Here is a 57,671-nt window from a genome sequence, read left to right as displayed (position 1 = left end):
GTCGTGCTTAACGGGTATGGTGCCCAAACCAGACCTTAAAGAGCTTTTAAACAGGAGGCAGCGCATAAGCATAGGCGAAGAGACCGAATATGCGTATATGGCTACCATACAGGCTTTAAAGCAGGCAGGTATAGACGATGATTTTCTTGAAAATAACGAGGTGGGCATTATGTATGGCAACGATAGTGTATCTAAAGCTATTATAGATGCTACCGATGTTATAAGAGAAAAGAAAGATACGGCACTAATAGGGTCCGGGGCTATATTTAAGTCCATGAACTCTACCATTACCATGAACCTTTCTACTATATTTAAGCTAAGGGGCATTAACCTTACGGTAAGTGCTGCCTGCGCCAGCGGATCGCATTCGTTGGGTATGGGCTATTACCTTATAAAAAGCGGGCTTCAGGATACCATTATCTGCGGCGGCGCACAGGAAATCAACAAATATGCCATGGCCAGTTTTGATGGCTTAGGTGTGTTTTCTCCCGGCGATACAGATCCCGCTAAGGCTTCGCGCCCTTTTGATGCCTCCCGTAATGGGTTGGTGCCAAGCGGCGGCGGTGCCACATTAATATTAGAAAGCTACGAGTCGGCAGTAAAACGCGGAGCTCCAATATTGGCCGAAATTATAGGCTACGGCTTCTCGTCTAACGGTGGCCACATCTCTACGCCAAACGTTACCGGACCGGCTTACGCTATGCAAAAAGCTTTAGATCAGGCAGGTATAAAGCCCGAGGATGTAGACTACATTAATGCACATGCAACTTCTACACCTGTAGGCGATGCCAACGAGGCTAAAGCTATTTTCGAGATATTTGGCAGCAAGCCGTATGTAAGCTCTACCAAATCGATGACCGGGCACGAGTGCTGGATGGCAGGTGCAAGCGAGGTTATTTACTCTGTTTTAATGATGGAAAATTCGTTTGTGGCGCCTAACATAAACTTCGAAAACCCCGATGAAGACTCGGCAAAATTAAATCTTGCAGAAACAACGATTGATAAGGAAATTAATATATTTTTGTCGAATTCTTTTGGGTTCGGCGGAACGAACTCTGCTTTAATAGTAAAAAAAGTTTAAAATTAACACATGGACAAAGCAGTAATTATTGAGAAGATTAACGATTTTTTAATTGACGAGTTTGAAGTTGATGCCGATGCTATTGAGCCCGATGCCAATTTAAAAGATACATTGGGGCTGGACAGCCTTGATTACGTAGACCTTGTTGTAACTGTAGAGTCTAATTTTAAAGTGAAGCTTGGCGAGGCAGATTTTGTGGGTATTGTTACTTTTAACGACTTTTATAACCTTATAGAAAATAAGGTAAACGCCCTAAAATAAATGAGCGAATGGGATGGTAAATCTAAAGGTAACCTGCTGGGCTACAAAATATTTGTATTTTGTATAAAAAACCTGGGGGTTAGGGCATCCTATTTTGTGCTGTACTTTGTTGCCTCTTATTACTTTTTATTTTTAAAGAAAACCAACCGGGTTACGTTTTACTACCTGCACAACCGCATGGGCTATACGCGCGCTAAAGCCAGGAAAATGGTTTTTATGAGCTACTATAGCTTTGGGCAAACGCTAATAGATAAAACGGCAATATCGGCAGGTATGCGTAATCGCTTTACGTACGAGTTTGACGGTATTGAGCGCATTAAAAACCTGCTGGCCAACAAACAGGGCGGAGTGCTTATTAGTGCCCACATAGGCAATTTTGAAATTGCCGAATACTTTTTATCAGATCTGGACGACCAGTTCCAAATTAACCTTGTAACGTCAGATCTGGAGCACAGGGCTATAAAAAGCTATCTGGAAAGCATCTCGTCCAAATCGGCTATCAAGTTTATCATCATAAAAGAAGACCTTTCGCATATTTACGAAATTAACGCCGCACTTGCTGCTAACGAGCTTATCTGCCTTACCGGCGATCGTTACCTGGAAGGCATCAAGCACCTTACAGAACCTTTTTTAGGAGAAGAAGCCAAGTTTCCGGCAGGGCCTTTCCTTATCGCATCGCGCCTTAGGGTGCCGGTTCTTTTTGTTTATGTAATGAAAGAGAAAAACCTGCACTACCATTTGTATGCACGCGAGGCAGAGGTTAAGCACCGCGACGAAAAAGCATTGCTGCGCGCCTACATTGCCAGTGTAGAGTCTATGCTAAAAAGGTATCCGTTGCAGTGGTTTAACTACTTCGATTTCTGGCAGGCTTTCAAAAACAAATAAAAATTTACAAGGCAGTTTTTAAATTGCCCCAAACTTGTTATCTTTAGCCATGCCCCATACACAGCTTGAGTTAGATACTATTATAATTGGTTCCGGAGCCGGTGGCTTATCGGCAGCAATTTGCCTTGCACGTGCCGGCCAAAAGGTACTGGTGCTGGAGCAGCATTACGTGCCAGGGGGGTGGTGCCATAGCTTTACGCTAAACGGGCAGCGCTTTAGCCCCGGTGTGCATTATATAGGGCTGTTAAACGAAGGTCAGGCCACCAGCGACCTCTACAAAGGCCTTGGCATTGCCAACGACCTTGTTTTCTTCAGGATGAATACCAATGCCTTTGAGCATTGCATTATTGGCAGCGAAAAGTTTGATATACCCGCAGGGCTAAGCAATTTTGCCGATACATTGGGCAAACGCTTTCCAGATAGTGCCAAACAGATAAAAAGCTATCTTACACTTGTAGAAAAGGTAAATGCACAGATGCAGATGATGCCCAAAATTAAAGGCTTTAAGCAAATAATTACCGCACCGTTTAAAACAAAAGATTTTGTGCACAATGCCTTTTTCAGTCTTAAAAAAATAGTCAACCGGCATGTAAAAGACCCAATGGTGCAGGCAGTACTTAATGTGCAGTGTGGCGATCATGGGTTGCCTCCGGCAAAAGCCAGCTTTATAGTGCACAGTTCTGTAATGGGCCATTATTCAGATGGTGGCTTTTACCCTATGGGCGGTGGCAGCGGTATTGTAAAAGCCATGACCAACAGCCTTAAACGCTATGGCGGGCAGGTAAAGGTTAGCAGCAGGGTAAATAAAATTGTAGTCGAAAATAATACCGCCACCGGTGTAGAGCTGGAGGGCGGCCAGATAATAAAGGCAAAAAGGGTAATCTCTAATGCCGATCCATCCATTACCTACCTTGACCTTGTAGGCAGGGAGCACCTGAGCAAAAAACTGCTTAAAAGGCTCGATGCCACTAAATATTCGGTTACATCGCTCATATTGTTTTTAACGTTAGATATGGATGTTACTGCGGCCGGAATGGATTCTGGCAACAACTGGATATTTAGGGATGCCGATGTAGATGCCCAGTTTAACGAGCTGATTACTAAAGACCTTACCGAGGGCGATGAATTTCCTGCCCTGTTTATGAGTTGTACCACCCTTAAAGACCCGGTTAGCTACAACGGCAGGTATCATAATTTCGAACTGGTTACATATACCGAATACGATAGCCTTAGCGGTTTTAAAGATGAAGGCGACTACCATTCGCCGGAATATGCCGCTTTTAAAGAAAAGGTTATTGCCAAGTTTATGAATACGGCAGAGCGTATGATACCCGGTGCAAAGCAGCACGTTATACAGGCCGAACTGGGCACGCCTAAAACCAATCAGTTTTATGTAAACAGCACAAACGGCAACGTTTACGGTACCGAGAAAACGCTTAAATATGTAGGGCCATTTGCCTATAAAAATAAAGCTGAAATTAATAACTTATACCTTAGCGGGGCCAGTACACTATCACACGGGGTGGCCGGGGCAACCTATTCGGGTATAGAAACGGCTGCTAAAATACTGGGGTGCAAAAGAGATGACCTTTTGGTAACCGATGAGAACCAAAAGATAAGGATATTTGATGCCGAAGACCCCACATCGTGGCCCGAGTGGGTGCATAAAAAAAGAGAAGATAAAATAAGGACCTTTAAAGAGGTTGTACTATAATTACGATTGCCATACATGAAAAATGTTCTTGTAATATACTATTCACAATCGGGGCAGCTTGCAGAAATTGCCGATAATATAGCGGCGCCACTGGTGGCCGACCCTAATATAAACGTGGTATTCCATCAGATAGAGCTGGAAAAACCGTTTCCTTTTCCGTGGAATAAAGAATTGTTTTTTGAGGCATTCCCGGAATCGTTCCTGCAAATACCCACAAAGTTAAAGCCGGTTCCGCAACATATTTTAGATGTAAAGTACGACCTGGTGCTGTTTCATTACCAGGTGTGGTTTTTATCGCCATCTATCCCTATAAATTCCTTTTTAAAAAGCCCCGAAGCCAAGCAACTGCTTAACAATACGCCTGTTGTAACCATTAGCGGCAGCAGAAATATGTGGTACTTAGCGCAGGAAAAAGTTAAGGTATTGCTGGCGCAAAACGGTGCGCTGCTTAAAGGTAACATAGCACTGGTAGACCGCGCCGGCAATTTAATAAGCGTTATAACCATTGTAGAGTGGATGTTTAGCGGTAAAAAATACAAGCATTGGGGCATATTCCCGTTACCGGGGGTATCTCAAAAAGATATAAACGAGTCGGTTAAATTTGGGCAAACCATTCATACAGAGCTGTTGGCAGAGAATTTAGATGCCCTTCAGCCTAAGCTAATAGAGCAAGAGGCGGTAAAGGTTAGTCCGTACCTTGTAGCGGTAGATAAAAAAGGCAATTTTGTGTTTACCAAATGGTCTGGCATCATAACAAAAAGGCCTCAAAAGCGCCAAATGCTGCTAAAGATTTTTGTGGTGTATTTGGTACTTGCAATTTGGGTTATATCGCCAATTGTATATATCTTGCACGTTCTTACTTATCCTTTTAAAATTGGCAGCAATAAAAAGGTAGTAAATTATTATCAAGGCGTTAAGAGCGCATAAAAAGTATTAAAGCAATTATGTTTGATGTTTATATAACAAGAGCCGGAAAATATTTGCCTAACGAGGCGGTATCTAATGACGAAATGGAGGGCATCCTGGGCATGATTAACGATACGGCATCCAAAGCCCGCAGGATAGTGCTGCGCAATAACGGCATAAAGTCCAGGTACTATGCCATAGATAAAAAAGGTACTATTACCCACAACAATGCACAGCTTACCCATCTTGCCATAGAGCAGTTGTACGATGAAAATTTTACTAAGAACGATGTAGAGCTGCTTTCGTGCGGTACATCGGCGGCAGATAATCTTTTCCCGTCGCATGCAGCAATGGTGCATGGGTTAATGGAAAACCAGTCGGTAGAGCTAAACTCATCATCCGGTGTTTGTTGCGCGGGTATGAATGCCCTTAAGTATGGTTTTTTAAGCATACGTTCGGGCAATACAAAAAATGCGGTGTGCACGGGGTCAGAACGATCATCAACCTGGATGCTGGCCGAAAAATTCAACAACGAGGTTGTAAACCTAAAAAAGCTTGAAGAACAGCCTATTATCGCTTTTAGGAAAGAATTTCTTAGATGGATGCTATCCGATGGTGCAGGTGCTTTTTTACTGGAAAGTGAGCCAAGAGGCGAAGTTTCGTTAAAAATAGAGTGGATGGAGTCGTTTTCTTACGCCCATGAGCTGGATGCCTGTATGTATGCCGGTGGCGATAAGCTGGAAGACGGCACCTTAAAATCGTGGCAGGACTACACGCCCGAAGAATGGCTTAAAGAATCGGTTTTTTCTGTAAAGCAGGATGTAAAACTGCTTGATAAATATGTGTTGGATAAAGGATCTGACAGTACAAAAACAGCATTAGACAAGCATGGGGTAGATTACCGCGATGTTGATTATTTGCTGCCGCACGTATCGTCTAACTTTTTTGCAACACGTCTATATAATTCACTTTTGGAACGTGGAATCGACATACCCGAAGACAAATGGTTTATGAATCTTAGCAGGGTAGGCAATGTGGGATCGGCTTCCATATATTTAATGGTAGAAGAGCTTATGAACTCCGGCAGGCTTAAAAAAGGTGAAAAGCTATTACTTATAGTACCCGAAAGCAGCAGGTTTACCTACTCAGTATCTTATTTAACCGTTTGCTAATGGAGTCTATACTGGATAAAAGCCTTGTAGAGAGTCTTATACCGCAAAAAGCTCCTTTTGTAATGGTAGATAAGCTGTTCTCTTTTACAGAGAATGCTATTATTGCTGGGTTAACCATACCTGCTGACAATATTTTTGTGCAGGAGGGCATGTTTACAGAGCCCGGTATTATAGAGCACATGGCACAATCGGTAGCATTGTACACCGGTTACCAGTATTATTTAAAAAACGAACCGGCGCCCACGGGCTACATTGGTTCTATAAAAGATGTTGAGGTCTTAGAGCTTCCGCTTGCGGGAGACGACCTGATTACCGAAGTTACCGTTTTGCAGGAATTTATGGGCATAACCCTGGTAGATATTGTTACCAAACGTAACGGTACACTTATAGCAAACGGCCAAATGAAAACCGTTCTGGCAAAATAACCCTGTATGATAAAGGTTATAGATATACACAATTACCTGCCGCACCAAAAGCCGATGCTTATGGTAGATGTAATATTGGGTATTGACGAAGAAAATGTAGAAACCGCTTTTGCCTTACGGGAAGACAATATTTTTATAGAGAACGGCGCTTTATGCGAAGCCGGCCTTATAGAAAATGCGGCGCAAACCTGTTCGGCTATTGTGGCAAGGTCGTATCTTATAGATGATGAAGACCAGGACCGCCTTAACGTAGATGTAATTGGGTTTATAAGCTCGATTAAAACAATAAAAATACACGCACTGCCTAAAACAGGCTGCGACATTACAACCAGGGCCCACCTGGAATCCAGGTTTGATACAGGTACTTATACTACCTGCATGATGAGTTGCAGCAGCTACTGCAACGGAGAATTGCTTTTAGAAGGAGAGATAAATTTATTTATTCAGGAACGATGAAAAAGAGCGAAGTACCACAGGATAAAAGTAATATATCGTCGGTTAACATGCGCGAACTGTGTTATGCTACCGATGATAACGGCAATTATACCACAGAGCTTAGTTCTGGCTGGGAGCCTAAAACCATTGCCCTTAGCAATGCCATTGAAGATATTAAAGAACGTACCGAAGCTGCAAGGCAACAGGTTATAAACGGCGAGCTTAGCCCCATTGTTTATTTTATGGAGCTCAGCAAAATGGACCTTGGTATACTTGCAGGCTACACAGGTATTTGGCAATGGCGTATTAAAAGGCATTTTAAGCCAAAGGTTTTTGCCGGGCTTAGCAATAAGGTGTTGCAAAAATATGCCACCGCTTTTTTGATTACGGCAGAAGAATTAAAAAATTTTAAGGGCTGATATAAATGACGACTGATTTTACGCACCACCAGGCTGCACATTGCGAGAATGGTGTGGCATCCAACCTATTAAAGCACAACGGGCTTAACATAAGCGAACCCATGGTTTTTGGTATCGGTTCGGGCCTGTTTTTTGTATACCTGCCGTTTATAAAAGTAAACCATGCACCGGCGTTTAGTTACCGCCCCATGCCGGGAGCCATTTTTAGCCGCCTGGCTAAAAGGCTGGGACTTAAAATTAAAAGACAAAAATTTTCGGGTTCGCAGGCGGCTCAAAAAGCGTTGGACGATAACCTTAAAAACAACATACCGTCGGGCTTGCAGGTAGGGGTATATAACCTAACTTATTTTCCTGACGATTACCGTTTTCACTTCAATGCCCACAACCTTGTGGTGTACGGCAAAACGGGTAACGACTATCTTATTAGCGACCCGGTAATGGAAACCACCACCACCCTTACTACCGAAGAGCTGGACAGGGTGCGCTTTGCAAAGGGTGCTTTCGCACCAAAGGGGCAAATGTACTATCCCATAGATATTCCTAAAGATATCGACTTTAAAAAAGCCATTAACAAAGCTATTAAAGCTACCTGCCGCGATATGCTTGCTCCTGTGCCCATTGTTGGCGTGTGGGGTATAAAGTATGTGGCAAAGCAAATACGTAAATGGCCGGTAAAACTGGGGGTACGTAAAGCCAACCATTACCTGGCGCAAATTGTGCGCATGCAGGAAGAAATTGGTACCGGCGGCGGCGGCTTCCGTTTTATATACGGGGCGTTTTTGCAGGAGGCATCGGTTATACTGGATAATCCGCAATTAAAAGAACTGTCTTTTGAGATGACCGCTATTGGCGACCTGTGGCGCGATTTTGCTGTTGAGGCAGCCCGTGTGTATAAAAAACGCAGCTCTAAACCCGATGTGTACAACATGCTGGCCGATATGCTTACCGATATTGCCAACAGGGAAGAACAATTTTTTAAACAATTGAGAAAAGCCGTCTAAAAGGCAATTCAAAAGTGCGATGAGCAATCCCATAATACAAATACAATCCCTTTCCAAGCAATACAAAGGTGCCGAATTTTTTTCGGTCAACACTTTGTCGTTAGATGTTGTTAAGGGAGAGATATTTGGATTGCTGGGGCCAAACGGTGCGGGTAAAACCACGCTTATCTCTATGCTGTGCGGCCTTGTAAAACCAACGTTAGGCAGTTTTACCATACAAGGCCTTAACTACCATGATAATGCCCATGCCATTAAAAAAATAATAGGCGTTGTACCGCAGGAATATGCGCTGTACCCAACCCTTACGGCGCGAGAAAACCTTATGTACTTTGGCAGTATGTACGGGCTTAAAGGTGCCATTCTCAAACAAAAAATAAACGACTCTCTGGAGTATCTGGGGCTTACAAAGTTTGCCGATAAACGCATTGAAACTTACTCGGGCGGAATGAAACGCAGGGTTAACCTAATTGCAGGCTTGCTACACAACCCATTAGTATTGTTTTTAGACGAACCTACCGTTGGGGTAGATGTGCATTCTAAAAACGTAATTATAGAATATCTTAAACAGGTAAACGCCAAAGGCACTACCATTATATATACATCGCACCACCTTGCCGAAGCGCAGGACCTGTGCACCCGCCTGGCTATTATAGACAGTGGGGTGGTACTTATACAGGGCACGCCGCAACAGGTTATCGAGCAAACCCAAAACGCATATAGTTTAGAAGATGTATTTTTATCATTAACCGGTAAAGAGCTTCGTGATGTATAAGTTAGTAATGTCGGTATATAAAGAGGTTTTATTGCTGCGCCGCGACCCCGGGGCATTGATAATACTGTTTGTTATGCCATTGGTACTGGTAATTGCCATTACCCTTATACAGGACAGCACGTTTAAAACCGCGACGGAAAGTAAAATTCCCATTCTGCTGGTAGATAACGATAAAGGCGAAGTATTTAAAATGGTGCTTAAAAACCTCGGCGAAAGCAGTTCCTTTTCGGTAATAACAAAGGATAAGGGCAAACCAATAACCGAACAGTTTGCCAAAGACAAAGTGTTTAATGGCGAATACCAGATGGCTATCGTTATTCCCGCGCAGTTAAGCAGCGGCCTTAAAGCCAAGGTAAACGGTAATGTGCAAAAAATAATGGAGGGCTTTAACGCTGTGGCCGATACCGTTGCAACAGCTTCGGCACCAGCCCAAAAAACAGCGCCCAAAGAGGTGCGGTTGTATTTTGACCCGGCATCGCAAACGGCTTTTAAAAATGCGGTTAAAAGCACCATAGATAAAATGATATCGCAAATAGAAACCAAATCTATTTACGATGCTTTTAAAGAGCAGCTTGGCGAAGAAAGTACCGCCGCCTTTGAGCAGGAAAATTACATAAGCTTTAAAGAAATTGTGCCCATGTTCGAGAACAAGGCCATGGTGCCCAACTCCACACAGCACAACGTGCCGGCCTGGACTTTATTCGCTATGTTTTTTATAGTAGTGCCACTGTCTATAAACATTGTAAAAGAAAAAAACCAGGGCACGCAGGTGCGCTTACGTACCAACCCGGTGCATTATTACACGGTAATTGGGGGCAAAACCATAACGTACCTTATAATTTGCATGCTGCAATTTTACTTAATGCTTGCGGTAGGCATTTATTTGTTTCCGCACATTGGGCTACCGCCTTTGGGGCTTAACGGCACCTTTTTGTTAATGAGTGTGGTTGCGCTGTTTAGCGGGTTTGCCGCCGTGGGCTTTGGCATACTGCTGGGCACACTGGCCAAAACGCAGGAACAGGCCGCACCGTTTGGGTCAACATCGGTAGTAATACTGGCCGCAACAGGCGGGGTATGGGTACCGGTTTTTGCAATGCCCAAAGTAATGCAGTATATTGCAAAGGCAAGCCCCATGAACTGGGGACTGGATGCTTTTTACGACGTACTTTTAAGAAATAACACCCTAACAGGCATTTTGCCCCAACTGGCATCATTGTTCCTGTTTTTTATAGGCATGGTTGCACTATCACTATTTTACGATGAAAAGAAAAGAGCAGTATAAAGAAGTACCGGAACTTACAGTTACCCAGCAAATACGCGTCAGGTTTAACGAAACCGACCCGCTTGGCATTGTATGGCACGGCTATTATATTACTTATTTTGAAGATGGCCGCGAGGCTTTTGGCCGTGAGCATGGCATTAGCTATTTAGATGTGCATAAGTACAACTACACTACGCCCATAGTAAAATCAAGCTGCGAGCACAAGCTGCCGCTGCGCTATGGCGATGTGGCTACTATACAAACCACCATTGTAAACACGCCTGCCGCCAAGATAATTTTTAGGTATAAAATTTTTGATGGTAATAATAACCTCGCTTGCTCCGGCGAAACCGTACAGGTATTTGTGAATGATGAAGGTGTAATGGTGCTAAACTTTCCGCCGTTTTTTGAAGAATGGAGGGCTAAAGTAGGGTTACAATAATGAGTTTAAAAAACGTATACATAACCCATACCAACTGCATTACCCCATTGGGGTTTGATGTAGCAGGCAACGTACAGGCAGTTGCCGGCGGTGTTACGGGCATAAGCCATCAACAGGACAGCAATTTATTACCCGAAGCGTTTTACGCATCGGTAATAGATACGGCTGCGCTAAACACAGCTTTTGCTAAGCTAAGCCAAGCTGAACACACAAGGCTCGAAAAAATGATGCTACTCGCGCTGCAACCTGTTATTGCAGCATCGGGCGTAGCATTAAACAACAGAACGGTACTGATACTTTCTACCACAAAGGGCAACATAACCGCTTTAAAAAGCAACGAACCACTGCCTGATGGTGCCTACCTGCAAGGGCTGGCTAAAAATGTGGCTAACTTTTTTGGTTTTGCCACAGAGCCTATTGTTGTGTCCAACGCCTGCGTATCGAGCATAATGGCGGTATCGGTAGCTAAAAGATTGGTACAGTCGGGTTTGTATGATAACGTGTTTATTATCGGGGGCGATGAGGTATCTGAGTTTGTTGTGTCGGGTTTTAATTCATTCAAAGCCATGAGCCCTGTGCCGTGTAAACCGTATTCGGCCAACCGCGAGGGCGTAACCTTAGGCGAAGCCGCCGCGGCTGCGTTAGTTACCATCAACAATCAAAATGCAAAAGCAGTAATAGTGGGCGACAGCTCTATTAACGATGCTAACCATATATCGGGCCCGTCGCGCACCGGCGAAGGCCTTTACAGGAGTATCGGCAGTGCGTTGCAGGAGGCGGGCGTAACGGCATCACAAATAGATTATATCTCGGCACATGGCACCGCAACCCCGTTTAACGACGAGATGGAAGCCATAGCCTTTAACAGGCACAACCTGGAAAACGTGCCCGTAAACAGCTTTAAGGGCTACTACGGCCACACGCTTGGCGCATCCGGATTACTGGAAACTGTTATAGGCCTGGAGTCTATGGCGCAGGGTAAGGTGTTTGCCTCTCTGGGGTATGACGAGCCGGGCGTATCGCAGCCTATAAATGTGGTATCTAAAAATAAAGACCGGGAAATTAACTACATGCTTAAAACGGCTTCCGGTTTTGGGGGCTGCAATACGGCGGTGGTATTCCAAAAAATAAAATAATGGCAAATACGTATTACATATCAGCTTATTGCAGTATACAAAGTGGCCAAATAATGCTTAACGGAGAAGAGTATTTTTCTGCCGAAGGCGCTGATTTTGCTGATTTTGCCAAACAGGCCTACAAGCATGGTGAAACCGACTATCCTAAATTTTTTAAGATGGACGGGCTTAGCAAACTGTCGTTCCTGGCGTCTGACCTTTTGCTTAAGGGCCGGCAGCCTGACGGCGAAAATAATACGGCGCTTTTGTTTGCCAACGCATCATCCAGCCTGGATACCGATGTAAAGTACAACGACTCGATATCTGATAAAGAAAATTACTTTCCAAGCCCGGCGGTATTTGTGTACACGCTGCCCAATATTTGCATGGGCGAGATAAGCATTAAGCACAAACTGTATACTGAAAATAGTTTTTTTATCTTTGAGGCCTTCAATCCTGAATTTTTTGCTAACTATGCAGCTATATTGCTGGATACCAATAAGGCAGAAAACGTGCTGTGCGGATGGGTGGAATTTTTTAAGAACGATTACAAAGCCTTTATGTACCTTGTGTCTAAAGAGGGCGCAACAGAGCATACTACAAAAAACATACAAACATTATATCTAAGTTAAAATGGAAGCATTAAAGCAGGAACTTAAAGAAAAGATTATTAACATACTTAACCTTGAAGATATTACGCCTGAGGATGTTAACGACAACGACCCGCTTTTTGGCGATGGCCTTGGCCTTGACTCTATAGATGCTTTAGAGCTTATAGTAATGCTTGATAAAGATTATGGCATTAAACTGGCCGACCCTAAGGAGGGCAAAGCTATTTTTCAGTCGATTGAAACAATGGCGGCATACATTTCAGAAAAACGCACCAAGTAACAATGAGCAAAGGAGTTGCTATAACCGGTATGGGTATTATTTCTGCGATAGGTAACACTGTCCAGGAAAATTACAATGCGCTTATACAGGGTAAAACGGGCATTACGCCCATAGAAAATATTGCAACCGTTCATAAAGTTACCGTAGGCGAAATTAAGCAAACCAACCAGCAACTGGCCGAATCACTGGGCCTTCCGGCAGATAATAACTATTCGCGCACGGCCATGCTGGGCGTAATTGCGGTTAAGCAGGCGGTAGAAGATGCCGGCATAACCAATATAAACGAATATGCTACGGGCCTTATATCGGCTACCAGTGTGGGTGGTATGGACATGACCGAGCGTTTTTTTTACGATTATTTTGAGTCGGATGAAAACCACAGGTACATACACGCACACGATGCCGGCGATATGTCGCAAAAAATGGCCGAACATTTGGGGTTAAAGGGTATGGTTACCACCATAAGCACGGCGTGTTCATCGGCGGCCAACGCCATTATGCTGGGCGCACGGCTTATTAAGTCGGGCAGGTTAGACCGTGTAATTGTGGGCGGTACCGATGCGCTTTCTAAATTTACCATAAACGGTTTTAAAACCCTTATGATATTTTCGGACACCTATAATACCCCTTTTGATAACGACCGTAAAGGCCTTAACCTGGGCGAAGCCGCAGCCTATTTAGTGCTGGAAAGCGATGCCGTGGTTAAAGCACAAAATAAAAAAGTACTGGCGTATGTGTCGGGCTATGGCAACGCTAACGATGCATTTCATCAAACGGCTTCATCAGAAAATGGCGATGGTGCGTACCTGGCCATGCAAAAAGCGTTTAAAGTATCGGGCCTTGAGCCAGCTGACATTGATTATATTAATGCACACGGTACGGCAACACCCAATAATGATCTGTCTGAAGGGCGTGCGCTAATAAGGGCTTTTGGCAACACTGTGCCCGATTTTAGCTCTACCAAACCATTTACGGGGCATACCCTTGCTGCCGCTGCCGCTATAGAGGCGGTGTACAGCGTGCTGGCATTGCAAAACAATATTGTGTACCCCAACCTTAATTTTAAAACCCCAATGGAAGAATTTGCAATTGTTCCGCAAACGGTTTTAAAAGAAAAAGAAATTAACCACGTACTGTCTAACTCGTTTGGGTTTGGCGGCAACTGTTCAACCCTGCTGTTTTCTAAAAGCTAATGAAAAAGTGTTATATAAATGGTACCGGATGCGTTTCTGCCCAAAAAACTGTCGATACGGCTTTTTTGGAAGAGATTGTTATTAATGATACCCATAATGTTTTGGAGCTTGCCCTGCCCAATTATAAAGACTTTATAAGCCCGGTAGCTGCAAGGCGTATGGCAAAAGGTGTTAAGAATGGCATAGTGGCATCGGCGAAAGCCATACAGGAGGCCGGCGTACAGTATTTTGATGCAATTATTACCGGTACAGGGATGGGGTGCAGTGTAGATTCTGAGAAATTTTTAAAAGCACTGCTGGATAATAACGAGGAATTTTTAACCCCAACATCATTCATACAATCTACCCACAATACGGTAGGTGCCCAGATAGCGTTAGGGCTGCAATGCAAAGCTTATAATTTTACGTATGTAAATGGTGCAGTTTCGTTTGAATCGGCGCTTATAGACGCTAAAATGCAGCTTGAAGACGAAGATGCACATACGGTATTAGTTGGCGGAATAGAAGAATCGGCCGAGAACACTTTGGAGTTTCTTAAAATGTCGGGTGCTATTAAGGCAACGTCAGATGTTCCGTATAAAGTTTTAGGGTCAGATACTCCGGGTGTTGTGTTTTCTGAAGGCGCTACGTTTTTTGTCCTTGCCGATACCCAACAGGAAACTACTTACGCTCAGCTAACCGATGTTGCTATCTACAATCTTTTAGAACCAGATGAGGTTGCTGCAAAATTGAAAGCCTTCCTTAAAAATAACAACCTTACGGTTAACGATCTTGATGCTGTAGTGTTGGGCTTTAATGGCGATGTAAATTACGATAGCTATTATACTACACTGGCTAACACGCTGTTTAATACTACTCCGCAAGTATACTACAAACACCTTAGCGGCGAGTTTAATACCGCTTCGGCTTTTGGACTGTGGGTGGCATCGAATGTTATAAAATTGCAGCACATTCCGCAGGCAATAAAAGTCAATAATTTAGATAGGCCTCAATATAAAAACATCCTGCTGTACAACCAGTACAGGGGTCAGGACCATAGTTTTACCCTTATTTCAAAATGCTGACACACAGGCTAAATACAGGCTTTGCAACAGCTGTACTTATTCTGCTGGCGGTTCAGGCTTATTTTAATGTGGTATCGTGGTGGTGGCTTGCCATCCCAGTAGTGTTATGGCTTGTATTTGCTGTGGCAGGGTCGGGTTTGGTGCAATCGGGCTACCATATAAAAACATTAAACAGCCAAAAACCGGTAACAGGCAGGCAAATTGCCCTTACGTTTGACGATGGCCCCACACCGTATACAGAGAAAGTCCTGGAACTTTTAGACCGCTACAATGTAAAAGCCACTTTTTTTTGCATTGGCACGCAGATAGAAAAATATCCACACATTTTAAAAAAAATTGTAGACAGCGGCCATACCGTTGGCAATCACAGTTATAGCCATTCTAACAAAATGGCAATTTTTCCTGTAACTAAAATTGTAGAAGAGATAAAGCATACCAATGCCCTGATACAGCAGTATACCCATAAGCAGACCGTATTGTACCGGCCGCCGTTTGGGGTTACCAGCCCTAATATAGCAAAGGCTTTGCACCAAACCGGGCATTATGTTATTGGGTGGAACATCCGCTCCTTAGACGCCGTTATTGATAGCGAATCTAAAATACTCAAACGCATTAAAAAGCGGCTAAATGCTGGTGGAATTATACTTTTGCATGATACCTCTCAAAAAAGCGTTAACGTTTTGGAACAATTATTGTTACTTTTACAGCAAGAAAACTACAAAGTGGTCCAAACGGGCCAATTGCTAAACATTCCGGATTATGAAGAATAGTGTTTTATATGTATTTTTTTTAATGGCGGTTACGCTCTCCGGCTTTGCGCAGGAGCAAAAAATGAGTGCTGCCGAAGTTACATCGTTTAAAAACGGGGTAAACGCCACGGCAAAAAACACCAAAACCCTTACCACCGATTTTGTGCAGTTTAAGCACATGGATTTCTTGTCTAAAGACATAGAAACATCGGGTAAAATGAGCTTTAAAGCTCCGGCCATGCTGCTGTGGCAATATACCAAGCCCTACCAATACAGTGTTGTGTTTAAAAACAACAAGATTACTATAAACGATGCCGGCAAGAAAAGCGCTATGGATATGGGCAACAGCAAAATGTTTAACAAGCTTAACAAACTTATTGTGGGCAGTGTAAGCGGTAATGTGTTTGACGAAGCCGAGTTTACCATTACCTACTTTAAAACCGCGGAATACAACATTACCAAACTGGTGCCTAAAGATGCTGCGCTAAAAAAATACATTAACCAGATGGAACTGTATTTTGATAAAAAAAATATGGTGGCACAGGTTAAAATGATAGAGCCTTCTAACGATTATACTACAATTGTATTTAAAAACAAGGTTGTAAATGCGCCGGTACCAGATTCTGTTTTTTCTAATTAGCAGCTGCCTGCTGCTATCCGGCTGTGCTGTTAAAACCGTAAAAGGTTTTGAGCAGCAAGCGCCTGCGGTTACCAATTACCCTGTTACGTATTTTTCGGACGCTAAGACCGATTATGTTTACAAAGCCCACATTGCCATTTATGGACGTGATTTTGGGGGGATTTTTATTGCTAAAAAAATAAACGACACCCTTTACAGGGCTGCCTTTACCACCGAGTTTGGTAACAAACTGTTCGACTTTGAAATTACCGATACCAGCTTTAAAGTAAATTATATATTAGAAGAGTTGGATAAAGCACTAATTGTAAACACCCTTAAGCGCGATTTTATGCTGCTGCTTAAGCAAAACCATGCCGTGCAGGAACAGTATAAAGATAATCAGAATACGGTTTACAAATCAGATGCCGGTAAAAGGTCTAACTACCTGTTTATAGATAAAACATCGGGCCAGCTGGCAAAAATTGTAAACGCCACAAAATCAAAAGAAAAAACTATTATTAGCTATACGCCGCAAAGCAATATATTAGCAAAAAATATAGTTATAGAACATAAAAATATTAAGCTTAAAATAGAATTAAATTACCTCGAACAATAATCATTTTGCTATGAAAAAAACTTTACTATTTACATTCTTGTTGCTTTGTACACTTTCTGCCAGCGCACAGGTAACTTTTAAGCCGGGCATCAGGGCCGGGGCTAACTTTTCTAAAATTACCAATACCGACCTGGATGGTAAAACCGATTTTTACATTAGTGCTTTTGGAGCTTTAAAACTTACAAGGTTTTATACCATGCAGCCCGAAATTGGCTACTCGCGCCAGGGTGGAGAGGGCAACGTAGTAACCACAAATTATTATTACACTGAGTATAACAGCTACGAAACCCAGTCTGTAGAAAATGTAGATGTAGAACTGCAATACATAACATTCGCACTTATAAACAAATTTACGCTTACCAATAATTTTAATATACACGTAGGGCCTACGTTCGATATTATTACCAATAGCTCTCAGTACACGTATAATGATGTAGATCTTGGTGTTACAGCAGGTATCGGCTATACAACCCCTTTTGGCCTTGGTGTAGAAGCACGTGTTAAAAAAGGTTTTGTAAATGTTGTAGACAACTATTACTATAACAACCAGGGCAACGATTATTACGATTACAATGATAATGCCAACAACCTTGTGTTTTCTTTGGGCTTAACCTATAGCTTTAATGTAACAGGTTCAAGCAAGTAATCAATCATAATCAATCATCTCTCCCAAAATGAAAAAAATTACGTTACTTCTTGTGTGCTTCCTTGCGTTGCATACCGCTAATGCACAGGTTACAATAAAACCGGGTATAAGGGCAGGTTTAAACCTTGCAACACTTACCAACACTAATTTAGATACCAAAGCCGATTTTTACGTTGGCGGCTTTGTAGCTATTAAACTGGCAAAATTTTACACACTTCAGCCCGAGCTTACCTATTCAAGGCAGGGGGCAACAGGCTCAGGGTTTTATAATGCAGATTATTACTATGGATACGATCCAGTAATTCCGGCTTACGGCGGTTCTAATGATACCGATTATTCGTTGCAGTACCTGTCGTTAGGGGTTATGAACAAGTTTAATATTATCGACGGTTTCCACGCAATAGTAGGGCCAACATTAGATTTTAAAGTAGGCGACAATTTTACAGGCTATGCTGCCGATGAACTTATGGGTGTAGACCTTGGCCTTAACGCCGGGCTTGGTTATACCCTGCCAATGGGTCTAACCATAGAAGCGCGTTACAAGATTGGCTTTGCAGATATTTTTGGCGACAACTACAGCGGCTATAACGACGATTATTACTATGATGATAATGGTAATTATGATGATGTTATCTTAAATAGTGTAGTTCAGCTTGGCTTATCGTACGCATTCTAATAAATTCTAATCTCCCATCTCTCAAATGAAAAAAATTATAGTAGTACTTATATGCTTTCTGGCAATACAGGCAAGCGCCCAAATTACCATTAAGCCCGGTGTAAGGGCAGGGGCTAACTTTTCGAGGTTAATTAATACTGATCTTGATGCTAAGACCGATTTTTATGTAGGTGGCTTTGTAGCCATTAAGCTGGCGAAGTTTTACACCCTTCAGCCAGAACTTACCTATTCCAGGCAGGGTGGCAAAGGCAAGTTTTATTTTGATGATGTTGATTTTGGAAATGGCGACCCTGCTTTTGCGCAAAGTGCCGATGTAGATTACCAGATACAGTACCTGTCTTTAGGTGTTATGAACAAGTTTAAGATTATTGGTGGGTTTCATGGTGTTATTGGCCCTAATATAGACTTTAAGGTAGGCGATAATTTAAAAGGCTTTGAGGAAGATGTGGTAGGCCTCGATCTTGGCCTTACTCTTGGCTTTGGCTACACATTACCGATGGGCTTAACCTTTGAGGCGCGTGCTAAAATAGGCTTCCTGGATATTTTTGGCGATGATATGTATTATGATGATACTAATTATTATAACAACAGGTATGGAGGCGACCCTGTAACCAACAGTACCCTTCAGCTTGGTGTAGCTTATCAATTCTAAAAATTAAACGCATGCTCTTAAAAGATTTCTATACAATAAATTCGCTTACCAATATAGATGGGGTAAAATATGTTGCCACCATTACCATTAATAAAGACCACGAGGTTTTTAAGGGGCATTTTCCGGGCAACCCGGTTACTCCGGGTGTTTGCATGATGCAAATTATAAAAGAGCTTACGCAACAGGTGGTAGATGCCCCGCTGTTTATGAAAAGTGCCAGCAACATAAAGTTTATGGCACTTATAAACCCGGAAGTTAATGCCAACCTTAAACTGGAGCTGGAAATTGCCCAGACCGAAGACAATACGGTTAAGATAAAAAACACCACCTTTTTTGATGATACCGTAGCGTTAAAATTAACTTGTATTTACAGCAAAAATTAGATTTTTAAGTTCGGGTTAACTAACTTTAAATCAAACTATAAAGAGTATGAAGGTAGTGCTGCTTTTTCTTTCGGCCCTGTTGCTTACCGGCGCCGACCTTGCTACGGTAAGGCAAAAATATGTTAGTGCGGCAAATGTTCCGGCGGATGCCGAAGCACTTTACAAAATGTTGGAAAATGTGCCCGACGATAGTGCCGATAACACTATGGTTGCCTACAAAGCCGGTGCGCTAACCTTACGAGCCAAGCACGAGAAAGGGCTGCTTAACAAAAAGAAACTTTTTACCCAGGGCGCTAAATTACTTGAAGCTGTTATAAAAAGAGATGCCGATAACTACGAGGTTCGAGTTATAAGGCTTACAATACAGGAAAATGCACCTAAAATAACTGGCTACCACAAACAGATAGATGAAGATAAAAAGTTTCTTATAAAAAACTTTTCGGCTCAAAAAGCCGACTTAAAAGAATTTACTAAAGGCTTTGTAAAAGCATCGCCATCATTTACTAAAGAAGAAAAAGCGGCGTTTTAAGCACGCATTGTTGTTGCAATTTTAGGCAAAACTTGTTGCTTGCTTAAAAATTTAAAAAAAGTATCTTTGCACACTATTTTTAAAACTACAATTTTGTAATGAGCACAGCTCCCACAGCTCCACAACATTATATTACTGTAAGCGGGTTAAATTACTGTGTAATAATACCTACTTATAATAACAATAAAACTCTTAAGAGGGTTATTGACGGTGTGTTGCACTTTACAAGCAACATAATTGTAGTTAACGATGGCTCTACCGATGCTACTCCTCAAATAGTAGCATCATATATAAACATACAACAAATTACATTACCCAAAAATAAAGGCAAAGGCGTTGCGTTGCGTACCGGTTTTATTGCGGCACGCGAGGCTGGGTTTGAGTATGCCATTACTATAGATTCAGACGGGCAGCACTTTCCGGATGATATACCCATGTTTTTATCGGAAATTGAGCAAAACGGCGACGCGCTGCTTATTGGCAGCCGTAACATGATGCAGTTGGGCGTGCCTAAAAAAAGTAGCTTTGGCAACAAGTTCTCCAATTTTTGGTTCTGGTTCGAAACCGGCATTAAGCTGGAAGACACCCAGTCGGGCTACAGGCTATATCCGCTACATAAAATAGCCAAAAAATACGCCACCAACAAATTTGAGTTTGAAATAGAAGTTATTGTTAAAGCCGCGTGGAAAGGCGTGCCTGTAAAAAACGTACCGGTAAAAGTATTGTACGATCCGGATGAAAGGGTATCGCACTTTAGGCCCTTTACCGATTTTTCGAGGATAAGCGTGCTTAACACCATGCTGGTTGTAATCAGCCTGCTGTACATTAAGCCGAGGGATTTTATACGGAGCTTCAAAAAAAAAAGCCTTAAGCAGTTTATTCGCGAAAATGTATTAGAAAGCGCCGACTCTCCTTCTAAAAAATCATTTTCTATAGCCTTGGGTGTGTTTATAGGCATTGCGCCGGTGTGGGGCCTGCAAACGATAAGTGTGCTGTTTTTGGCCTACGTGCTGCGGCTTAACAAGCTTATAGCGTATGCATTTTCTAACGTTAGTATTCCGCCTTTTATTCCGTTTATAATTTACGCATCATTGCAAATTGGGCTGTTTATTTTGCCGGGTAAAGACGTTGATGAAAATTTATCGGGCATGGATGCTATAAAACAAAATATTGTGCAATATCTTACGGGTAGTATTATATTAGCTACTGCAATGGCAGCATTGTTTGGGTTTACGGCCTATTTTACGCTGCTGTTTTTAGGTAAAAACAAAATACACAAAAATGCATAAGTTTTTTATAGCCATACATTTTTTTGTAACCAGAAACCGCGTTTTGGCAGCTGCCATGGCTTTGGGGTTTTTGGTAATATTTGGATACTTTGCTTCTAAAATTTCTTTTGAGGAAGACATTACCCGCCTTATCCCTAAAAACGAAAAATCAGATGAAGCCGCCAAAGTATTGGGGCAGCTTAATTTTGCCGATAAGATAACAGTAATAATCAACGCTAAAAAAGGTGTAGCGCCAGAAGAGCTTGCTGTTATTGCCAATGCCTTTACCGATAGTGTACAGGCAACTTGTAAAGACTATATAAAAGGTATCCAGGGCCGGGTAGACGACGAACGGATACAAGAGGTATTTGGCTTTGTATACAATAACCTGCCGCTTTTTTTAGATGATAGCGATTACAAACAGATAGAGCAAAAACTTTCTGCCGATAGCATTGCATCGGTAGTAAACAGTAATTACAGGAACATCATATCGCCATCGGGGTTGGTAACTAAAGATTTTGTGTTGCAGGACCCGTTTGGTATTTCATTCATAGGCCTTAAAAAGTTACAGCAGTTTGGTATGGAAGATGAGTTCCATCTTCAGGATGGCTACGTTATAACCAAAGACAACCAAAAGCTGCTGCTGTTTATCAACCCGAAACTTCCGGGTAACGAAACCGAGAAAAACACCCTGTTTGTAGATAAACTGGACGCAATTAGAGACCACCTTAATGCTAGATACAAAGACAAAGCAACCATAGAATATTTTGGCGCCACCAACATTGCTGTTGCCAACGCCAGGCAAATTAAAAGCGATATACAAACTACCACCATTGTAGCCCTATCGCTGCTAATGCTGATTTTAATGCTGTATTACCGCAAGTTCTTTATTCCGCTGATTATACTAATACCTACCATTTTTGGGGTGGTGTTTGCTATAGCGTTGCTTTACTTTTTGCGGGGCACTATATCGGCCATATCATTAAGTATCGGGTCAATTTTGTTGGGAGTTACCATAGATTATGCCCTGCACATATTAACGCACTACAAGCACAACAGCGATATACGCGTGCTATACCGCGATATTGTAAAGCCGCTTATAATGAGCAGTACCACAACAGCTGTTGCCTTTTTATGCCTGCTGTTTGTAAACTCGGGCGCATTGCAGGACCTGGGTATATTTGCGGCGACAAGCGTTATGGTAAGTTCGCTGTTCTCGCTGCTTATTATTCCGCACCTGTATAAACCTAAAACCGGCGAAGCTACCCAGGTGCATCACACTACGGTGCTGGACAGGCTTGCAGGGTTCTCATTCCACAACAATAAAGTGCTTATAGCAGCCAGCGTACTTATAATTGTAGCCAGTTTTTTTACGTTTAATAAGGTGGTTTATGATAAAGATATCTCGCAGCTTAACTACGTGCCTGATGATATTAAACTGGCCGAAAAACACCTGGAAAGTGCAACCAACCTTACCTCGAAATCATTATATGTGGTGGCTTACGGTACTTCGCCCGATGAGGTGCTGCAAAAAAACAGCGACCTTTTTAATCAGTTAAGCAAAGATAAAACAGATAATAAACTGCTTGTCTATAACTCTATTGGGGGTATTGTGTTGTCTAAGCAACAGCAGCTTCAAAAAATAGAAAGGTGGAACAACTTCTGGACTCCCGCTAAAAAAGCCCAGGTAAAGGCCACCCTGATTGCCGAAGGTGTCAAACTTGGCTTTAAGCCAAATGCTTACGAACGCTTTTACAACGTGCTCGATAAAAAACAGCAGTCTGTAACCCTGCAGGATTATCTCAATATAAAAGCCCTTCCCATAAACGAGTTTGTAGCCCAAAAAGATGGTTTTTATACCGTGGCAACATTGGTAAAGGTATCTAAGGCACAGCGCGATGCCGAGGCTGCAACACTATCGGCTAAGCCAAAAATTATGGTTATCGACCGCCAGCAAATGAACGAAACATTCTTAGGCGGATTAAAAGACGATTTTAACGCGCTTATCAACTATTCTTTTGTGGCATTGCTGCTTATACTGTTTTTCTTTTTCAGGCGTATAGAGCTGGTACTTATAAGCAGCATCCCGATAATAATAACGGGTATTGTTACCACGGGTATTATGGCGGTGTTTGATATCAGGCTGAATATATTCAGCACCATTGTATGTACACTGGTATTTGGCCACGGAGTCGACTTTAGTATTTTTATGACGAGCGCCCTCCAAAAAGAATACAGCACCGGCAAGAACGAAATGGCCACGTACAGAACGTCTATACTACTTGCAGTGCTAACCACCATATTAGGCATAGGTGCCTTAGTGTTTGCAGGGCATCCGGCCTTAAAATCCATTTCATCGGTATCGTTAATAGGGGTGTTTGCAGCGCTTATCATCACATTTATATTTTACCCAATACTGTTCAGGTTTTTCTTAACCCACAGGGTAAACAATGGCAAAGCACCGTTTGAGCTGCGCACGTTGGTGCATTCAACCATTTCGTTTATTTACTACGGCCTTGGCGGATTTTTACTCTCTATAACAAGTTTTGTACTGGTTGCGATATTTCCGGCAAAGCGCGATTTTAAAATGAAGGTATTCAGGTATATACTATCTAAATTCATGAAGTCGGTACTGTACATCAATCCGTTTATAAAAAAAACCGTACTCAACCCGCATAACGAAACGTTTGATAAACCCGCGGTTATCATCGCCAACCATACCTCGTTCTTAGATATACTTGCCGTTGGCATGCTAAGCCCTAAAATTATTTACCTGGTGAGTGATTGGGTCTATAACTCACCCATATTTGGCATTGGCGTTAAGCTGGCCGGTTTTTATCCGGTATCGCAGGGGGTAGAGGGCGGTGTAGAGCATCTGCGCGATAAAGTAGCACAGGGTTATTCTTTGGTGGTATTCCCGGAGGGTACCCGCTCTAAGAACAACCATATTCAGCGTTTTCATAAGGGGGCGTTTTACCTGGCCGAGCAGTTTGGTCTGGATATTGTGCCCATACTTATTCACGGCAATGCCGAGGTGCTGCCTAAAGGCGATTTTATAATTAACGATGGCAGTATTACGCTAAAGATTTTAGAAAGGATCAGGCCTGATGATACTGATTTTGGCAGTAATTATTCTGAGCGCACAAAAAAAATAGGCACGTACTTTAAGGCACAGTTTGCACAAATGCGTATCGAGCAGGAGGGCGTTGAATACTTCAAAAACAAGATAGTGCGCAGTTTTGCCTACAAGGAGTACGAAATTATTAAAGAGATAAAAGCGCATCTAAAGGATAGCCTGAGGCTTTATCATGAGCTTAATAATTACATTGGGACTAAAAGCAGTATATTACAACTGGCTGACGATCATGGCGAGACGGCTACGCTATTGGCATTGCAACATTCGCAACGCAGGGTGTCCAGTTATATACCTACCGAAGAAAAGCGCGATGTTGCCTGTACCAATTATATTAATAAAGGTAATCATATTACATATTTAGACAGCCCTGAAGCCGCGTTGGCTATTGCGTATGATGTGGTAGTGATTGACATGCATATCGAAAATTTAAATGAAGAGGTGCTGCAAAAGGCACATGAGCTTATTTTGGTTAAGCAATATGGTATAAACACCTATAAAGGCTTTGAAACCAAATTTGAAGGCGATACTTTTGTAGTGCTTAGGAAGGGATAAGGAAAGTGAAAAAAAAGTATGATATTGTAATTGTTGGAAGCGGTCTTGGCGGGCTGGTGTCTTCTATTATTTTGGCTAAAGAGGGCTACAGCGTTTGTGTGCTCGAAAAAAACAACCAGTTTGGGGGTAACCTGCAAACTTTTGTTAGAGACAAAACCATTTTTGATACCGGCATACACTACATAGGCGGGCTTGATAAGGGGCAAAACCTGTACAATTACTTTAAGTACATAGGCATAATGGACGATCTTAATCTTAAAAAGATGGATGAAGATGCCTACGATGTTATATCTTTCGATGATGATGAGCAGCAGTACCCACATGCACAAGGATACGATAATTTTATTAAGCAGCTTGTAAAGTATTTTCCGGATGAAGAGGAGAACCTCAAAAAGTACTGCCAAAAACTGATTGAAACCTGCGATTCTTTTCCGCTGTACAACCTTAGAAATAGCATGGACGGATATGATACCAGCATATTTTCTGAAAATGCCAAGCAATATTTTGACAATCTTACCCAAAACGAAAAGCTTAGGGCGGTATTGGCCGGGTCTAACTTTTTATATGCCGGTGTAGAAGATAAATCGCCATTTTACCTGCATGCGCTATCGGTAAACTCGTATATGCAAAGCTCATGGCGTTGTATTAATGGCGGTAGCAACATAACCAAGCAGCTTATTAAACAGCTTAAAAAATACGGTGGCGAAACCTACAAATACAAAGAAGTTACCAAATTTGAAACCGAGGACAACCGACTTGTTTCGGCTAAAATAAAAACAGGAGAAGAGGTTTTTGCCGATATTTTTATATCGAACATAGAGCCTAAAACCACCCTTAAAATGGTGGGCGAAAATAAATTTAGGAAAGCATTTTATAAAAGGGTGCAGGGACTTGAAGTTACCGGGTCGGCATTTAGCCTGTACCTGGTGTTTAAACCCAAAACATTTAAATATCTAAACCACAATTACTATCATTTTAAAGATAGTACCCGCGTTTGGAAGGCTATGGAGTGCACTAAAGAGTCGTGGCCGGAAGGTTATATGGCGTCTATGAACGTTAAAAACGGCCAGGGCGAGTGGGCCGAAAGCATGACCCTGATTACCTTTATGGATTTTAACGAGGTTAAAGAGTGGGAAAACACCTTTAACACCACTGCTGAAGAAGCCGACCGTGGCGCTGCTTATGATACCTTTAAAAAAGAAAAGACTGAGAAGTTTTTGATAGAGGTAGAGAAAAAATTTCCCGGCATACGCGATTGCATCCAGTCGGTTCATACCTCTACGCCACTGTCGTACCGCGATTTTATTGGTGGCCAAAACGGCAACCTATACGGTTATGTAAAAGATAGCAATAACCCAATGACTACGTACCTGGCGCCAAAAACCAAATTAGATAATTTGTACCTTACCGGCCAAAGCATTAACATGCACGGCGTTCTTGGAGTTACCATTGGTGCTGTGGTTACCTGCTCTGAGATTTTAGGTAAAGACTACCTTATCAATAAAATAAATAAAGAGCTTAATTTATAAGTAAAATGAAGAAGGTATTGTACATACTGCCGGCACTCTGCATGTTATTGCAGCTGGTGTCTTGCGGTACTTACAATTCACTTCATCATCAACCGGTAACGCAGGGTTATAACGCAACCGTTCCGGTACTACAGCATCAGCCTGGTGGTGGGGCTACTTACGGCAATAACTTTTTACTGCAAAATAAACAGGGCCTTTGGGAAATGTATGTAGAGGGAGATCCGCTACAGCGTGGCCTTATTACCGGGGCACTTTCTCAAGACCTTATTGTGAGGCAGGAACAGCTTTTTCTGGAAAAAGTTAAGGAGATAGTACCCTCTAAATTCAAATTAAGCCTGCTCAGGCAATTTTTAAAATGGTATAACAGGAAAGTATACCTGCATGTGCCGGAAGAATACCAAACCGAGATCTATGGCCTTTCACAATACGTTTCACATGAATATGATGATGTTGCGCCGCCTTATTTAAGGGTATTGTACCTGCATGCCGCCCACGATATTGGGCATGCGTTAAAAGACCTATCTTTAGTGGGGTGTACTTCTTTTGCCGCCTGGGATGAAAATACCGAAGACGGCTCGTTACTTCTGGCGCGCAACCTCGACTTTTATGCCGGCGACGAATTTGCGCAAAACAAAATAGTATCGTTTGTAAAGCCTGATGAGGGGTACCCGTTTATGTCGGTTACCTGGGGTGGTATGATAGGCACGCTATCAGGCATGAATGCTGAAGGGCTTACCATAACATTAAATTCAGGCAAATCGGATGTGCCAATGGTGGCTAAAACGCCTATATCTATACTGGCACGCGATATTTTGCAGCATGCATCAAACATAGAACAGGCCATTGCGATAGCCAAAAAGCATGAGGTTTTTGTGTCAGAAAGTATGATGGTGGGCAGTGCACACGATCATAAGGCGGTTTTGATAGAAGTATCTCCGGAGAAATTCGGGGTCTATGATGTACCTAATACATCGCAACTAATATGCTCCAATCACTTTCAGAGCGATGCTTATAAAGGCGATAAAAATAACGATGAGGCTATTGTTAACAGCCATTCCGAATATCGCTACGAACGTATGACCCAGCTTTTGGAGCAGCACGGAAAGGTAAACCCGGTTAAGGCCGCGGCCATTATGCGCAATACCGATGGGCTTAATAACCTGCCTTTAGGCTATGGTAATGAGAAGGCTATAAACCAGTTGCTGGCGCACCATTCGGTTATTTTTAAGCCGGAACACCGGCAGGTGTGGGTCTCGTCTAACCCTTACCAATTGGGCGCTTATGTGGCGTACGACCTTGATGAGGTTTTTGGCAGCGAGCATAATAATAACACAACCTCTTTAGCTATTGATTCGCTTTTAATACCCGAAGATAATTTTGTACATTCCGATGCTTTTAAAAACTATGAGCAGTATAGGGTGCAAGACCGTGTTTTGGATAAAGCTATTAAGGATGGGGCGGTATTACCGGCTAATTTTATTGCCGGGTATCAATCATTAAACCCCGATTTTTGGGTGGTGTATTACAAAGCAGGGCTGTATAATTACAACCGTGGCTATTACACCGCTGCCCGTGCTGAGTTTGAAAAAGCGCTGACAAAAGAAATTACTACCCTGCCGGATAAGCAAAAAACACAGGAATATCTGGATAAAATAAATAAGAAACTCAATTAGCAATGACCATACCTTCTATAGAAACGGTTCCACAGCCCGAAATTAAAGCCTTCCAGGAGCAAAAGCTTAAAGAGGCTTTGCAATATGTGGCTACTAATTCGCCTTACTATAAAGCGCTTTTTGCCAAAGAGGGTATAGATATTAGTGCAATTCAAACTATAGAAGATTTGCAGCAGCTGCCTGTTACTACCAAAGAGCAATTGCAGGAGTTTAACGATGATTTTTTGTGTGTGCCTAAACAGGCCATTGTAGATTATACCACAACATCGGGCACATCGGGTAAGCCGGTAACTTTCGGGCTAACCGATAAAGACCTTGACCGCCTGGCTTACAACGAGGCTATTTCTTTTGCCTGCTCGGGTATTAAGGAGGGCGATGTAGTGCAATTAATGACAACCATAGACCGACGTTTTATGGCGGGCCTGGCTTATTTTTTAGGCATTCGGAAATTAAAAGCGGGCATTATAAGGGTAGGAGCCGGCGTGCCTGAATTACAGTGGGATTCTATCTTAAAATACAACCCGACTTACCTAATTACAGTTCCGTCATTCCTGTTAAAGCTTATAGAGTATGCCGAAATACACGGAATAGACTATAACAACAGCAGCATTAAAGGTGCAATTTGCATTGGTGAACCACTGCGTAACCAGGATTTTTCGGCTAACAGGCTATCAAATAAAATTACCGATAAGTGGGATATCAAGCTCTTCTCTACCTATGCTTCTACCGAAATGAGCACTGCTTTTGCCGAATGTGAACGTTTTAAGGGGGGGCACCACCACCCGGAACTTATTATTGCCGAAGTGTTGGACGATGATAATAACCCTGTGGCTATCGGGCATAGCGGAGAGCTGGCCGTTACAACGTTAGGGATAGAAGGCATGCCTTTGGTGCGTTTTAAAACGGGCGATATTGTTCAGCTGCATAACGAACCTTGTGCCTGCGGACGCACAACTACGCGAATAGGCCCTGTAATTGGCCGTAAGCAGCAGATGATAAAATATAAGGGCACTACGCTATACCCGCCTGCTATGGTAGATTTGCTGCAATCGTTTACCGATATACAAAGCCATATTATAGAGATATCTACCAACGAACTTGGAACCGATGAGATACTTATAAAAGTAGCTGCTGCAAACCCAACTGAGGAGTTATTGACAGAAATTAAAGACCATTTTAGGGCTAAACTAAGGGTAACGCCTAAAATTGTTTTTGTAAGCCTGCAGGAGCTTAATAGTGTTATGTTTAACCCTATGAGCCGTAAACCAATAAGCTTTATAGATAACAGGGCATAAGCATCCCATGATCGTCTAAACAAGAAAAGGCTGCCAACTGGCAGCCTTTTGTATGTGTAAAAAGTAATATTACTGTATTTCAAATTCCTGCACATCGCCGGCAGCAGCTTTACGCACGTTAAGTGCTTTGCCATCTGCATCTACAACAAAGGCAACAAACTCAAGTTTTGAATAATTAATGACATTTTCAGGAACACTAACGTTAAACGATTTTGTAAACGTATTGTTTATAACAGTTTCAGTGCCGCTTATAGCCTCACCTAATAATGGCGTAAGCACTGCACGAAGCACATGGTTATGTTCGTAATCTTCTATAACATCTACACCTCCATAATAGGTTGTATAGTTATGCTGCTCGTAAATTAAACCATTTTCCAATACATACACTACCAGTTTTAAACCTGTAAAATCTTTACTAAAGTTTACATTTACACTTAGGTTTATAGTACCACCACTAACAACCGGTGTTAAGGCAAGACCCAGTTTAGGGTTTTCGCCCTGAGTTAAGGCAACAGCTTTATCAACATTGTTTGGTTCAGGAAATTTCCATTGTGTCATGCGGTTAAGCATACCTTTTGGATAGCCTGGAATGTCTATAATGTTTTCCAGTTCGGATGTGTCGTAGTTATAGGGGTCATAATTAATACTCGAAACATTAGAGCTTGGGCGGTGTATAGCAACAGGAACAAAATTTTCTGTTTGCAGGTGCAGTTGCTCTATAGCGTAAGCTACCCTTGGGCAATAGCCGCACCAGGTACCGGTATAATCTTCTACCAATACACGCTTAACAAAGTTAATTTCAGAGCCATCTCCAAAAGTTACTGTAAGCGATTCGCTTTTTACGCCTGAGTAATCAGCATTAACCGCAAAAGTACCCATTGTTTCTGATGTAAATGTGTTACCATCTATAGCTACACCATCAACATAAAAAATAGTCTCTTGAGTAACATCGGTTCCTTTATCGTCTTTAACGGTAAAGGTAATGGCATTACCAATAATCTGGTTAGATTTATCGGCAGTTAGTGTAACGTTGCCCACAGAATCTAAAATCGTATAATCGCTGGAGCAGCCTGTAAAAGCCATTGCGGCCAGGAAAAGCAGTATAAAGTACTTTTTCATTTAGTATAATTTATTTACCGTAACTTAAAACTTAAATTACTGAAAAATAGTGTGTTGTTGTTAGTTTTTAACTAACTTAATTGTTGATGATTTACCGCTTGTAGTAGTAAATTTGGCTACATAAACACCTGTAGAAAGAAAAGATGCCTCTATAGACTGAGAGCCTTCTTTAACACTAACTGTTTTAAGTACCTGGCCATTAAGGTTAAATAACTCCATGGTTGCAGCAGTAGTAGCAGTAATATCAATTTGGTTTTTAACCACAGTGTTTGATAAGTTAATACCTATGTTCTGTAAACCTTTAACATCGCCAACACCTGCAGTTGGAGAATAGATATAGTTAAAGGTAAGCAGGTCTGAAATAGGAGTTCCGTCTTCATTCATCTTAACAAAAGTTAAACGGTATTTAACTTCTGCCGTAGTATTTACACCTGCGTTTCCGTTTGCAAAGTGGTCGCCCGCCTGAGATGTTTCGTTAGCTTCGATCGTGTAGTTAAAACCTGGGTAAAATTCGCCAACCTCTATAGTGGCAAGGCATACACCAAAGCACATTTGCACGTTAGATCCGTCTGCATTTTCAATCTGGTCAATTCTAACCTGTACGTTAATTGGGGCAGCGGTATTATTAGTAACCGTAAAAGGAATTTTTCCTAATGATTCAGCTTGTGTGCTCCAAAGTGTAGTATACGTAAAGGTGTCTCCATTGTTTATTGTGCCTCCATTACCTTGTGTGTTAACTGTAATTTCCTGCGCCTGAGCAAAAGAACCAATAGCTAAAGCAAGTAATAAAATAATTTTTTTCATGATGATAATAAATAATAATTTAAATAGTAGTGTTAATTGTGTATTCTTATTTAAGTAAAAAGGCTATCGGATGCAGTTTAGTGCTTCCGATAGCTTTTAGGTAATCTTTTATTTGTTAAAAGCTAACTAATTAGTTAACAACAATTTTTTCTGTTGTTTGCGTAGTTGCACCTTTAATCTGAGCAATGTAAACACCTTTTTGTAAAGCAGAAACATTTATGCTTCCACCATCGTTAATGCCAGTTGCAGTGTAAACCACTTTACCTGTAACATCTATAATAGATACATCTACAGTTTCTTGAGTAGAAAAGTTTAATACACCAGTTGTAGGGTTAGGGTACATAGCAAATTTAGTAGCCTCTACTGCCGGAGTACTTAGTATACCTGTAGTTTTAAATGCAGATGCAACAGTTAGGGTAGAACCAAAGTTTCCTGGAGCATATTCGAAAACAGAACCGCCAGAAGAAGTAATTTTTATACCTGTAAAGTCTTGAGTTCCTGCAGACCATCCGTCTCCGTAAGAATCTTTAAATACTACGCTGTAGCAATCAATATCTCCGGTAAGGGCATATCCGTAACCTTTAATAGTGTTAGCATCATCGCCACCTGCATTACCAGAAGGTGTACCTTGGTAAGGACCGCCAAATGCTACAACAGTACCATCGCTATCTTTAATTTGCCAAGACATTTCTCCAGGGTAGCTATCAGTATAGCATTCTACTAATATATTGTTGTTACTTTCGTTAGCAAGAATAACATCAAACTCGCCTGTTGTAAGTTCTTCGTTAAAAGCATCTTCGCCATTAATGTCTAAAAGCTCTACAGTATAAGTAGACGCAGCATGAAGTGTAACGCCTTCAAAAGTAACAGTAGCAGCAGTAGCAAACTGAGCAAGGTTACCGGTATAGTTTTTAGTTGCAACAACAGTACCGTTTTCTTTAACAACAACAGTAGCGGTAGCTATAGGGTTGTTGCCATAGTTTTTAAGTTTGGTTGTAATGTCTGCTACCTGGCCTTCGTCACAAATTCTTAAAACTGTTGTTGGAACTTCAATTTTACCGTGGTTAGCAACACCTACAAGAGGCGAGCATGCGCTAATTTGAGTTCTTAGTTGTACAGCAGTTTTCTGGTCAGCTTTTGTAGTAGTTTTAGTCTCGGCACAAATAGTGTACATTGTAGGGAAATAATCTACATCATACTTGTTTGCAGCACCAAGGTTTATTGCAGTATTATCTTCAATAATTGGGTAAGGGCTTCCAATAGTCCAGTTACCCTGGCTCATTGCTATTGGGCCTTGTTCGCCATAAATATTTTCTAAAGTTGTGTTAAGTATATCACCTTCAACAAATATTACCATAGCTTCGTCAGATCCGTTAGGGCCGTAAGCCTCGTAAAAATCTGCCATAGCATGTGTTTGGTGGTAGTTCCAGCATGGGCCACACCATGTAGCCGAAAAATCTATAACAACACTTTTACCCTGATCCAGGTAATCGGCGTATAGAGAATGTGAAACTCCGTTAATATCTACAGCTGTAAAATCAGGTGCGTTAGAGCCATTAGCTAAAGATAATCCATCGGCATCTGTTTGCGCACTTGCTGTAAGACAGGCAAAAGCAACCATTGCAGTAAGTAAAATTTTTTTCATTCTAATCTAAAATTAATGTTAGTTATGTTTTTTTCTGATAGAAATATGGCCGAAAATTATGTAAAAAAATTGTTATCTAAAATATTTTCAATAAAAATGTTTTAAAAAATTGTTATTATTAGCATATTGTGCGAAAATGTATCTTAAAACTACGTTTTTGGGGCTAAAATTGTGATTATTATAATTCTACGAATTCTATAGGGTTATAATTTTCCATAAAAAAGGGCATTCTATTTTAAAATTTTTTTAATATTGCCACGCGGGAATATTTAATTAAAATCTTAAAAGAATGAAAAAGCTACTAATGCTGTTTTTATTAATTACGGCTGCTGCACATGCTCAAAAAGAGATGCCAAGTGTAAGCATTAACTCAGAAAACAATAAAAGCTATAATGTAAAGAACGATTTTAGCGAAAAAGATAAGCTGTATGTGTTTTCTTTTTGGGCTACATGGTGCGTGCCATGCATTAACGAGCTTGATGCCATAAATCAAAAATATGCCGAGTGGAGCAAAGAGCTTAATTTAGAGGTGGTTGCCATATCTATAGACGATAGCCGTACTTCTAAGCGTGTTAAGCCATTGTTAAACGGAAAAAAATGGCCTTATACTATTTTGTTAGATACCAACCAGGATTTAAAAAGGGCATTAGCCATTGCTAATGTGCCGTATACTGTAGTAGTTAAAAATAAAAAAATTGTATACATACACAACGGGTACAGCCAGGGTGCCGAAGAAGAATTGTACGCTAAACTGAAGACGCTTTAATATAAATGAAGAAACTATTATTATTGCTGCTTCCGTTTTCTATAGGATCTGCCTTTGCACAGGAAAACGATACCATACAGGAAAATAAAAAAGATTACGGCCGCGTTTATGGCGGTTTTGAGTCGAATTCGCAATGGTACCTTAACGATAAGGGTACCGGTGTAAACCAGGATGATGAGCCAATTAATGGCAAACCTATTCGCTCTAACAACTACCTGTTGGTAAACTACCAGTTGGGTGGATTTTCGGCAGGGGTGCAGGTAGAGGCTTACGAGCCTAATGCACTACTAAATTACAACCCGGGTTTTAAGGGTACCGACCTTGGTACGTATTATGCAAGCTACAAAACAGGCAAGCTGGAGCTTACTGCCGGTTATTTTTACGAGCAGTTTGGCAGCGGTATGCTGTTGCGTGCCTGGGAAGACAGGGCACTGGGTATAAACACCGCATTAAGGGGCGGACGTGTAATTTATCGGCCAACCAACAATGTGCGCTTAACGGGCTTGTATGGTCGTCAGCGTAGTGGTTTTGGCGTTTCTAACGGCGATATTTATGGTTTTGACTCTGATTTTAACCTGAGCAGCCTTTTTAAATGGGAGTCGTCTGACCTTTCTTTTGGTGCCAGCTACGTGGGCCGCTACGAAGAGGTTAATTTAGAAAACCCAACATTTGATAACCTTACCGGAGCCTATTCGGGCAGGTTAAACTTTATTCACGATGCGTTTTATGCTTCGGCAGAATATAGCTATAAAGACAAAGATGGTGTGCTTAATGCACAAAATAAACTGAGCAATAACTTTGTAAAGCCGGGTAACGCCTTGTTGGTTAACCTTGGCTACTCTAAAGAAGGCCTTGGTATTGATGCTACTTTAAGGAGGACTGAGAATTTTAAATTCCTGTCTGAAAGGGAACCTACCACAGTAGATGCTACATCGTCTACCCTTAATTACAACGATAAGGTTTTAAACTTTACGCCGGCACTTACTAAGCAGCACCATTCTAATCTTGCCAATATTTATGTTTACCAGGCGCAAACCAAAGTAGATTTTATTGGTACGACTATTATGAAGGCTGGCGAGACCGGTGGACAAATTGATATTTTTTACAACTTTGCCAAAGAAACTGCCATTGGTGGTAAATACGGTACTAACGTTGCCATTAACGCATCGAGCTGGTATAACCTGGCCGGCGATTACAGGCTTGCCCCGGCAGAGTATGATACCAAATTTTTTGGCGTAGGCGAAAAATATTATTCTGATTACAACATCGAGGTTAAAAAGCAACTGTCGGAAACATGGCATACTGCCTTTTACTACATTAACCAGTTTTACAATAAAGAATGGCAGGAAGGCGGCGACAAGGTTAAAACTAACATTGTTAATGCCGAGGCTATTTACAACTTTAGCCCAACCCGCTCTATAAGGCTGGAAGGCGAGCACATGTGGGCCGATGCCGATAAAAAAAACTGGGCAGGCGCTACTTTAGAGCTTAACATAGACGATAAATACTCGCTTTACGTTTGGGATATTTACAACTATGGTAACGATGATACCAGCAAACAAACGCATTACTACAATGTTGGTGGTGCATACCGTATTGGTGCCACACGTATTGCTGCCAACTATGGCCGTCAGCGTGGTGGCCTTGTATGTGTGGGCGGTGTATGCCGATTTGTGCCAGAGAGTACCGGTTTTACATTAAACATTAGTACTGCATTCTAAGAGCATCTAAATCTTACTTTTTATAAAGAGCAGCCTCCTTAAATTTATTTTAAGGAGGCTGCTTTATTTGGCACGAAAAATTATTCCGTCAAGGCAATACCCACTACTTTTAGCGTTATAACTATAAACCAACTATAAAATTTTATATGAAACTACTGTACTTACTTTGCTTATACTGCACCGTTAGCATTGCGCAAACCACACCCCAACAACTTGCCGAACGTTTTTTTAAGGCTACCGCCGATAATAACCTGGGCGCTTTTAAGCAACTTTACCCTGATGTTACAGCACTTACCGTTTTTATAAAAAGCGTTGCCAAGAAAAACGAATATACCGATGCCATGATAGAAGAAACATCGTATACCGGCACCAACAATGCGGCTAATAGTTTCGAGACGCTACAGTACCAGATAAGTAGCCTGGGCTTAAACATGAAAAACGCCAAAATAACCAACGTACTTACGCTAAACGAAGATGTACAGCTAAACGAGGGCCAGGAAGGCGACCCAATAATGGTTAAAGCTACCAAGGTAACCATACAGTTTACAACGGCGGGCAAAAACTATTCTTTAGTTATTCCGCATACATTGCAAATTAGTGGCAGGTGGTATATTAGCGAAGAGCAAATGGAGATAAGCAGCTTATAACGTTGCATCCTTAAATTATTGACCTGTAGTTATTACAAGTTTATGCCCTTCTCATGGCCCTAACTACAGTGCGGGTTCGCCTGTCGGCATACATGCGATTAAGCGATGTTACTGCCCATATAAACGCCGGTATCCAGCCAATAAGTGTTAATTGTAAGATAAGGCAAACAATGCCAGAAATAAGTTTGCCCTGCAAAAACAGCGAGAGCCACGGAAAGAAAAATGCAATTACATACCTCATTTTGATTTGATTTTTTTGATTGATGATGATTGTGGCAAATCTATATAAAATTGCATTTCAATACAATACAGTCTAAAAAATAAAAGCAATATAAATAAGAAGGGCTGCCCGATTGGGCAGCCCTTGCTTGTAGTAGTGTAAGTTAAAATTAATTTCTGACAACCTTAACCGTTTGGCTTGCGCCGCCCTCTAAAGTTATCTGAACAAGGTAAATACCTTGTTGCACATTCTGTAAGTTTACAATATTGCCCTTACCTGTAGTAACCTCTTGGCCTATGGCGTTGTACACTGCAAAAGCAGTAACCTGCTGAGTGGTTTCGATGTTTAATAAACCATTGGTTGGGTTAGGGTAAACCCTCACTTTAGCTAAAGTAACAGTATCTACACTGTTGGTAGGTATGTTTATTACCACTTCAAAAGTTGCAGTAACACCATTAGCCGATGTTGCTGTAACAATGATAGTTCCATTAGCAATGGCAGTTATAACGCCGTTTTCATTTATTGTAGCAAATTCTGAGCCTGATGTTATGCTCCATGCCACCGAAGTATCTGTAGCATTTGTGGGGGTAACGGTAGCTACTAATTGTAGTGTTCCACCAATAGTAACTATCGTTGCCGGTGCATTATTTAATGTAGTAATAGTAAGTGCAGTAACCTCTACAACCTGGTTGGTAATAACCACGTCAAACGTATCGGTAACCGTTCCGTTTGCTGTAGTAGCCGTAACGGTAATAGTGCCGTTTCCAATGGCTGTAACCAATCCGTTTGTATCTATGGTTGCAAGGTCTGTGCCTGAAGTTATACTCCATATAACAGCTATATCTGTAGTATTAGCCGGTGTAATTGTAGCCACCAATTGCAGTGTGCCTGCGTTAGTTGTAATTGCAGCGGCAACGTTATTAAATGTTGTAATTTCTATAGCTGTAGCCAATACGGTTTGGTTGGTAATAACCACCTCAAAAGTATCTGTAACCGTTCCGTTGGCAGTGGTAGCAGTAACCGTAATAGTACCGTTAGCAATAGCTGTAACCAGTCCGTTAGCATCTATGGTTGCAAGGCCTGTACCTGAAGTTATACTCCAAACAACAGCCGTATCAGTAGCATTTGCCGGAGTAATTGTAGCCACCAATTGCAGTGTGCCTGCGTTAGTTGTAATAGACGCAGAAACATTATTAAGTGTAGTAATCTCAATAGCTGTGGCTACAATATTTTGATTGGTAATAACCACATCAAACGTATCAGTTGCACCGCTAATTGTTGTAGCAGTAACCGTAACGGTACCGTTAGCAATGGCGGTAACCAATCCGGTAGCGCTTATAGTTGCTAATGAAGACTCTATAGAAACTGTCCACGTAACTGCCTCGGCAACCGGGGTAACTGTAGCTATAAGCTGAAGTGTACCGCCGTTGGTGGTAATAGTAGCCGGAGCATTATTTTGGGTTGTAATGGTTACAACCGGGGTAGCAACTGCTTCGGTTACTGTAAAGGTATAATCTTCAACCTCGCCTATAGAGTTGTAACCACACGGGCCTGAGCCTTCCCAGCCGTTAACAGCCTTAAGGCGAATCCTCGTATCACCTAAAACAGCACCCGCAGGAACGGTAACGGTAAAGTTTAGTCCGCTTGCTGCTTCTGCATCCGAAGAAAAATATACACCTTCGCTATCCTCAAAAATAAAGTTCTGGTTCCAGTCGATCCAACCTGAAAGGTAAGCCGTATCGGTAGAGAAGTTTAGGTTAAAAGTAACCGTCTGGCCTATGCCTGCCTGTACATTTTGTGCTGTAAAGTCGCCATAACCGGTTAAAGAATTATCGTTAGAACAACCTGAGTTTGCATTAGCGAGGTTTACTGTACCACCTGTAGTGGTTACACTGTTTATAGAAAGAAAACTGCAACCGTTAACAAAATACGACTCGCAATAGCCGCTTGCCTGGTTGGTAATTACGATGTCAAGCTGGCCTACCACGGTATTGTCTGAAGCAAGTGCGGCCTGTACAGTAACAGTGCCGTTGGCTACAGCAGTAACTTTTCCGTAAATATCTACAGTAGCTGTACCTGAATTACCCGGAACAATAGACCATACTAAAGTAGTGCCATACCAATCCTGGTTGTTGTATACCCCGTGTAACTCCAGCGTACCCTGGTTTGTAGTAATTGCGGCCGGTGCATTGTTGTTAGGAACCACAACAAGCTGGCTTACCGGTGTATCTGCAACCGGGCCTGTAGTTATTGCAAGAACCGACATACGTATCTCGTTGGCATACTCTGCGCCCTGGCTTCCGTCAAAACTAAAGCTAATACCACTAATGTTTTTACTTTGGTTTGCCTGGGTTATTGGCAGGGTAATTTCGTAAAGCCTTGGGTTAAATGCATCGCCTTCAAGGTTGTTGTTGGCCCTGTTTACACGGCCTGCACCTGTAATTGCGGCACTTGTACCGTTATACCAGTCGTTTACGTTTAGGGTGTTAACCTGCGTAGTGTTGTCTGTAAAATGTACCGTAGCGGTAAATGGCAGGGTTTGTACACCTCCACCCGCAGCACCCGCCAGAATGTACAGGTTTGCAGCGTTTACAGCGCTAAAGTTAAGGGTGCCACTGTTTGCAGCACCATTATTAACATACGATGGTGTTAAGAACAAGGCGTTAGCACCTGTGTAGTTTGCCAGTTGGAATGTTACTCCCGGTGTTACGGCACTTGTAATAAGACCGTTTGCCGGAAGGCCATACGTTGGTAGTGTTGATGACGATGTAGCCTGGAAATCTAAAGATACCAGTGCCCTTGAATTGGTCTCATCAAAACCAATGGTGGAAGATGCTGAAGCATTGCCTACACCATTAGCAATAATATCGTGGTTAAAACCGGCTGTAATAGTAACGGGTGCAATTACCGGTGTTGTTACCTGGCCGCTTACCGTAACGGTAAATGTAGCTGTAATAGCTGTATTAACTACAGATGTTGCCGTAACTACAACTGTACCGTTGCCAGTAGCAGTAACAAGTCCGTTAGCATCTATGGTCGCAAATTCAGATCCTGATGTAATGCTCCATATAACCGCCTGGCTGGCAGCAGCCGGGGCTACAGTTGCTACAAGTTGTAATGTGCCATTATTAGTGGTAATAGTAGCCGGAGCATTATTTTGGGTAGTAATTGTAACTGCTGTTATAGGTATTGGCTCCCAATACACATCATCCCAATACATTCCGGCCCATGTGGTGCCCGGGTTTCTAACCGCTAACCTTGCATTAGCCGGTACCGTTGCCGGAACTGCAATAGTCCTTTCGGCATCTGCACTGGTGTAGCTGCTGTTGCTAATAGTAAGGGCCTGTATAACTACAAATGTTGTAGCATCGTTAACATCGGTAATGTAACCAAAATCTAATGCGCCCGGGCCGCCGTTTGCTTTTACTTTAAACCTAAACTGGTGTGTACCGGCGTTAACATTGCTAAATTGTGGTAAAACTACAATTGAAATTTTACCCGTACCATAGCCGTTTTGGTAGATTTGGCTTGTGCCAGAAGCGGGCTGCGTGCTCGAAATGATCTGGCTGGCTCCGCCTAATAAAAGGCTGTTCCAACACGTTGGTACAACGCCCATATCGCAGCAGGCCAACGTATCAAAATTCTCATATAGACTGGTAAGTGCAGGGCAGTCGTTTGTCGGTTCAATGGTAACAACAACATTTAACTCTCCAAATTTTGTTGCATCAGCTACCGAAGTTGCACGAACAGTAACCGTACCGTTTGCTGTAGCTGTTACCAATCCGTTTGCATCTATAGTAGCAAATTCAGAACCTGATGTAATGCTCCATGTAACTGCCTGACTGGCCTCAGCCGGGGTTACTGTACCCACAAGCTGTAATGTGCCGCTGTTTGTTGTAATAGTAGCAGGCACGTTGTTTTGTGTTGTAACTGCAACTGCCGTAACGGGTGTTGCATCTTCAACTGTATATTTTCTGGCTACAATAGTACCGGTACTGTTATCGGCGTAAGCCAAAATAACATTGCCATCGGCATCGGTAGCAATGGCATTGTAGCTCGCCTGACCGGCAGATACATAACCTGTTCCAAGTTGTGTCCATGCATTGGTGCCGGCATTGTAAGCCATTACATAGTTTTTTAAAAAATCGGCATCTTCCCAGTTGCTTACCGCAACATAAGGTATACCCGATGCTGTTACTGCAATGCTAACGTGCTGTGTTTTACCTGCTGTAAAATTTTCAGACCCTAACTGTGTCCAGTTGGTACCGTCGTATTTTTTAACGTTAAGCTTATTGCCACCCGCCGAACCCGACACGTAAGCCAGGTATAAATTATTATTCTGGTCTATGGCTATAGCCGAATTGTAGTTTTCTGAACTTGCCGCAGCACCCACATTTGCGGTGCCTACTGCCGTCCATGCTTCGGTGGTTGTGGCGTTGTCGCCTGTTTTAGACACATGCACATAGCCGCCATTATTATAGCTGGCATAAACCACGCCATTATTACCGGCTACCATGCGAAGGTAGGTTGGTGTACCGCCTGCAAAACCTGTTGCGCCAAGCTGTTCCCATGCGCCGTTTACATAGCGTTTTGCCGTACCCGATGACTCGCCATTGGCAGCCACAAGTATGCCGTTGGAACTAACCGTACTGGCTTGATAGTTGATGCCCGCTGTTGTAACCGATGGTAATGCAGACCATGCCATGCCGTTAAAAGCACGCACTTCCATACCGCTGCCAGGCCATCCTAACTGGTTGGTGTAATATACGTTGCCATTGGCATCGGCACAAATAGAGTTGTAAGTAGCCGTGCCTGTGGTAATACCGGCGCTTCCGCCAAGGTAGCTCCACGCTCCGGCAGAGTATTGCTGCACCGATCCTTTTGCAACCGATGTATCGTAGTACGACATATATAATGTTCCATTAACTCCTTTTGCAAAGTTAATAAAGCTCGCCCCGCCGGCAGATATACCGGTTTGTGGCCCAAGGTAATCCCAGGTTTGGGCATTACCCAAAAAGGTAATTAGCAATAACGCAACTGTTGCGGTTGCCGTAAATGCTCTTCGCAGGCGTTGTAAGGTGCCTGCGGTAAAAGTAATTTGGTTCATAATTGTAATTTAGGTATGTAAAAAAAGAGAATTATAGTTTGCGCAAATCATTGCTTAATTTGGGTGCAAAGGTCTGTTCTAAACAAGCGGCACCATTAAGCCAAAAGGATTATGAATTATGGTAAAAGGATTATTTTTATTTGGACTGACTATAATTAGTATAAATAAGAAGGGCTGCCCAACTGGGCAGCCCTTCTTATTTGTGTAAGTTAAAAATTAGTTTTTGATAACCTTAATGGTTTGGTTTGCGCCATTATCTAAAGTTACCTGTACAAGATAAATGCCTTGTTGAGCATCTTGTAAATTTACAGTGTTGCTTTTGCCTGTAGCAACCTGCTGGCCTATTGTGTTGTATACTGCAAAAGCAGTAACCTGCTGGATAGCATCAATAGTTATAATGCCATTTGTAGGGTTAGGATAAATGCTTACGTTGTTTAAAGTAACCGTATCTACACTGTTAGTAGGTATGTTTATTACAACCTCAAAAGTTGTGGTAACACCATTAGCCGATGTTGCTGTAACAGTAACTGTTCCGTTAGCAATGGCAGTAACTACGCCATCTTGGTCTATAGTTGCAAAAGCTGTTCCTGATGTAATGCTCCATACCACCGAAGTATCTGTAGCATTAGCCGGAGTAACTGTAGCAACAAGCTGAAGTGTTCCGCCTGCAGTAACTATAGTTGCCGGTACATTATTTAATGTAGTAATGGTAAGTGCGGTAACGTCTACCACCTGGTTAGTAATAACCACATCAACAGTATCAGTAAGCGTTCCGTTAGCGGTTGTGGCTGTAATTGTAATGGTTCCGTTGGCAATTGCTGTAATTAATCCGGTAGCGCTTATAGTTGCGAATTCAGATCCTGAAGTTATGCTCCATACCACAGCAGTATCGGTACTGTTGGCAGGTGTAATGGTAGCTACTAATTGCAGCGTGCCTGCATTGGTAGTAATTGCAGCAGCAACGTTGTTAAGTGTTGTAATTTCTATTGCAGTTGCCAATACAACCTGATTGGTAATAACAACGGTAAAAGTAGCTGTAGCGCCACTAACAGTTGTAGCAGTAACCGTAACAGTACCGTTTGCAAGGGCAGTAACAAGTCCGTTTGCTTCTATGGTAGCCAATGCAGCTCCTGTAGAAATTGTCCATGTAACGGCCTCGGTAACCGGGGTAACCGTAGCAACCAATTGCAGTGTACCGCCGTTTGTAGTAATGGTTGCCGGTGCATTGTTTTGCGTGGTAATAGCTACAGCAGTAGGCTGCTCGGGAGCTGTTTTGGTAGTAACAGCAAGTATGCTTGCGCGAATTTCGCTGCCATATTCGGCAGTCTCGTCGCCATCTAAAAAGAAGGTAACGCCCGTAACGGTTTTGTAGTAGTTGGCCGCGGTAAGGGCAAGGTTAATTTCGTATAACCTTGGGTTAGTGCTGCTGCCTTCCAGGTTATTGTTGGCCCTGTTAACACGGCCCACGCCCTGTATGGCATAGCCAAGTCCATCGTACCAGTCGGCTACAGAAATTGGTGTTACCTGGGTGGTGTTATCGCTAAAATGAACTGTTGCGCTAACCTGTAAAGACGATAAGCCTCCACCGGCAGCACCCGCAAGTATATAAAGGTTGCTAACATTAGATGCGTTAAACGAAAGCGTTCCGGTATTTGGTGCGCCATTATTAACGTAAGCCGGTGTTAAGAAAAGGGCGTTGTTGCCAAAATAATCGGCAAGCTGAAATACAACATCTTCTGTGGCTACGCTGTTGATGGTTCCGTTAACCGGAAGGCCATACGTTGGTAAAGCAGATGATGATGTAGCCTGAAAATCTAACGATACCAGGGCACGTGAATTAGTTTGGTCGAAACCAACGGTAGAAGAAGCCGAAGCATCGCCCACGCTGTTGGCAATAATATCCTGGTTAAAGCCCGTTGTAATGGTTACAGGCGCATACGGCGATACTGTTTGGTTGCTTAGTGTAATGTTTAATGTACCGGTAACACTATTTGCTGTAGATGTTGCCGTTACTGTTATTGTACCGTTTGTTAAGGCAGTAACCAGTCCGGTACTGTTTATAGTAGCCAGGTCGCTACCGCTTGTAATGCTCCATGTAACACTTTGTACCGCATTTGTAGGGGTAACAGCAGCTGTAAGTTGCAGGGTGCCCTCATCGGTAGTAATAGCTGCAGGAACGCCACCCTGTGTAGCCACAGTAATAGCAGTAGGAACTGCAGTAGATGGTGCTGCTACTGTACTTACCGCAAGTACAGACAGGCGTATCTCGTTAAAATATTCGGCAGTGTTATCGCCGGCAAGGTTAAAGGTAATGCCCGTAATGGTTTTGCTGTAGTTAGACAGGTTAAGCGTTATAGGCACCTGGTACAGCCTTGGGTTGCTAAAATCGCCCTCCAGGTTGTTGTTGCTGGTATTAATACGGCCAATGCCCTGTATGGCATAATCGACCCCGTTGTACCAGTCGGCTACATTTATAGTGGTTACCTGTGTGGTGTTATCGCTAAAGTTTACAGTGGCCGATACAGGTACAGTAGCTAAGCCACCGCCCGCTGTACCCGCCAAAAGGTAAAGCGTTTGTACATTGGTTGCGCTAAAGCTTAGCGTGCCGGTATCGGGCAGGCCATTGCCAACGTATGATGGCGTTAAGAAAAGTGCATTGTTGCCGGTGTAGCTTGCCAGCTGAAAGCTAACGCCGGTGCTGGTAACACTGGTAATAGATCCGTTAGACGGTAACCCGTAGGTTGGCGCTGCTGCACCCGCTGTAGCCTGAAAATCTAAAGATACAAGGGCACGCGTATTGGTCTGGTCGAAACTTTGTGAGGTACTGGCCGATGCATTGCCCACGCCATTGGCTATAATATCCTGGTTAAAACCTCCTGTTATAGCTACCGGTGTAGCGGTTTGCGCCTGAATAACACCGGAGCAAAATAAAAGGAGTAAAAAAAGGTTGCTGCAAATTTGCAGCGGCTTAAATAGTAGCTTTCTTTTCATAAAAATTTAGTGTATGGTAGTGATTGGTATTAGTACTTGATGATTTTTTTAACAAAGGTTTCGTTGTTGCTAAAAACAGCGTGAACTAAGTATACGCCGGCAGCAAGCTGAGAGCAGTCTACGTTGTTAGAAGTGCCTGTTAATACCGTCTGGCCGGTAAGGTTGGTTACTGTAATATTTTTAACTTCCAGCCCCTTTGCATCGATAGTCAGGTTATTGGTTACCGGGTTAGGGAAAATGCTAACATTAGCCATGCTTACACTTTTTGTAGAAAGTGTTTCGGTGTAGCCCTGTAGGTAAACTGACATAGGAAAGTGGCCATCATCGCCATAAAAAACAGCGGCAGGCACATCTATCTTAAAACTGTGGTCTCCGGCAGCCAGATTGCCAAGGTCTATTGTGCGGTTAGGAATTTTATCGCCCGGGCACCAGTTATTCCAGCTCCATGCGCTGTTAGTATCGGGTAGGGGTACACCATTGGCGCAGTTGGTGTAAATGCAATTAGACTGGGTGTTGTACTGGCTAAACGGCACACATGATACACCGCCCGGCCTGTAGCTCGACACTTCTACACCATCTAAATACACATAATGCCATCTCCTTACATATTCTTCGCCATTGGTGCCCGCACCGTGGTTAGAGGTAATTAAATGGAATTTTGCATTAGGCAAATCTTCTTCTAACGTAAAATTGATTGTCCTTACGGTTTCGCCTAACACATCGGTGCCATCCAGTGTATAATCTCTCATTTCATATTGAAAAGACAGGGGCATCATAAAGTTTTCGCCAAAGGTTGACGTTGATGCATTATCAGATACAAATTCTAATGATCCGAAAAACACATCGCTCCTGCCGGCGCAACCTGCCACCTGCGTATTAGCCGCATACGGAACACCAAAAACCTCCAGCTCTATCCAGAAGTCGTACAACTCTGTAAGGGCAGGGTCTTTAAATATCTGGGCAACGTTGTCTATCTGGTACGAATAAGAAACCTCGTCTGGCATTACATTTTTATTCATAAAAGGGGTAATGTAACGGCCAATTTCTATGCGCTCTACCTCATTGTGAATATATGATGTTGAGTTTTTAGGAACCAGTGCAATGTTGGCGTTACCTATCCTGTCGTAATTATCGCAGGCAGCCTTAATGGTAATATTCATGGTAAGCTGGTTGCCAAAATTAGCCAGTTGCTCTGCCGTTATCATTTTAGCGTACGATGCATTACTGTGCCTGATAACACCATCGGGAACCGGTTCGGTTACGGTCTGGGCATAGCCATCGTAAAACAATACTTCGTTAAACACATTTAAAGTGTTAGGAAATTCCTGGGCAGTGGCTGTGCCCGAAAGCAGTATTCCCGTACAAAAACAGACTACTTTTGCGGCCTTTTTTATCAAGGCAAAAGATTGGTGTGCATTGTAAGGCAAAGTAATTTTTTTCATAAAAATATAGTTAAGATTTAATGGTAATAGATTTGGTAAACCTAACCATTTGGGCATGTTAACTATATAAATCCTGTTTCAAATGCTATAAACCACGTTTCAGATTACGGGTTTTTTAATGAATTCTGAGGGTGTAATGCCGTATAACTCCCTGAAACAGCGCGTAAAATAAGCCGGACTGCCAAAGCCGGTTTTATAGGCTACTTCAGATATGTTGAGGTCTTCCTGCAATAGCTCTACGGCGCGTTTTAAGCGATAGGCTTTAATAAGTTCGCCAGTGCTTAAGCCGCTAAGGGCTTTAACTTTACGGTGCAGGCTGGTGCGGCTCATGTGCAGTGCCGCTACCAGTTCTTCTACACCAAAGGCATCATCATCGAGATGCGGCTCCAGGGTGTCGTATACTCTTTTAATAAAAGCATCGTTGGCGGCAAGGTCTTTTTCTTCGGCACCTTTTTCGGGCAGTACCTTAAGTTCTTTGTAAATAAATTCACGGTGACGCCTTTGCAGTTCGAGGTTGTTGTTAATGCGCAGCAGCAGTTCGGGCACATTAAAAGGTTTGGTAATGTAATCATCGGCACCGTAGGATAAGCCCTCCAGCTTGCTCTCTATATCAGCCTTAGCCGTAAGTAGAATAATGGGTATGTGACTGGTGTTAATATCTTTTTTTAAGATGGTACACATCTCAAAACCATCCATGCCATCCATAAGCACATCGCTAACAATAAGGTCGGGTATGGTTTTAAGTGCCTGCGTTACGCCCTGGCTGCCATTTTTAGCGTATGCAATGCGGTAGTGGGGCGCAAGGTTATCTATAATAAAATCGGCCAGTTCGCGGTTATCTTCAACCACTAATACCAAAGGTTTTTCGGTAGTCAGGTTTTCGGGTAGCAGATTTTCCGTTTGTTCATATTCGGCTTTAGCCAGGGCATTGGTGGCTATACGTTCCTGATACGGCAAAAATACCGTAAACACGGTAGTCCATACATCGTTAAGGTTGCTTTGGGCCGTTACGGTACCGCCTTGCAATTCTGCCAGTTCTTTTACAAGCGATAGCCCTATGCCTGTACCGGTTGCGTAGGCGTTTTTATCTTCCTGGTAAAAGCGGTCGAAAACAAAAGGCAACTTATGTTGTGGTATGCCAATGCCGGTATCTTTTACCAAAAGTGTTATCCCGCCTTCGGCCATTGCAAGCTCAACGTTAACGTACCCCTCCGGTCGGCTGAATTTAAGCGCGTTGGAAATAAGGTTAACCAGTATGCGCTCCAGCATTTCGGGAGAGAAAACGTAGTCGGCTTTTTCAGGAGCGGTAAGGGTTAGCGTATTGTTTTTGGCAATGGCTTCTTCGCTAAACGTGTCGGTTATGCTTTTAATGGCAAGAACAAGGTCGCCGCTTACCATTTGCGGCTTCATGGCTTTGGCTTCCAGCTTGGCCATATCCAGCAGCTGATTGGTAAGGTTAAGCAAATTGCCTGCATTTTTTATAATGATAGAGAGCAGGCGGTTATGATTTTCGGTGTCTTTTACCTGTTTTAATTGCTCTGCCGGACCCAGTATCAGCGTTAGCGGTGTGCGGAGTTCGTGTGTAATATTCGAGAAAAAGCGGGTTTTCATCGCATCGAGGTCGCGCAGTTGCTGGGTTTCTTTTTCCTGTAATACCATTTCGCGTTTAATAACGGCCTGCCTGATACTGTAATTAATAAAGGTAACGGTTAGCAATGCGGCGGCCGTAACATAGAGCAGGCGCGCCCACCAGGTATTGTACCACGGGGGCGAAATAATAATGCTGATGCTTTTTATCTTGTTGCTCCATTTGCCCATGCTGTTGGCATTAATGCACAACTTGTACCTGCCGGGTGGAATCTTAGTGTACACAGCCTCGCGGTTGTTGCCTGCCATGATCCAGTTGTTATCATAACCCTCCAGGCGGTAACGATAGGCTATATCCTGGGGTTGGTTAAACTGAAGGCCGGCATATTCTATAGCAATGGAATTTTCGGTATGGGGCAGGTTTAGAACTGTGAGGGCGTTTAAGGAAATCTCTGGATTGTTGGTGCCGGCAAGAGGGTTATTATTGATTTTTAATCCTGTTATGGCAACGGGCGGATTAAAATTCTCATCTTTAATAGAGGCAGGGTCAAACAATATCCAGCCGTCCATGCCGCCAAAGGCCATTTGCCCATTGGTCAGCGCCATATTGTGGAAACGGTTAAACTCGTTACCGGGCAACCCGTAGGCAACGGTAAACGTGCGTTGCTTATGGGTTGTGGTACTAAACCGGCACAGCCCCTTGTTGGTGCCCAGCCATAAATACCCGGCCTTATCGGGCAGTATAGAGTAGGTTATATTATCGGGCAGGCCCTGTTCTATAGAAAATACAGTGCTTTTTAATGTTTTTTTGCTGAAGCAGATAAGCCCCTGCTGGCTACCTATCCAAAGCAGGTCGGCGTGATTAACGTCCTGTGCTATGCCCAGTAAATCGTTGGTGGGCAGCGAATGTGATGAATTTGTTTTTACAACCCGCTGTGCTTTTTTGGTATTAAGGTCAATGGAAATCAATCCGCTTGATTCGGTGCTTATCCAGGCGGTGTTGGCATCGGCATACATATCGTGCGGCTGGATATCCTGTTTAAAAGCATCCCTGAGTGAAAAGAACGACTGCCACGTTTTAGACGTTGCATTATATAAAAAGGAGTATCCCTGCAAGTCTATTACTAACGGATTGCCCTGCTTTGTTATGGTTATGCCCTTAATGGGCGCAAAGTTGCTTGCAGTGCTTTGCGGCAGGGGTGGTAGCTTAACTAATTGCTTTTTTGAGTTGTCGTAATAGCAAACGGTACGCATAAGGGCTATCCACAGGGTGTTGTTTTTAGTTTCCGACCGCAGGTAATACGCAGGGGGCAGGTAACCTTTTTTATTGCCCACATCCCAACCAAAAAAAGCAGTTACATCTACACCAAACTCATTAGTAAAAAGGTCGGCAGCAAAATCTTTCCTGTACGTAAAAGCATTAAAATGGGCCGTAAGGTCTATTTGATAGATGCCATCGGTATTGGCGCCCACCCATATAAGGCCGTAGCGGTCTACCAGAAAGGCCTGCGTTTCCTGAAAATTCTTTATGCCTGTCTGGCTTCTTACTTTTAGTCCGTTAGCATCATCATAACTGTAAATGGTGTTGTTGGCGGTAAAATACTCCTTACCATCAGGGCCGGTATTAATCCACTTAATGCTGTAGTTTAAGGTGTAGGGCAGGTGTAGCGTTCTAAACGTGTTGGTTTGCGTACTGTAAAAAAACAGGTTTTGGGTGTCGGTCCACATAAGTTCGCCATTGGCGCGTTCGTGCACATCCGGAATGTCATCGCCAAAATCGAGGTCGTCATTAAAATCCATTTTGTACGGAATTTTATAATGCACAAACTTTTTAGAGGCCGTGTTATATAGGCTAATGCTTTTTTGGCTCAGCACCCAAAGCCGCTTTTTGCTGTCGGTCATAAGGCCTCGCAGGGTGTCGTCCTTAAAGGCGAAGGTGTTTTTTACAAATTTGTTTTTATTATTGGGGCATTTAAAGCTGTGCAGTGTGCCCGACCGTGTTATATACCACACGGTATTATCGGCAGCAATGTTCCACCCGCGAATTAAAATATTGACCGGGTTTTTACGTAAAAAATCGTGCGAAAGCACATGGTTTATTTTACCGGTTTTAAAGTTGAAAACATCAAACTCTCCCGATTCATATTTTATCCACAAGTCGTTATGGTAGCCCTTTTTAATATCGGTAATAACGTTAGATGCTAACGAGTTAACATCGCCCGGCTTGTGCTGAAATACTTTAAACTGTGTACCATCGTATCGCGAAAGCCCATTGCGGGTACTTATCCACATAAAGCCATCGTTATCCTGCACGAGCCCCGATACAAAAGACTGGGGCAGGCCATCATTACCCGACAAATGCCTTATGTTTTGGGGCATAGCCAGGTAGGGCAGCAGCAAGGTTAGTATGGCGAACAGTACTTTTTTCACAAAGAAAAAGAATAAGATTTCGCCTTAAAATTACAAATTGGTGTTTGTTTAAGTTGCTCTTAGCACTGTTTTTATTAAAATTATGTTAACTATTGCGGTAAGTTTATTTATAAGGTACATTTTGTTATGAATGAATTGCAAAGGCCTGAAATTATTGAATTATTTTCTATGAGTATTTTTTGATGCTTGTGCGATAAGATAACCTTAAAATAATTTTTAGTAAACATTCTGTGCCATATTTTGCAGCATGCATCAAAATATTTTGCAACATATTGCATGGCCTGCAATTTTTTGCAATATTATTTTTAGCTACTCTTTTGCTAAAATTGGCTACATTTAGGGCAACCAAACTGAAGTATTAAATGGAAAAATATCCTGAAATTATACGCTGGGGCATTATTGGCTGTGGCGATGTAACCGAGCGCAAGAGTGGCCCTGCCTACCAAAAAACAGATGGTTTTGAGCTAAAGGCCGTTATGCGCCGCGATGCCGCAAAAGCTGCTGATTATGCACAAAGGCACCATGTAGAAAAGCATTACAGCGATGCCGATGTCCTTATAAATGATCCCGAAATTGATGCCATATACATTGCTACCCCGCCCGATACGCATAAGCTCTACGCGCTTAAAGCCGCTCAGGCCGGTAAGCCCTGCTGTATAGAAAAACCTATGGCGCCAACCTACCAAGAATGTGTAGATATAGTAGAAGCTTTTGAAGCCGCCCAGGTGCCGTTGTTTGTGGCGTATTACAGGAGGTCGCTACCACGTTTTTTGCAGGTTAAAAACTGGATAGACGAGGGGCAAATTGGTGCTGTAAGGCATATAAACTGGCACTTAACCAAGACACCATCGCCGGTAGATCTTGCGGGAGACTATAACTGGCGTACTGATGCCAAAATTGCCACGGGAGGCTATTTTGAAGATTTGGCCAGCCACGGGCTCGACCTGTTTATTTACTTTTTTGGAGATGTTACCCAGGTTTCGGGCGTAAGCCTTAATCAGCAGGGGCTGTATACAGCTAAAGATGCTGCTGCGGCCAGTTGGCTGCATACCAACGGTGTTACAGGTACGGGTAACTGGAATTTTGGGGCTTTTGAGCGCGAAGACAAAGTAACCATTTACGGCAGCAAAGGCACTATTACATTTGCTGTATTTGATGAGGTTCCGCTTGTGCTAACAAATGCAGAGGGATCTAAAGAAATGGTGATAGAGCACCCGGAAAACATACAGTTGTACCACGTGCGCAATATGCGCGAGCATTTGGTGGGCAATGCAGTGCATCCATCATCGGGTAAAACCGGGGCGCATACCAACTGGGTTATGGATAAGATCATCGGTAATTTATAAGTGCAAATTACCGCTTGTATATAAAAGAAAAAGGTCCGCTGTAAAGCGGACCTTTTTGCTAACCAAACCTCATTTTATCTCGTTGCAACGGTTTCAACAAACGTTTTGTTGTTGTAAGTCATTACGAACGTGAAATTTTTTGCCGATGTTTTGTTGATGTCAAACTTCTTAGCAAGGCTAAGCTCTCCGGTTACAGTTTCGCTGTAAACTTCGTTGTTGTTGTCATCATACATTTTTATTTGTATTGGCGATTTTTCTGCGTTTAAGATGCTAACTGTTACAAGGCCGTTTTTGTTAACAAGAACCGGTTTGTAAATTTCAGCAACTGTTTTTTCTTCAACCTTAGCACTTTTACCAGAAAGGGTAATAGTGTGGCGTGCTACTTTAGCACCGGTTTCAGTTTCAAGGAAATAAGTTCCGTCAGGAAAAGCAGTCAGGTCGTAAGTCCTGCTAATTTTACCGTCTTTACCTTTAGGGGTTTCATCAAATATAACTACTCCGTCTGTGTTGTATATCGAAACGTGTACACTTTTAGTGTCGTTAATAGTAAAGCTAATTACTTTACCCATGCCTTCTTTTGCATTAACCGAAAAATCGTTACCTGCCTGCACAGTAGCAACACTAAAAATCATTGCAAGTGCCAACCCGAATTTCATTACATTTTTCATATTTATTTCCTTTAAGTGGTTGTCTAAATTTTATACTGCTAATTTACATACACACTACAGTTGTTTGCGCATCAATATTTTCTTATATCTATGCTATATTAACTTTACGAAAACGTTTTTTAGTTAAATTGAGCAAATATCCGTGTAAATTGGTTAATTTTGAAGTGTAAAAAGTTTAAAAAACATGAAAACTTTAAAGCCAAGTTTCGAAAGTATCGAGCCTTCTTTTGGCAGTTCTTTTACGTATGCCAAATATGTGCAGAATGCTAATATAAGATCGCACGTGTGGCACTACCACCCAGAGGTTGAGCTTGTATTTGTAAACGGTGGTACCGGTAAGCGGCAAATTGGCAGCCATATATCTTATTATACCGATGGCGACCTGATACTTATTGGCACCAACCTGCCGCATTGTGGTTTTACCGACGATCTTACCAATAATAAAGATGAGGTGGTTATACAAATGAAACCCCATTTTTTAGGTGAGGCTTTTATGGCATTGCCCGAAACCAAAAACATACAAAGCCTGTTTACCCGTGCCCGCGGCGGTATTGCCTTTGGGCCTGATACCCGCAAGGCCTTTGGCGAAAAGATGGAAGCTATGGCAGGACAGCTTCCGTTTGAAAGGCTGCTTACCATGATAGAGGTGCTTAACGGCCTGGAGCAGGCAGCCGATTATAAAGTGCTTAACGCAGAAGGCTTCGCACTCGAAACCCAGGTGCAGGATAACGACCGTATTAATATGGTGTTTAATTATGTAAAAGATAATTTTAAAGAACCCATAGCTTTAGAAGATATTGCCGAAAGGGCCAGCATGACGGTACCATCCTTTTGCCGCTACTTTAAAAAAATGACACGCAAAACCTTTGTGCATTTTGTAAACGAGTACCGCGTGGTGCATGCCTGCAAACTTTTAGCAGAGAAGCCCATTAGTATTGCCGATGTTAGCTACGAGAGCGGTTTTAACAACTTTAGCCATTTTAATAAATCGTTTAAAGAGGTTACCGGTAAGAGCGCCTCGCAATACAGACAGGAGCTAAAGGCTATTATAAAGTAGGAGAGGAGATTGTCTAAGAGTCACCCTGTGCATCTCTGTGGCTAATTTCAATACAAAAAGAAAAACTACACAACCCTGATCCCCATATCTTTATAGGCCTTAAGTTCAGGACTGTCAGGATCAGCTTCGGTAATTATGACGTCAATATCGGTAACGGGACATATATAATAGGTCTCGGCGGTATTTACTTTTTCTAACGTAGAAAGCGCAATAATTTGCGATGACATCTCTACCATATTCTTCTTAACCTCAGAGTCTTCGTAGCTTTTGGCAGTAAGCCCAATGGTGTGTATAGAGCTTACCCCAAAAAAATATACATTGGCACGAATGTTCCTTATAGTCTCTATAGTCTGCATGCCAATAGTGGTAAAAGCGGTTTTGTAAAGCCTTCCGCCGGCAAAAATAACCTCGGCGTTAGGGTGGTCTTCAAGGGCATTAGCTACCGGAAAGCTATTGGTAACAACCGTAATTTTAAGGTCTTTTGGCAGGCTTTGCGCTAATGCCAAAACAGATGTTCCTCCATCAAAAAATACTACCTGTCCGTCTTTTAAAAACTGAACGGCTTTATCGGCAATAACCTTTTTCTGACCCAGGTCGTAATTTTCCCTGTCGCGGTAATGGTGCGGCACGGTAGAGTTGGCAATTGCGCCACCACGTACGGCCTTTAGCAACCCCTGTATATCGAGTTCCTTAATGTCGCGCCTAATTGTATCTTCAGATACATTAAGCAGGCGGCTCATTTCGCTAAGCTGTACTTTATTGTCCCGGGTTAGTTGCTCCAGTATGGCCTGTAAGCGTTCTTCTTTTACCATTACGCAGAATTTACCGCAAAGATACAAAAATTTAATATTGCAAAATATTGCAAAACTTTGCAGATTATTGCAAAATGATTTATCTTTGTTGCAAATAAAAGCAAAACCTCAGAAATATGAAAAAATTGAAAACTATTGCAATTGACATGGACGGCGTGATAGCCGACGTGGAAGGCCAATTATTAGAGTGGTACCGAACGAAATACGGCATTACTTTAACCAGAGATGAGATTAAAGGCCGTACCGAAGAAACATTATTTCCGGAAAAACAGGTATTAAGGGAGTTTTTATACACGCCCGGATTTTTCAGGACACTGCCCGTTATAGAAGGCGCGGTAGAAGCATTGAAAGAACTGAGCAGAGATTTTGAAATTTACATAGTATCGGCCGCGATGGAGTTTCCGCAGTCGTTGTTTGAAAAGCACCAGTGGTTGGCAGAGCACTTTCCATTTATTAGCTGGAGAAACATTGTTTTTTGTGGAGACAAGAGCATTATTGATACCGACTTTTTGATAGACGACCACTGCAAGAACCTTGATTTTTGTAAAGGTAAGGCGCTGATGTTTACGGCTTTTCATAACGTAAACCAAAGCCACCACCAGAGAGTAAACAACTGGGAAGAAATACCGGCACTGGTTAGAGACCTTAGCCAGATTCGTACTAAGTTAAAGAGCGTTGCACCACCCGTACCCGAAAACAGGCCAAGATGGTAAGTGTGCATCATCTGCCACTGCAGGTAGAATTAAAAACAGCAATAAAAAAAGAGCTCCGGCAGAACGACATATTAATTAAGATATGCCGCTCTTCCGGAGCTCTTTAAAATTATAAAAGATGCTAACTGATATTATTAGTAAGCATTAGCAATTATCTGTTCGAACAATTCCTGTTTGCCGCTAATGGCTTTAGGCTCGCCGTTTTGACGTGCGTAGGCACTAAGGTCTTCTAACGTTAAGCCGCCTTTTTCAAACTCGGCACCTTTGCCACCGTCAAACGATGCATAGCGCTCTTCGCGAAGCTGGGTGTAGTTGGTATTTTTAAGGATGTGGTCGGCACTGATAAGACCTCTTGCAAAAATATCCATACCACTAATGTGGGAAATAAATTTATCGTCAAGGTCGATGGAGTTCCTGCGCACTTTAGCATCAAAGTTGATGCCACCACCCTGCAAGCCACCTGCCTGAAGGAAAACAAGCATGGCTTGTGTAACCTCGTAAATATCGATTGGGAACTGGTCGGTATCCCAACCATTCTGGTAGTCGCCACGGTTAGCGTCAAGGCTGCCTAAAAGGCCTGCGCTTGCAGCTACCTGCATTTCGTGCTCAAAAGTATGTCCTGCAAGGGTTGCGTGATTCACTTCTAAGTTAAGCTTGAAATCGTTTTGTAAACCGTATTTGTTTAGGAAGCCAATACATGTAGCCGCATCAAAATCGTACTGGTGCTTCATCGGTTCCATTGGCTTAGGCTCGATAAGGAAGTTACCTGTAAAACCTTTGCTCCTTGCGTAATCGCGACAGATAGTTAAAAACTGCGCCAGGTGATCCTGCTCGCGTTTCATATCGGTATTTAATAAGCTCATGTAACCTTCGCGGCCACCCCAAAAAACGTAATTCTCGCCACCTAATGCAATCGTAGCGTCGATAGCAATCTTAGCCTGAGCAGCTGCATAAGCCACCACATCAAAATTAGGATTGGTAGATGCACCGTTCATGTAACGTGGGTTACTGAAAAGGTTCGACGTTCCCCAAAGTAACTTAATGCCTGTCTCTTTCTGTTTTTCTTTGGCATATTCTACCACCGCTTGTATGCGCTCTTCGAACTCTTCTAAGGTCGGAGCTTCATCTACTAAATCCACATCGTGGAAACAATAGTAAGGTATACCCAGTTTTTCCATAAATTCGAAACCGGCATCCATTTTATCTTTAGCACGGGCAACAGCGCTGTCTTTACTGTTCCACTCATGGGTTTCAGTTCCGGGGCCAAACGGGTCGCCACCGGTATTACACAGCGTATGCCAGTAGGCCATCGCGAATTTAAAATGCTCTTTTAACGGTTTGCCCGCCACGATGCGATTTTCATCATACCATTTAAATGCCATTGGGTTCTGGCTGTCGCGGCCCTCAAATTTTATTTTGTCTACAGCCTTAAAATAGGCCTGTTTTGTTGTGCTCATAATTCAGTTTTTATCTTATGGTAAATATGACCACAAGTATAGTGCATATTTTTTATTCACACAAAAAAAAGTGGCTGTAATAGTAAAAAGTGTGGTTTAAGCGCATATAAGTGGTTCATGTTTTTTCAGAATCCCAAAATTTGAGTATATTCGTTGATTGATCGTAGCCATGCTGAAAAAATTTATAGATAAAGAGTCGGGTAGAGAGGTAGAAAGCAGTGTAATGAACGCCATTACAATTGACTGCGTTGTTTTTGGTTTTGATAAAGGCAGCCTTGAAGTGCTTTTAATTGAGCACGCTGAAGGTATACGTAAAGGCGAATGGGGTTTGCCCGGTGGCTGGATTAAAAAATCGGAAAGCATAGACGGCGCTGCCCACAGGCTGTTGGCCGACCTTACCGGCCTTGATGATATTTACCTGGAACAGCTTAAGGCGTTTGGATCTCCCGATCGTTTTCCACTTGGGCGCGTTATTACTATTGGCTACTACGCCCTTGTAAAGCGCGAAGATTATAATATTAAGGCTGGTTTTACGGCATCTGATGCCAAATGGTATAAAATTGCCGATATACCCAACCTTATTTACGACCACAACGAAATTTTAGAATTCAGCCTTGTAAACCTTCGCAACCGCGTGCGCCAGGCACCTATTGGGTTTAACCTGCTGCCCGAAAAGTTCACGCTTTTTGAACTGATGAAGCTGTACGAAGAAATACTTGCCGTTGAGATGGATAAATCGAATTTCAGGCGTAAATTTTTACGTATGAAACTGCTTAACCCACTCGACGAAAAACAACAGGATGTATCGCACCGCGCGGCGCAACTGTATGCTTTTGACCCTAAAATTTACGAAAAACTGACCAAAAAAGGTTTTAGTTTCGAGTTTTAGTCACTACTATTTTACCGTTTATTCTTCAGTAGCAGGCTCAAATAATTCGATTTTGTTGCCCTCTATATCCAGGATGTGTACAAACTTGCCGTAATCGTACGTGGCTATATCATCTAATATGGTAACGCCCTCTTTCTTTAGTTCGTCTACAAGTGCTACTATATCTTCTACCCTGAAATTAATCATAAAGTCTTTTTCTGACGGTTCAAAATAGGTAGTGTTAGCTGGGAAAGGGCTCCATAGCGTATAGCCTTTGTTTGCGGCTTCGCCACCATCCTGCCAGTCGAATTTTGCGCCGTAAGGGCTTGTGTCTAAGCCCAGGTGGGTTTTATACCATTCGTTTACTTTTGCCGGGTCGCTGCATTTAAAAAAAATGCCGCCAATGCCTGTTACTCGTTTCATTGTTATATAGTTTTGGTTGTTCTGCTATGGCTAAAATATTAATTTTTTTTGAATTTTATGAAGTTGTTGGCCTACCGTCGACCTCTCTCCGAGGGAGAGATTAGTAGCCTCATTCGGTTGATATTGTCCTCACCCCCGGCCCCTCTCCGAAGATTCTGTGTTGATTTACAAGAAAAATAATAATTTTTTCTATTTTTGTATTCTTAGGAAGCCTTGAGCTATCCTGTATAGAGCCTTATACTATTTGTATCTGCGCTCTATTTTTTTGCTTATTTTCTTCATAGTTTTTATCATAGTTTTCTTTTCGTTTAAAGATCACATATATAGTTTCAAGCAGCTTTCGTTGTACTGCTACTAATCCTTTCATTTTAATTCCCTGTTTTGCAACGATCCGGGCATATAAGGCCCTAAAAGTATCATCCCATTTTACCGCTGTCAATGCAGGCAGGTACATAGCTTTTCTTAAGTACCTGTTCCCTTTTTTAGAT

51 protein-coding genes (1 of these 51 running past the window's edge) are annotated in these 57,671 nt (G+C 42.4%); 38 read left to right on the top strand and 13 right to left on the bottom strand.

Annotation, left to right across the window (positions count from 1 at the left end; all coding sequences use genetic code 11):
- From G509_RS0102235 to flxY, 31 genes are all read left to right on the top strand, one after another.
- A protein-coding gene (locus G509_RS0102235; protein ID WP_026990040.1) for a beta-ketoacyl-[acyl-carrier-protein] synthase family protein crosses the window boundary here: on the top strand, positions 1 to 1,081 show its 3' portion. The gene continues 137 nt to the left of window position 1, outside the view; only the last 1,081 of its 1,218 coding nucleotides appear in the window; its start codon lies beyond the left edge, outside the window; its stop codon occupies positions 1,079 to 1,081.
- Between the two features lie 9 nt (positions 1,082 to 1,090).
- Positions 1,091 to 1,342, top strand: coding sequence for an acyl carrier protein (locus tag G509_RS0102230; protein WP_026990039.1), 252 nt, complete (start codon positions 1,091 to 1,093; stop codon positions 1,340 to 1,342).
- Positions 1,343 to 2,227: a lysophospholipid acyltransferase family protein gene (locus tag G509_RS0102225; protein WP_026990038.1), complete on the top strand. Its 885-nt coding sequence runs from the start codon at positions 1,343 to 1,345 to the stop codon at positions 2,225 to 2,227. It abuts the gene before it with no gap.
- A 49-nt stretch (positions 2,228 to 2,276) separates the two neighbouring features.
- Positions 2,277 to 3,941: a phytoene desaturase family protein gene (locus G509_RS0102220; protein ID WP_026990037.1), complete on the top strand. Its 1,665-nt coding sequence runs from the start codon at positions 2,277 to 2,279 to the stop codon at positions 3,939 to 3,941.
- Between the two features lie 15 nt (positions 3,942 to 3,956).
- Complete coding sequence (locus tag G509_RS0102215; protein ID WP_026990036.1) at positions 3,957 to 4,868, top strand: hypothetical protein; 912 nt, start codon at positions 3,957 to 3,959, stop codon at positions 4,866 to 4,868.
- A 17-nt stretch (positions 4,869 to 4,885) separates the two neighbouring features.
- Positions 4,886 to 6,019 carry a dialkylresorcinol biosynthesis protein DarB gene (gene darB / locus G509_RS0102210; protein WP_026990035.1) on the top strand — a complete coding sequence of 378 codons (1,134 nt, stop codon included), beginning with the start codon at positions 4,886 to 4,888 and terminating at the stop codon, positions 6,017 to 6,019.
- Positions 6,019 to 6,444: a hotdog family protein gene (locus G509_RS0102205; RefSeq protein WP_026990034.1), complete on the top strand. Its 426-nt coding sequence runs from the start codon at positions 6,019 to 6,021 to the stop codon at positions 6,442 to 6,444. The genes darB and G509_RS0102205 overlap by 1 nt, the downstream gene beginning before the upstream one ends.
- Positions 6,445 to 6,450: 6 nt before the next feature.
- Positions 6,451 to 6,900: a hotdog family protein gene (locus G509_RS0102200; RefSeq protein WP_026990033.1), complete on the top strand. Its 450-nt coding sequence runs from the start codon at positions 6,451 to 6,453 to the stop codon at positions 6,898 to 6,900.
- The gene (gene DarG / locus G509_RS0102195; RefSeq protein ID WP_026990032.1) at positions 6,897 to 7,298 is read left to right on the top strand and encodes a flexirubin biosynthesis protein DarG; all 402 of its coding nucleotides are present in this window, start codon (positions 6,897 to 6,899) and stop codon (positions 7,296 to 7,298) included. The genes G509_RS0102200 and DarG overlap by 4 nt, the downstream gene beginning before the upstream one ends.
- A gap of 5 nt (positions 7,299 to 7,303) precedes the next feature.
- The gene (gene darH, locus G509_RS0102190; protein WP_026990031.1) at positions 7,304 to 8,299 is read left to right on the top strand and encodes a BtrH-related acyltransferase DarH; all 996 of its coding nucleotides are present in this window, start codon (positions 7,304 to 7,306) and stop codon (positions 8,297 to 8,299) included.
- Positions 8,300 to 8,318: 19 nt separating this feature from the next.
- A complete protein-coding gene (locus tag G509_RS0102185) occupies positions 8,319 to 9,071 on the top strand; it encodes an ABC transporter ATP-binding protein (RefSeq protein WP_051199900.1) in 753 nt (250 codons plus the stop codon).
- Positions 9,064 to 10,353: an ABC transporter permease gene (locus G509_RS0102180; RefSeq protein WP_035738383.1), complete on the top strand. Its 1,290-nt coding sequence runs from the start codon at positions 9,064 to 9,066 to the stop codon at positions 10,351 to 10,353. The genes G509_RS0102185 and G509_RS0102180 overlap by 8 nt, the downstream gene beginning before the upstream one ends.
- Positions 10,331 to 10,774, top strand: coding sequence for an acyl-CoA thioesterase (locus tag G509_RS0102175; protein ID WP_026990028.1), 444 nt, complete (start codon positions 10,331 to 10,333; stop codon positions 10,772 to 10,774). The genes G509_RS0102180 and G509_RS0102175 overlap by 23 nt, the downstream gene beginning before the upstream one ends.
- Positions 10,774 to 11,910, top strand: coding sequence for a beta-ketoacyl synthase N-terminal-like domain-containing protein (locus tag G509_RS0102170; RefSeq protein ID WP_026990027.1), 1,137 nt, complete (start codon positions 10,774 to 10,776; stop codon positions 11,908 to 11,910). Before G509_RS0102175 ends, G509_RS0102170 begins: the two co-directional genes overlap by 1 nt.
- Positions 11,910 to 12,521, top strand: coding sequence for a hypothetical protein (locus tag G509_RS0102165; protein WP_026990026.1), 612 nt, complete (start codon positions 11,910 to 11,912; stop codon positions 12,519 to 12,521). Before G509_RS0102170 ends, G509_RS0102165 begins: the two co-directional genes overlap by 1 nt.
- Before the next feature lies 1 nt (position 12,522).
- Positions 12,523 to 12,780, top strand: coding sequence for a phosphopantetheine-binding protein (locus G509_RS0102160; RefSeq protein WP_026990025.1), 258 nt, complete (start codon positions 12,523 to 12,525; stop codon positions 12,778 to 12,780).
- 2 nt (positions 12,781 to 12,782) lie between these two features.
- On the top strand, positions 12,783 to 13,973 hold the full coding sequence (locus G509_RS0102155) for a beta-ketoacyl-[acyl-carrier-protein] synthase family protein (RefSeq protein ID WP_026990024.1): 1,191 nt from the start codon (positions 12,783 to 12,785) through the stop codon (positions 13,971 to 13,973).
- Positions 13,973 to 15,037, top strand: a complete 1,065-nt coding sequence (locus tag G509_RS0102150; RefSeq protein ID WP_026990023.1) for a beta-ketoacyl synthase N-terminal-like domain-containing protein — start codon at positions 13,973 to 13,975, stop codon at positions 15,035 to 15,037. The genes G509_RS0102155 and G509_RS0102150 overlap by 1 nt, the downstream gene beginning before the upstream one ends.
- Positions 15,031 to 15,807: a polysaccharide deacetylase family protein gene (locus G509_RS0102145; RefSeq protein WP_026990022.1), complete on the top strand. Its 777-nt coding sequence runs from the start codon at positions 15,031 to 15,033 to the stop codon at positions 15,805 to 15,807. Before G509_RS0102150 ends, G509_RS0102145 begins: the two co-directional genes overlap by 7 nt.
- Positions 15,797 to 16,426 (top strand): flexirubin biosynthesis/transport protein LolA2, encoded by a 630-nt coding sequence (lolA2, locus tag G509_RS0102140; RefSeq protein WP_026990021.1) that lies wholly within the window; start codon positions 15,797 to 15,799, stop codon positions 16,424 to 16,426. Before G509_RS0102145 ends, lolA2 begins: the two co-directional genes overlap by 11 nt.
- Positions 16,392 to 17,021 carry a flexirubin biosynthesis protein LolB2 gene (gene lolB2 / locus G509_RS0102135; RefSeq protein ID WP_026990020.1) on the top strand — a complete coding sequence of 210 codons (630 nt, stop codon included), beginning with the start codon at positions 16,392 to 16,394 and terminating at the stop codon, positions 17,019 to 17,021. The genes lolA2 and lolB2 overlap by 35 nt, the downstream gene beginning before the upstream one ends.
- Positions 17,022 to 17,031: 10 nt before the next feature.
- Positions 17,032 to 17,667 carry an outer membrane beta-barrel protein gene (locus G509_RS0102130; RefSeq protein ID WP_026990019.1) on the top strand — a complete coding sequence of 212 codons (636 nt, stop codon included), beginning with the start codon at positions 17,032 to 17,034 and terminating at the stop codon, positions 17,665 to 17,667.
- Between the two features lie 28 nt (positions 17,668 to 17,695).
- A complete protein-coding gene (locus G509_RS0102125) occupies positions 17,696 to 18,343 on the top strand; it encodes a porin family protein (RefSeq protein WP_026990018.1) in 648 nt (215 codons plus the stop codon).
- A 25-nt stretch (positions 18,344 to 18,368) separates the two neighbouring features.
- Positions 18,369 to 18,995: a porin family protein gene (locus tag G509_RS0102120; RefSeq protein ID WP_026990017.1), complete on the top strand. Its 627-nt coding sequence runs from the start codon at positions 18,369 to 18,371 to the stop codon at positions 18,993 to 18,995.
- A gap of 11 nt (positions 18,996 to 19,006) precedes the next feature.
- Entirely contained in the window at positions 19,007 to 19,378 is a 372-nt protein-coding gene (locus tag G509_RS0102115; RefSeq protein ID WP_026990016.1) for an ApeI family dehydratase, read from the top strand.
- Positions 19,379 to 19,424: 46 nt separating this feature from the next.
- A complete protein-coding gene (locus G509_RS0102110; protein WP_026990015.1) occupies positions 19,425 to 19,907 on the top strand; it encodes a hypothetical protein in 483 nt (160 codons plus the stop codon).
- 98 nt (positions 19,908 to 20,005) lie between these two features.
- The gene (locus G509_RS0102105; RefSeq protein WP_035738381.1) at positions 20,006 to 21,196 is read left to right on the top strand and encodes a DUF2062 domain-containing protein; all 1,191 of its coding nucleotides are present in this window, start codon (positions 20,006 to 20,008) and stop codon (positions 21,194 to 21,196) included.
- The gene (locus G509_RS0102100; protein ID WP_026990013.1) at positions 21,189 to 24,863 is read left to right on the top strand and encodes an MMPL family transporter; all 3,675 of its coding nucleotides are present in this window, start codon (positions 21,189 to 21,191) and stop codon (positions 24,861 to 24,863) included. The genes G509_RS0102105 and G509_RS0102100 overlap by 8 nt, the downstream gene beginning before the upstream one ends.
- A 5-nt stretch (positions 24,864 to 24,868) precedes the next feature.
- Entirely contained in the window at positions 24,869 to 26,392 is a 1,524-nt protein-coding gene (locus G509_RS0102095; RefSeq protein ID WP_026990012.1) for a phytoene desaturase family protein, read from the top strand.
- Between the two features lie 5 nt (positions 26,393 to 26,397).
- Complete coding sequence (locus G509_RS0102090) at positions 26,398 to 28,065, top strand: acyl-CoA--6-aminopenicillanic acid acyl-transferase (RefSeq protein ID WP_035738379.1); 1,668 nt, start codon at positions 26,398 to 26,400, stop codon at positions 28,063 to 28,065.
- A 2-nt stretch (positions 28,066 to 28,067) separates the two neighbouring features.
- On the top strand, positions 28,068 to 29,360 hold the full coding sequence (gene flxY / locus G509_RS0102085) for a flexirubin biosynthesis putative acyl-CoA ligase FlxY (RefSeq protein WP_035738377.1): 1,293 nt from the start codon (positions 28,068 to 28,070) through the stop codon (positions 29,358 to 29,360).
- A gap of 69 nt (positions 29,361 to 29,429) precedes the next feature.
- Here flxY and G509_RS0102080 read toward each other — a convergent pair whose 3' ends face one another.
- The 3 genes from G509_RS0102080 to G509_RS0102070 all read right to left on the bottom strand — a co-directional run bounded on the left by G509_RS0102080 (position 29,430) and on the right by G509_RS0102070 (position 32,928).
- Positions 29,430 to 30,479 carry an Omp28-related outer membrane protein gene (locus G509_RS0102080; RefSeq protein WP_026990009.1) on the bottom strand — a complete coding sequence of 350 codons (1,050 nt, stop codon included), beginning with the start codon at positions 30,477 to 30,479 and terminating at the stop codon, positions 29,430 to 29,432.
- A gap of 60 nt (positions 30,480 to 30,539) precedes the next feature.
- On the bottom strand, positions 30,540 to 31,283 hold the full coding sequence (locus G509_RS0102075) for a T9SS type A sorting domain-containing protein (RefSeq protein WP_026990008.1): 744 nt from the start codon (positions 31,281 to 31,283) through the stop codon (positions 30,540 to 30,542).
- 130 nt (positions 31,284 to 31,413) lie between these two features.
- On the bottom strand, positions 31,414 to 32,928 hold the full coding sequence (locus tag G509_RS0102070) for a T9SS type A sorting domain-containing protein (protein ID WP_026990007.1): 1,515 nt from the start codon (positions 32,926 to 32,928) through the stop codon (positions 31,414 to 31,416).
- Between the two features lie 289 nt (positions 32,929 to 33,217).
- Between G509_RS0102070 and G509_RS0102060 the strand changes: the two genes are divergently transcribed.
- The 3 genes from G509_RS0102060 to G509_RS0102050 all read left to right on the top strand — a co-directional run bounded on the left by G509_RS0102060 (position 33,218) and on the right by G509_RS0102050 (position 36,062).
- Entirely contained in the window at positions 33,218 to 33,694 is a 477-nt protein-coding gene (locus G509_RS0102060; RefSeq protein ID WP_026990006.1) for a TlpA family protein disulfide reductase, read from the top strand.
- A gap of 5 nt (positions 33,695 to 33,699) precedes the next feature.
- Positions 33,700 to 35,415 (top strand): DUF6029 family protein, encoded by a 1,716-nt coding sequence (locus G509_RS0102055; RefSeq protein WP_026990005.1) that lies wholly within the window; start codon positions 33,700 to 33,702, stop codon positions 35,413 to 35,415.
- 146 nt (positions 35,416 to 35,561) lie between these two features.
- The gene (locus tag G509_RS0102050; protein WP_026990004.1) at positions 35,562 to 36,062 is read left to right on the top strand and encodes a hypothetical protein; all 501 of its coding nucleotides are present in this window, start codon (positions 35,562 to 35,564) and stop codon (positions 36,060 to 36,062) included.
- A gap of 40 nt (positions 36,063 to 36,102) precedes the next feature.
- Here the strand turns inward: G509_RS0102050 and G509_RS0102045 are convergent, their stop codons facing one another.
- From G509_RS0102045 to G509_RS0102025, 5 genes are all read right to left on the bottom strand, one after another.
- The gene (locus tag G509_RS0102045; protein WP_026990003.1) at positions 36,103 to 36,303 is read right to left on the bottom strand and encodes a YqaE/Pmp3 family membrane protein; all 201 of its coding nucleotides are present in this window, start codon (positions 36,301 to 36,303) and stop codon (positions 36,103 to 36,105) included.
- Positions 36,304 to 36,451: 148 nt separating this feature from the next.
- Positions 36,452 to 41,389: a beta strand repeat-containing protein gene (locus G509_RS22700; RefSeq protein ID WP_051199899.1), complete on the bottom strand. Its 4,938-nt coding sequence runs from the start codon at positions 41,387 to 41,389 to the stop codon at positions 36,452 to 36,454.
- A 216-nt stretch (positions 41,390 to 41,605) separates the two neighbouring features.
- On the bottom strand, positions 41,606 to 44,380 hold the full coding sequence (locus G509_RS0102035; protein ID WP_026990002.1) for a beta strand repeat-containing protein: 2,775 nt from the start codon (positions 44,378 to 44,380) through the stop codon (positions 41,606 to 41,608).
- 29 nt (positions 44,381 to 44,409) lie between these two features.
- The gene (locus tag G509_RS21300) at positions 44,410 to 45,822 is read right to left on the bottom strand and encodes a peptide-N-glycosidase F-related protein (protein WP_051199896.1); all 1,413 of its coding nucleotides are present in this window, start codon (positions 45,820 to 45,822) and stop codon (positions 44,410 to 44,412) included.
- A 99-nt stretch (positions 45,823 to 45,921) separates the two neighbouring features.
- Positions 45,922 to 49,839 (bottom strand): hybrid sensor histidine kinase/response regulator transcription factor, encoded by a 3,918-nt coding sequence (locus G509_RS0102025; protein ID WP_026990001.1) that lies wholly within the window; start codon positions 49,837 to 49,839, stop codon positions 45,922 to 45,924.
- A 362-nt stretch (positions 49,840 to 50,201) separates the two neighbouring features.
- Between G509_RS0102025 and G509_RS0102015 the strand changes: the two genes are divergently transcribed.
- Positions 50,202 to 51,185 carry a Gfo/Idh/MocA family protein gene (locus tag G509_RS0102015; protein ID WP_026990000.1) on the top strand — a complete coding sequence of 328 codons (984 nt, stop codon included), beginning with the start codon at positions 50,202 to 50,204 and terminating at the stop codon, positions 51,183 to 51,185.
- 74 nt (positions 51,186 to 51,259) lie between these two features.
- On the opposite strand, the gene G509_RS22695 is transcribed toward G509_RS0102015, so the two are convergent.
- Positions 51,260 to 51,853 carry a T9SS type A sorting domain-containing protein gene (locus tag G509_RS22695; RefSeq protein WP_051199894.1) on the bottom strand — a complete coding sequence of 198 codons (594 nt, stop codon included), beginning with the start codon at positions 51,851 to 51,853 and terminating at the stop codon, positions 51,260 to 51,262.
- A 184-nt stretch (positions 51,854 to 52,037) separates the two neighbouring features.
- Here G509_RS22695 and G509_RS0102005 point away from each other — a divergent pair, with 184 nt between their 5' ends.
- Complete coding sequence (locus G509_RS0102005) at positions 52,038 to 52,910, top strand: AraC family transcriptional regulator (RefSeq protein WP_026989999.1); 873 nt, start codon at positions 52,038 to 52,040, stop codon at positions 52,908 to 52,910.
- Between the two features lie 65 nt (positions 52,911 to 52,975).
- Here the strand turns inward: G509_RS0102005 and G509_RS0102000 are convergent, their stop codons facing one another.
- A complete protein-coding gene (locus G509_RS0102000) occupies positions 52,976 to 53,722 on the bottom strand; it encodes a DeoR/GlpR family DNA-binding transcription regulator (RefSeq protein ID WP_026989998.1) in 747 nt (248 codons plus the stop codon).
- Between the two features lie 116 nt (positions 53,723 to 53,838).
- Between G509_RS0102000 and G509_RS0101995 the strand changes: the two genes are divergently transcribed.
- Positions 53,839 to 54,435 carry a 5' nucleotidase, NT5C type gene (locus G509_RS0101995; protein ID WP_026989997.1) on the top strand — a complete coding sequence of 199 codons (597 nt, stop codon included), beginning with the start codon at positions 53,839 to 53,841 and terminating at the stop codon, positions 54,433 to 54,435.
- 134 nt (positions 54,436 to 54,569) lie between these two features.
- On the opposite strand, the gene xylA is transcribed toward G509_RS0101995, so the two are convergent.
- Entirely contained in the window at positions 54,570 to 55,892 is a 1,323-nt protein-coding gene (gene xylA / locus G509_RS0101990) for a xylose isomerase (protein ID WP_026989996.1), read from the bottom strand.
- A gap of 169 nt (positions 55,893 to 56,061) precedes the next feature.
- Here xylA and G509_RS0101985 point away from each other — a divergent pair, with 169 nt between their 5' ends.
- A complete protein-coding gene (locus G509_RS0101985; protein ID WP_026989995.1) occupies positions 56,062 to 56,781 on the top strand; it encodes an NUDIX hydrolase in 720 nt (239 codons plus the stop codon).
- Positions 56,782 to 56,799: 18 nt separating this feature from the next.
- Here the strand turns inward: G509_RS0101985 and G509_RS0101980 are convergent, their stop codons facing one another.
- Complete coding sequence (locus tag G509_RS0101980) at positions 56,800 to 57,183, bottom strand: VOC family protein (RefSeq protein ID WP_026989994.1); 384 nt, start codon at positions 57,181 to 57,183, stop codon at positions 56,800 to 56,802.
- A gap of 235 nt (positions 57,184 to 57,418) precedes the next feature.
- A partial coding sequence (locus G509_RS21290; protein WP_026991208.1) for a transposase occupies positions 57,419 to 57,671 on the bottom strand: 253 nt, incomplete at its 5' end.

This window comes from Flavobacterium subsaxonicum WB 4.1-42 = DSM 21790 (genome assembly GCF_000422725.1).
GTDB lineage: Bacteria > Bacteroidota > Bacteroidia > Flavobacteriales > Flavobacteriaceae > Flavobacterium > Flavobacterium subsaxonicum.
The sequence above is the reverse complement of the archived record's forward strand: the minus strand, read 5'-3'. Positions and strand labels throughout refer to the sequence as shown.

Excerpts from the sequence above, each read along its gene's own strand:
- G509_RS0102230 (WP_026990039.1), top strand. The coding sequence starts at position 1,091 with ATGGACAAAGCAGTAATTATTGAGAAGATTAACGATTTTTTAATTGAC.
- G509_RS0102225 (WP_026990038.1), top strand. The coding sequence starts at position 1,343 with ATGAGCGAATGGGATGGTAAATCTAAAGGTAACCTGCTGGGCTACAAA.
- G509_RS0102220 (WP_026990037.1), top strand. The coding sequence starts at position 2,277 with ATGCCCCATACACAGCTTGAGTTAGATACTATTATAATTGGTTCCGGA.
- G509_RS0102215 (WP_026990036.1), top strand. The coding sequence starts at position 3,957 with ATGAAAAATGTTCTTGTAATATACTATTCACAATCGGGGCAGCTTGCA.
- darB (WP_026990035.1), top strand. The coding sequence starts at position 4,886 with ATGTTTGATGTTTATATAACAAGAGCCGGAAAATATTTGCCTAACGAG.
- G509_RS0102205 (WP_026990034.1), top strand. The coding sequence starts at position 6,019 with ATGGAGTCTATACTGGATAAAAGCCTTGTAGAGAGTCTTATACCGCAA.
- G509_RS0102200 (WP_026990033.1), top strand. The coding sequence starts at position 6,451 with ATGATAAAGGTTATAGATATACACAATTACCTGCCGCACCAAAAGCCG.
- DarG (WP_026990032.1), top strand. The coding sequence starts at position 6,897 with ATGAAAAAGAGCGAAGTACCACAGGATAAAAGTAATATATCGTCGGTT.
- darH (WP_026990031.1), top strand. The coding sequence starts at position 7,304 with ATGACGACTGATTTTACGCACCACCAGGCTGCACATTGCGAGAATGGT.
- G509_RS0102185 (WP_051199900.1), top strand. The coding sequence starts at position 8,319 with ATGAGCAATCCCATAATACAAATACAATCCCTTTCCAAGCAATACAAA.
- G509_RS0102180 (WP_035738383.1), top strand. The coding sequence starts at position 9,064 with ATGTATAAGTTAGTAATGTCGGTATATAAAGAGGTTTTATTGCTGCGC.
- G509_RS0102175 (WP_026990028.1), top strand. The coding sequence starts at position 10,331 with ATGAAAAGAAAAGAGCAGTATAAAGAAGTACCGGAACTTACAGTTACC.
- G509_RS0102170 (WP_026990027.1), top strand. The coding sequence starts at position 10,774 with ATGAGTTTAAAAAACGTATACATAACCCATACCAACTGCATTACCCCA.
- G509_RS0102165 (WP_026990026.1), top strand. The coding sequence starts at position 11,910 with ATGGCAAATACGTATTACATATCAGCTTATTGCAGTATACAAAGTGGC.
- G509_RS0102160 (WP_026990025.1), top strand. The coding sequence starts at position 12,523 with ATGGAAGCATTAAAGCAGGAACTTAAAGAAAAGATTATTAACATACTT.
- G509_RS0102155 (WP_026990024.1), top strand. The coding sequence starts at position 12,783 with ATGAGCAAAGGAGTTGCTATAACCGGTATGGGTATTATTTCTGCGATA.
- G509_RS0102150 (WP_026990023.1), top strand. The coding sequence starts at position 13,973 with ATGAAAAAGTGTTATATAAATGGTACCGGATGCGTTTCTGCCCAAAAA.
- G509_RS0102145 (WP_026990022.1), top strand. The coding sequence starts at position 15,031 with ATGCTGACACACAGGCTAAATACAGGCTTTGCAACAGCTGTACTTATT.
- lolA2 (WP_026990021.1), top strand. The coding sequence starts at position 15,797 with ATGAAGAATAGTGTTTTATATGTATTTTTTTTAATGGCGGTTACGCTC.
- lolB2 (WP_026990020.1), top strand. The coding sequence starts at position 16,392 with ATGCGCCGGTACCAGATTCTGTTTTTTCTAATTAGCAGCTGCCTGCTG.
- G509_RS0102130 (WP_026990019.1), top strand. The coding sequence starts at position 17,032 with ATGAAAAAAACTTTACTATTTACATTCTTGTTGCTTTGTACACTTTCT.
- G509_RS0102125 (WP_026990018.1), top strand. The coding sequence starts at position 17,696 with ATGAAAAAAATTACGTTACTTCTTGTGTGCTTCCTTGCGTTGCATACC.
- G509_RS0102120 (WP_026990017.1), top strand. The coding sequence starts at position 18,369 with ATGAAAAAAATTATAGTAGTACTTATATGCTTTCTGGCAATACAGGCA.
- G509_RS0102115 (WP_026990016.1), top strand. The coding sequence starts at position 19,007 with ATGCTCTTAAAAGATTTCTATACAATAAATTCGCTTACCAATATAGAT.
- G509_RS0102110 (WP_026990015.1), top strand. The coding sequence starts at position 19,425 with ATGAAGGTAGTGCTGCTTTTTCTTTCGGCCCTGTTGCTTACCGGCGCC.
- G509_RS0102105 (WP_035738381.1), top strand. The coding sequence starts at position 20,006 with ATGAGCACAGCTCCCACAGCTCCACAACATTATATTACTGTAAGCGGG.
- G509_RS0102100 (WP_026990013.1), top strand. The coding sequence starts at position 21,189 with ATGCATAAGTTTTTTATAGCCATACATTTTTTTGTAACCAGAAACCGC.
- G509_RS0102090 (WP_035738379.1), top strand. The coding sequence starts at position 26,398 with ATGAAGAAGGTATTGTACATACTGCCGGCACTCTGCATGTTATTGCAG.
- flxY (WP_035738377.1), top strand. The coding sequence starts at position 28,068 with ATGACCATACCTTCTATAGAAACGGTTCCACAGCCCGAAATTAAAGCC.
- G509_RS0102080 (WP_026990009.1), bottom strand. The coding sequence starts at position 30,479 with ATGAAAAAGTACTTTATACTGCTTTTCCTGGCCGCAATGGCTTTTACA.
- G509_RS0102075 (WP_026990008.1), bottom strand. The coding sequence starts at position 31,283 with ATGAAAAAAATTATTTTATTACTTGCTTTAGCTATTGGTTCTTTTGCT.
- G509_RS0102070 (WP_026990007.1), bottom strand. The coding sequence starts at position 32,928 with ATGAAAAAAATTTTACTTACTGCAATGGTTGCTTTTGCCTGTCTTACA.
- G509_RS0102060 (WP_026990006.1), top strand. The coding sequence starts at position 33,218 with ATGAAAAAGCTACTAATGCTGTTTTTATTAATTACGGCTGCTGCACAT.
- G509_RS0102055 (WP_026990005.1), top strand. The coding sequence starts at position 33,700 with ATGAAGAAACTATTATTATTGCTGCTTCCGTTTTCTATAGGATCTGCC.
- G509_RS0102050 (WP_026990004.1), top strand. The coding sequence starts at position 35,562 with ATGAAACTACTGTACTTACTTTGCTTATACTGCACCGTTAGCATTGCG.
- G509_RS0102045 (WP_026990003.1), bottom strand. The coding sequence starts at position 36,303 with ATGAGGTATGTAATTGCATTTTTCTTTCCGTGGCTCTCGCTGTTTTTG.
- G509_RS22700 (WP_051199899.1), bottom strand. The coding sequence starts at position 41,389 with ATGAACCAAATTACTTTTACCGCAGGCACCTTACAACGCCTGCGAAGA.
- G509_RS0102035 (WP_026990002.1), bottom strand. The coding sequence starts at position 44,380 with ATGAAAAGAAAGCTACTATTTAAGCCGCTGCAAATTTGCAGCAACCTT.
- G509_RS21300 (WP_051199896.1), bottom strand. The coding sequence starts at position 45,822 with ATGAAAAAAATTACTTTGCCTTACAATGCACACCAATCTTTTGCCTTG.
- G509_RS0102015 (WP_026990000.1), top strand. The coding sequence starts at position 50,202 with ATGGAAAAATATCCTGAAATTATACGCTGGGGCATTATTGGCTGTGGC.
- G509_RS22695 (WP_051199894.1), bottom strand. The coding sequence starts at position 51,853 with ATGAAAAATGTAATGAAATTCGGGTTGGCACTTGCAATGATTTTTAGT.
- G509_RS0102005 (WP_026989999.1), top strand. The coding sequence starts at position 52,038 with ATGAAAACTTTAAAGCCAAGTTTCGAAAGTATCGAGCCTTCTTTTGGC.
- G509_RS0102000 (WP_026989998.1), bottom strand. The coding sequence starts at position 53,722 with ATGGTAAAAGAAGAACGCTTACAGGCCATACTGGAGCAACTAACCCGG.
- G509_RS0101995 (WP_026989997.1), top strand. The coding sequence starts at position 53,839 with ATGAAAAAATTGAAAACTATTGCAATTGACATGGACGGCGTGATAGCC.
- xylA (WP_026989996.1), bottom strand. The coding sequence starts at position 55,892 with ATGAGCACAACAAAACAGGCCTATTTTAAGGCTGTAGACAAAATAAAA.
- G509_RS0101985 (WP_026989995.1), top strand. The coding sequence starts at position 56,062 with ATGCTGAAAAAATTTATAGATAAAGAGTCGGGTAGAGAGGTAGAAAGC.
- G509_RS0101980 (WP_026989994.1), bottom strand. The coding sequence starts at position 57,183 with ATGAAACGAGTAACAGGCATTGGCGGCATTTTTTTTAAATGCAGCGAC.